The sequence below is a fragment of the Ruminococcus flavefaciens ND2009 genome (assembly GCF_000621785.1).
Taxonomy (GTDB): domain Bacteria; phylum Bacillota; class Clostridia; order Oscillospirales; family Ruminococcaceae; genus Ruminococcus; species Ruminococcus flavefaciens_C.
The window spans coordinates 180,507-238,177 of record NZ_KK211348.1; the positions used below are offsets into that span (position 1 = coordinate 180,507).

45 protein-coding genes, 1 tRNA gene and 1 riboswitch (2 of these 47 cut by a window edge) are annotated in these 57,671 nt (G+C 48.7%); of the genes, 25 read left to right on the forward strand and 21 right to left on the reverse strand.

What is annotated here, in order from left to right; genetic code table 11:
• The 4 genes from T488_RS0113680 to T488_RS19700 form a co-directional block, all read right to left on the reverse strand.
• Positions 1 to 782, reverse strand: partial view of a sugar nucleotide-binding protein gene (locus tag T488_RS0113680; protein WP_028521287.1) — the 5' portion only. Its footprint begins 154 nt before the window's first position; the window shows 782 of its 936 coding nt (coding positions 1-782); its start codon is at positions 780 to 782; its stop codon lies off the left edge, out of view.
• A gap of 14 nt (positions 783 to 796) precedes the next feature.
• A complete protein-coding gene (locus tag T488_RS0113685; protein ID WP_028521288.1) occupies positions 797 to 1,726 on the reverse strand; it encodes a glycosyltransferase in 930 nt (309 codons plus the stop codon).
• The gene (locus T488_RS0113690; protein ID WP_028521289.1) at positions 1,719 to 2,849 is read right to left on the reverse strand and encodes an FAD-dependent oxidoreductase; all 1,131 of its coding nucleotides are present in this window, start codon (positions 2,847 to 2,849) and stop codon (positions 1,719 to 1,721) included. The genes T488_RS0113685 and T488_RS0113690 overlap by 8 nt, the downstream gene beginning before the upstream one ends.
• 665 nt (positions 2,850 to 3,514) lie before the next feature.
• On the reverse strand, positions 3,515 to 3,805 hold the full coding sequence (locus tag T488_RS19700) for a hypothetical protein (RefSeq protein WP_028521290.1): 291 nt from the start codon (positions 3,803 to 3,805) through the stop codon (positions 3,515 to 3,517).
• Positions 3,806 to 3,828: 23 nt separating this feature from the next.
• Here T488_RS19700 and T488_RS19705 point away from each other — a divergent pair, with 23 nt between their 5' ends.
• A complete protein-coding gene (locus T488_RS19705) occupies positions 3,829 to 3,993 on the forward strand; it encodes a hypothetical protein (protein WP_155267228.1) in 165 nt (54 codons plus the stop codon).
• Positions 3,994 to 3,997: 4 nt separating this feature from the next.
• Positions 3,998 to 4,825, forward strand: coding sequence for an SIR2 family NAD-dependent protein deacylase (locus tag T488_RS0113700; protein ID WP_028521291.1), 828 nt, complete (start codon positions 3,998 to 4,000; stop codon positions 4,823 to 4,825).
• 405 nt (positions 4,826 to 5,230) lie between these two features.
• Here T488_RS0113700 and T488_RS0113705 read toward each other — a convergent pair whose 3' ends face one another.
• Together T488_RS0113705 and T488_RS0113710 are read right to left on the reverse strand one after the other, a co-directional pair.
• Positions 5,231 to 6,082: a hypothetical protein gene (locus T488_RS0113705; RefSeq protein WP_028521292.1), complete on the reverse strand. Its 852-nt coding sequence runs from the start codon at positions 6,080 to 6,082 to the stop codon at positions 5,231 to 5,233.
• Positions 6,082 to 9,054: an RNA dependent RNA polymerase gene (locus T488_RS0113710; protein WP_028521293.1), complete on the reverse strand. Its 2,973-nt coding sequence runs from the start codon at positions 9,052 to 9,054 to the stop codon at positions 6,082 to 6,084. Before T488_RS0113710 ends, T488_RS0113705 begins: the two co-directional genes overlap by 1 nt.
• 426 nt (positions 9,055 to 9,480) lie before the next feature.
• Here T488_RS0113710 and T488_RS18110 point away from each other — a divergent pair, with 426 nt between their 5' ends.
• The 8 genes from T488_RS18110 to T488_RS0113760 all read left to right on the forward strand — a co-directional run bounded on the left by T488_RS18110 (position 9,481) and on the right by T488_RS0113760 (position 17,380).
• Positions 9,481 to 10,512, forward strand: coding sequence for an AAA family ATPase (locus T488_RS18110; RefSeq protein WP_051536489.1), 1,032 nt, complete (start codon positions 9,481 to 9,483; stop codon positions 10,510 to 10,512).
• A gap of 374 nt (positions 10,513 to 10,886) precedes the next feature.
• On the forward strand, positions 10,887 to 11,198 hold the full coding sequence (locus T488_RS18115; RefSeq protein ID WP_051536490.1) for a plasmid mobilization protein: 312 nt from the start codon (positions 10,887 to 10,889) through the stop codon (positions 11,196 to 11,198).
• Positions 11,198 to 12,520 (forward strand): relaxase/mobilization nuclease domain-containing protein, encoded by a 1,323-nt coding sequence (locus T488_RS19010; RefSeq protein WP_051536491.1) that lies wholly within the window; start codon positions 11,198 to 11,200, stop codon positions 12,518 to 12,520. Before T488_RS18115 ends, T488_RS19010 begins: the two co-directional genes overlap by 1 nt.
• A gap of 433 nt (positions 12,521 to 12,953) precedes the next feature.
• Positions 12,954 to 13,262 (forward strand): DUF6809 family protein, encoded by a 309-nt coding sequence (locus tag T488_RS0113735; protein WP_242838355.1) that lies wholly within the window; start codon positions 12,954 to 12,956, stop codon positions 13,260 to 13,262.
• A 171-nt stretch (positions 13,263 to 13,433) separates the two neighbouring features.
• Positions 13,434 to 13,652, forward strand: coding sequence for a helix-turn-helix domain-containing protein (locus T488_RS0113740; RefSeq protein WP_028521295.1), 219 nt, complete (start codon positions 13,434 to 13,436; stop codon positions 13,650 to 13,652).
• Complete coding sequence (locus T488_RS0113745) at positions 13,649 to 14,863, forward strand: tyrosine-type recombinase/integrase (RefSeq protein WP_028521296.1); 1,215 nt, start codon at positions 13,649 to 13,651, stop codon at positions 14,861 to 14,863. The genes T488_RS0113740 and T488_RS0113745 overlap by 4 nt, the downstream gene beginning before the upstream one ends.
• 178 nt (positions 14,864 to 15,041) lie before the next feature.
• Complete coding sequence (locus T488_RS0113755; protein ID WP_028521297.1) at positions 15,042 to 15,989, forward strand: alpha/beta fold hydrolase; 948 nt, start codon at positions 15,042 to 15,044, stop codon at positions 15,987 to 15,989.
• 170 nt (positions 15,990 to 16,159) lie between these two features.
• Positions 16,160 to 17,380, forward strand: a complete 1,221-nt coding sequence (locus T488_RS0113760) for a tyrosine-type recombinase/integrase (RefSeq protein WP_028521298.1) — start codon at positions 16,160 to 16,162, stop codon at positions 17,378 to 17,380.
• Between the two features lie 132 nt (positions 17,381 to 17,512).
• Here the strand turns inward: T488_RS0113760 and T488_RS0113765 are convergent.
• The 4 genes from T488_RS0113765 to T488_RS18125 form a co-directional block, all read right to left on the reverse strand.
• Positions 17,513 to 17,588: transfer RNA gene (locus tag T488_RS0113765), tRNA-Trp, on the reverse strand.
• A gap of 134 nt (positions 17,589 to 17,722) precedes the next feature.
• Entirely contained in the window at positions 17,723 to 19,882 is a 2,160-nt protein-coding gene (locus tag T488_RS0113770) for a leucine-rich repeat protein (RefSeq protein ID WP_028521299.1), read from the reverse strand.
• 151 nt (positions 19,883 to 20,033) lie between these two features.
• The gene (locus T488_RS0113775; protein ID WP_028521300.1) at positions 20,034 to 22,967 is read right to left on the reverse strand and encodes a carbohydrate-binding domain-containing protein; all 2,934 of its coding nucleotides are present in this window, start codon (positions 22,965 to 22,967) and stop codon (positions 20,034 to 20,036) included.
• Between the two features lie 152 nt (positions 22,968 to 23,119).
• Complete coding sequence (locus T488_RS18125; protein WP_082320546.1) at positions 23,120 to 25,162, reverse strand: carbohydrate binding domain-containing protein; 2,043 nt, start codon at positions 25,160 to 25,162, stop codon at positions 23,120 to 23,122.
• 662 nt (positions 25,163 to 25,824) lie between these two features.
• On the opposite strand from T488_RS18125, the gene T488_RS18130 reads away from it, so the two are divergent.
• The 5 genes from T488_RS18130 to T488_RS18135 all read left to right on the forward strand — a co-directional run bounded on the left by T488_RS18130 (position 25,825) and on the right by T488_RS18135 (position 32,861).
• Positions 25,825 to 26,280 carry a GNAT family N-acetyltransferase gene (locus T488_RS18130; RefSeq protein WP_037298312.1) on the forward strand — a complete coding sequence of 152 codons (456 nt, stop codon included), beginning with the start codon at positions 25,825 to 25,827 and terminating at the stop codon, positions 26,278 to 26,280.
• Complete coding sequence (locus tag T488_RS0113790) at positions 26,277 to 27,383, forward strand: SLC13 family permease (RefSeq protein ID WP_028521301.1); 1,107 nt, start codon at positions 26,277 to 26,279, stop codon at positions 27,381 to 27,383. The genes T488_RS18130 and T488_RS0113790 overlap by 4 nt, the downstream gene beginning before the upstream one ends.
• 239 nt (positions 27,384 to 27,622) lie before the next feature.
• Positions 27,623 to 29,665, forward strand: a complete 2,043-nt coding sequence (locus T488_RS0113795; protein WP_028521302.1) for a M13 family metallopeptidase — start codon at positions 27,623 to 27,625, stop codon at positions 29,663 to 29,665.
• Between the two features lie 3 nt (positions 29,666 to 29,668).
• Positions 29,669 to 32,128: an ABC transporter permease gene (locus tag T488_RS0113800; RefSeq protein WP_028521303.1), complete on the forward strand. Its 2,460-nt coding sequence runs from the start codon at positions 29,669 to 29,671 to the stop codon at positions 32,126 to 32,128.
• 13 nt (positions 32,129 to 32,141) lie between these two features.
• Positions 32,142 to 32,861, forward strand: coding sequence for an ABC transporter ATP-binding protein (locus T488_RS18135; protein WP_037298315.1), 720 nt, complete (start codon positions 32,142 to 32,144; stop codon positions 32,859 to 32,861).
• Positions 32,862 to 32,997: 136 nt separating this feature from the next.
• Here T488_RS18135 and nadE read toward each other — a convergent pair whose 3' ends face one another.
• The 3 genes from nadE to T488_RS0113820 all read right to left on the reverse strand — a co-directional run bounded on the left by nadE (position 32,998) and on the right by T488_RS0113820 (position 36,017).
• On the reverse strand, positions 32,998 to 33,753 hold the full coding sequence (gene nadE, locus T488_RS0113810) for an NAD(+) synthase (RefSeq protein ID WP_028521304.1): 756 nt from the start codon (positions 33,751 to 33,753) through the stop codon (positions 32,998 to 33,000).
• Positions 33,754 to 33,792: 39 nt separating this feature from the next.
• Positions 33,793 to 34,398 carry a bifunctional phosphoserine phosphatase/homoserine phosphotransferase ThrH gene (gene thrH, locus T488_RS0113815; protein ID WP_028521305.1) on the reverse strand — a complete coding sequence of 202 codons (606 nt, stop codon included), beginning with the start codon at positions 34,396 to 34,398 and terminating at the stop codon, positions 33,793 to 33,795.
• Between the two features lie 140 nt (positions 34,399 to 34,538).
• Entirely contained in the window at positions 34,539 to 36,017 is a 1,479-nt protein-coding gene (locus T488_RS0113820) for a penicillin-binding transpeptidase domain-containing protein (RefSeq protein ID WP_082320548.1), read from the reverse strand.
• A 400-nt stretch (positions 36,018 to 36,417) separates the two neighbouring features.
• Between T488_RS0113820 and T488_RS0113825 the strand changes: the two genes are divergently transcribed.
• Genes T488_RS0113825 through T488_RS0113835 form a run of 3 tightly spaced genes read left to right on the forward strand, consistent with a single transcriptional unit; the run spans position 36,418 to position 39,357 of the window.
• Entirely contained in the window at positions 36,418 to 37,617 is a 1,200-nt protein-coding gene (locus T488_RS0113825; protein ID WP_028521307.1) for an ABC transporter substrate-binding protein, read from the forward strand.
• Positions 37,604 to 38,440, forward strand: coding sequence for an ABC transporter ATP-binding protein (locus tag T488_RS0113830; protein ID WP_028521308.1), 837 nt, complete (start codon positions 37,604 to 37,606; stop codon positions 38,438 to 38,440). The genes T488_RS0113825 and T488_RS0113830 overlap by 14 nt, the downstream gene beginning before the upstream one ends.
• Complete coding sequence (locus tag T488_RS0113835) at positions 38,437 to 39,357, forward strand: ABC transporter permease (RefSeq protein WP_028521309.1); 921 nt, start codon at positions 38,437 to 38,439, stop codon at positions 39,355 to 39,357. Before T488_RS0113830 ends, T488_RS0113835 begins: the two co-directional genes overlap by 4 nt.
• 52 nt (positions 39,358 to 39,409) lie before the next feature.
• Here the strand turns inward: T488_RS0113835 and T488_RS0113840 are convergent, their stop codons facing one another.
• Positions 39,410 to 39,961 (reverse strand): TetR/AcrR family transcriptional regulator, encoded by a 552-nt coding sequence (locus tag T488_RS0113840; RefSeq protein ID WP_028521310.1) that lies wholly within the window; start codon positions 39,959 to 39,961, stop codon positions 39,410 to 39,412.
• Between the two features lie 130 nt (positions 39,962 to 40,091).
• Between T488_RS0113840 and T488_RS0113845 the strand changes: the two genes are divergently transcribed.
• Positions 40,092 to 40,292 (forward strand): DUF1858 domain-containing protein, encoded by a 201-nt coding sequence (locus T488_RS0113845; RefSeq protein ID WP_028521311.1) that lies wholly within the window; start codon positions 40,092 to 40,094, stop codon positions 40,290 to 40,292.
• Between the two features lie 53 nt (positions 40,293 to 40,345).
• Here the strand turns inward: T488_RS0113845 and T488_RS19015 are convergent, their stop codons facing one another.
• The 6 genes from T488_RS19015 to thiD all read right to left on the reverse strand — a co-directional run bounded on the left by T488_RS19015 (position 40,346) and on the right by thiD (position 48,365).
• A complete protein-coding gene (locus T488_RS19015) occupies positions 40,346 to 42,406 on the reverse strand; it encodes a hypothetical protein (RefSeq protein WP_028521312.1) in 2,061 nt (686 codons plus the stop codon).
• 54 nt (positions 42,407 to 42,460) lie between these two features.
• Positions 42,461 to 42,937: a GtrA family protein gene (locus T488_RS0113855; RefSeq protein ID WP_028521313.1), complete on the reverse strand. Its 477-nt coding sequence runs from the start codon at positions 42,935 to 42,937 to the stop codon at positions 42,461 to 42,463.
• A complete protein-coding gene (locus T488_RS0113860) occupies positions 42,937 to 44,496 on the reverse strand; it encodes an NAD(P)/FAD-dependent oxidoreductase (protein ID WP_028521314.1) in 1,560 nt (519 codons plus the stop codon). Before T488_RS0113860 ends, T488_RS0113855 begins: the two co-directional genes overlap by 1 nt.
• A gap of 506 nt (positions 44,497 to 45,002) precedes the next feature.
• Positions 45,003 to 46,316, reverse strand: a complete 1,314-nt coding sequence (thiC, locus tag T488_RS0113865; protein WP_028521315.1) for a phosphomethylpyrimidine synthase ThiC — start codon at positions 46,314 to 46,316, stop codon at positions 45,003 to 45,005.
• 73 nt (positions 46,317 to 46,389) lie between these two features.
• A complete protein-coding gene (gene cytX, locus T488_RS0113870; protein ID WP_028521316.1) occupies positions 46,390 to 47,559 on the reverse strand; it encodes a putative hydroxymethylpyrimidine transporter CytX in 1,170 nt (389 codons plus the stop codon).
• Positions 47,559 to 48,365 (reverse strand): bifunctional hydroxymethylpyrimidine kinase/phosphomethylpyrimidine kinase, encoded by an 807-nt coding sequence (gene thiD / locus T488_RS0113875; protein WP_028521317.1) that lies wholly within the window; start codon positions 48,363 to 48,365, stop codon positions 47,559 to 47,561. Before thiD ends, cytX begins: the two co-directional genes overlap by 1 nt.
• Positions 48,366 to 48,616: 251 nt before the next feature.
• Positions 48,617 to 48,719: riboswitch (TPP riboswitch) on the reverse strand.
• Between the two features lie 139 nt (positions 48,720 to 48,858).
• Here thiD and T488_RS0113880 point away from each other — a divergent pair.
• The 4 genes from T488_RS0113880 to T488_RS0113895 all read left to right on the forward strand — a co-directional run bounded on the left by T488_RS0113880 (position 48,859) and on the right by T488_RS0113895 (position 52,122).
• Positions 48,859 to 49,269, forward strand: coding sequence for a hypothetical protein (locus T488_RS0113880; RefSeq protein WP_196243327.1), 411 nt, complete (start codon positions 48,859 to 48,861; stop codon positions 49,267 to 49,269).
• 271 nt (positions 49,270 to 49,540) lie between these two features.
• Complete coding sequence (gene rbr / locus T488_RS20270) at positions 49,541 to 50,881, forward strand: rubrerythrin (RefSeq protein WP_028521319.1); 1,341 nt, start codon at positions 49,541 to 49,543, stop codon at positions 50,879 to 50,881.
• A gap of 26 nt (positions 50,882 to 50,907) precedes the next feature.
• Positions 50,908 to 51,324 (forward strand): hypothetical protein, encoded by a 417-nt coding sequence (locus T488_RS0113890; RefSeq protein ID WP_028521320.1) that lies wholly within the window; start codon positions 50,908 to 50,910, stop codon positions 51,322 to 51,324.
• A gap of 21 nt (positions 51,325 to 51,345) precedes the next feature.
• Positions 51,346 to 52,122, forward strand: a complete 777-nt coding sequence (locus T488_RS0113895) for a TraX family protein (protein ID WP_028521321.1) — start codon at positions 51,346 to 51,348, stop codon at positions 52,120 to 52,122.
• Positions 52,123 to 52,296: 174 nt separating this feature from the next.
• Here the strand turns inward: T488_RS0113895 and T488_RS0113900 are convergent, their stop codons facing one another.
• Positions 52,297 to 54,906, reverse strand: coding sequence for a discoidin domain-containing protein (locus tag T488_RS0113900; protein ID WP_028521322.1), 2,610 nt, complete (start codon positions 54,904 to 54,906; stop codon positions 52,297 to 52,299).
• A 404-nt stretch (positions 54,907 to 55,310) separates the two neighbouring features.
• Between T488_RS0113900 and T488_RS0113905 the strand changes: the two genes are divergently transcribed.
• Positions 55,311 to 56,015 carry an ABC transporter ATP-binding protein gene (locus T488_RS0113905; protein ID WP_028521323.1) on the forward strand — a complete coding sequence of 235 codons (705 nt, stop codon included), beginning with the start codon at positions 55,311 to 55,313 and terminating at the stop codon, positions 56,013 to 56,015.
• Between the two features lie 4 nt (positions 56,016 to 56,019).
• Positions 56,020 to 57,671: the 5' portion of an ABC transporter permease gene (locus T488_RS0113910; protein ID WP_028521324.1), read on the forward strand. 1,084 nt of this gene lie beyond the right edge of the window; the window shows 1,652 of its 2,736 coding nt (coding positions 1-1,652); it begins with the start codon at positions 56,020 to 56,022; its stop codon lies beyond the right edge, outside the window.

A 57,671-nucleotide genomic window follows, 5' to 3' on the forward strand; every position in this document is an offset into this window, starting at 1 on the left:
TTATGAAACGTCTTTCCGGTACAATAGTGATAGATTTCACTCGCCGTGACGGGTTCCGTTGCAGGATGCCAGAACGTCAGGTCATGCGCCAGCGCTGTCTGTAGATCTTCCCAGAGGCGGAAAAGAGAATAGAACTGGAACTGACTGCGGCTGTCTGTAAAGCGGAGTGCTGTAAAATCAAGCGCCTCAAAGCGCTTTCTGAGTTCAGCACGGCAGTTGTCCGGTACATCCAGTTTGAAAAAGCCGTTTGGACATGGTATGAAGAAACGGCGAATCTCCAGATCTTTTTCAGATAATTCCAGAAGCTTCTCTTCCCTTAGCATCGTGGGAATAAGATGGATCATGTCATACAGAAAGTTCTTTTTCAGCCCATTTCCGAACAATGCGGGCAGTCTGACAATCAGCGCATCCGGAAAATGACTGCGTACCCACTGCTCAAGCAATGCACGGTTCCGCCCGTAAGCCTGCGGTGCTGTCAGATCCGGCATCGAATGCTCATCCACTCCAACCGGACTTGGGAACACATCTACCGTAGAAATCAGCACCAGCTTGCGCGGTTTGATCCTCTCAATGTTGAATTCTGCCTGACGAATCCGTTCCAGATCCAATTCCGGTTCTGAGTTAGCAATAAATTTTTCTGCGCGGATGCCTGCATAGATCAGAAGATCCGGCTGTGTTCCGTATGCTTTTTCGATATCTGTCGAATGATACACGGCATCAAATTGTCCGGAAACGCAGAGATTACTCCCCACAAATCCGGTATTTCCTACCAATGCTTTCATACTGTGCCTGCTTTCTATTTCGTCAGCTTTTCAATGCTGCTGAAATGATAATGTTTTCTTTTGAATACCAGATTGATCAGAAGCTGCAGATACCTGATGATTACGGTCAAGATCCCGAACATCCCGAAGAATGCAATGGAAAGAAACAGGATAGTCGTTGTCCAGCCCTCGACAGGCTCTGCCGCCAGATAAATGATGACGGAATACACGGTCATTAACAGAGAGATCAGCATCATGCTGACCGTCATTGCCATTGAAAAACGATAGCCGAACTCCGTGAACAGGATCAAAGAATCCATTGCGAGCGTACTGCGGAATCTTCCTGCCGCCGAATCAAGCTGCGGCTGTTTCAGGTCTGGCTGAAATGTGATACGCGCCCCCTGAAATCCGGACGTCTGGTAGATTACTTTCCGATACGGGATCAAGACATTATCGTCATTCACACGGTTGATGAGCCGGCGGCTGACGATACGAAAGCGTTCCGTGTCCATCCGGATGTCAGTCAGTCTTGCAAACAGCCGGTAGAACAGCCAAGACGAATAACGTCTGTTTTTATCCGGCGACACGCTGACAAGATCGTACCCCTCACGCATCTTCTGATAAGCCTGAAAAATCAATTCAAACGGATAATCACAAGCGATGCTGTCGAATTCATAGATCATATCTCCAATCGCAAGGTCATTTCCAGCATTCACAGACATTTCCAGCCCGTGAAAGCTGCTCATGCGGAGGATCGTAATACTGCAGGAGGAGGACGAACGGCTGACCTCTCTGATTTTTTCGGCACTCTGATCGGAGGAAGCATCATCCACAAGAATGATTTCCGCATTCTGGAAACGGCTTTCCAATTCTGTAATTAGTTTTGTCAAAAATGATCCGATCTCCTGTTCGTAATTGTGAACATACACAACTGCAGAGATAAATATCTTTTCTTTGTTATCCATTCTGTAACACCTCATCCAAATCGTAAACTGTATTGATCTTTCCGGAAAGAACACTCACAAATGTCGGGGCAGACGAATGCACACGAATCACAGTAGGGCGTGAATCATCAATTTCTGAACTCATCAGAATCGGCTTCATTGAAAAAATAGAGCTATGATAGGTGAATTGATAGGCATCCAGAAGATACTTTTTGGCAAGATTTTTCATATATGGATAAGCTGTTTGCGGTCGAGCCGGACAGGTATTGCAGTTTCCGAGAAACGTTGCACAGCATCCATCGCTTGACTGCTCCTGGCAGGCGAAGGCCGGAAGCTGATCATAGCATACAGAATGCGGCGTAAAGGTAACAGCAGTCAGGGAATGCAGACCGGTCTTTCCATAGGGCATGATTGAAAAGAAAGGCCCATCCATGACAGTGATGCCGATATCCCGCAGTTTTTCATTAACCTCACAGAGAATCAGCTCGCAGAGTTCATACTTGATGCGGAATTGCTCTCCGCCGATCATGCTGATGATCTGATTGACTCCCGCGTAGGAGGCGTTGAGGACAAAGGGCGCTGACACACATGTCCCGTCCGGCAGTGTGACTTCATACTGTCCCTGCACAGCCTGGATTGCCTTTGGGCGAACGCCAAACCATAATGTACAGTTATCTGTATATGCAGCAAGCTCCTTTCGGAAATACGTTTTCAGGATCTCTGCATCATAGGTATATTCCTTGGTCAGAAACGCACTGTCGCACATGTTGGAATGAAAGAACTGATCTGGATGCAGCGTTTCACAAGGGATTTCCGCTGCACGGCAGAATGCCCTGAACTGTGCGGCATTGGTCCACGAAAAGACACTCGAGGTAGCATAGATCTGCTGAAATTCACTGTTGATGCAAAAGCCGTAATCCTGCACAAAGCGTTCAAAATACTTTGCTGAACGAATGGCAGTGGAAAGAGAACGCGGGTAATGATAGCCCTGATGTACTCTTGCCTGATTGATTTTTGTCGCCCGCTGAAAAGCATCCTGTTCACACTCCAGCACAAGCACGCGCATGCCAAGACGGCAGCAGAACAAAGCTGCATACAGCCCATACAGCCCTGCGCCGATTATAATTCTGTCAAATTCATTCACATTTTTCTCCTAACCCGTTTTATCGTTCACGCCACGTTATACCCTCTAGTGATAAGCTATCTATGTGGAAGTCGATTGTTGTAATATGCTAATACATCTTTAATAAAGAAGTTCTCTTTTAATCATCTACTGTTCTAACGGGATTGCCGTCGATAATTCAGTTAAATTCACCTATTGCTGCCATAAGGATTTCTCTATTAAATGTAGCTATTTTGAATTAATCTTTTTCGCAAGCTTCGTTGATAACATGACTGGTTGTATATCCACATTTATTACCATTCGCAGCACGTACTTGTTACCTTTATATTAGCAATAATCATCCACTGAAATCTTCATAAAGAACGAATCATCTTGACTAAAGTCAAAAGTCTATAAATCAAGGTAAGATTAAAACGGCTGCCTTTTTTACCAAACCATACCACTAGGAATGAAATATGGTTATGATAATGTACTTATACCATTATATCACATTATGCTGATTTAGTCAATGAGATTATATGAACAATTCGGCGTTTCGTACTGCCAAACATCGCATTTACGGGCTTTATCAGCTTGTGTGGTAGAAACACATATTATCGAAACACGTTTTTTATCTACCAGATTTTCTACAAAAATCGCTCTTTTTCGTTCTCTTTTTCTCGCTATATTTTTTTCGATATTATATTTTATAATGCTGACGCTTGCGATTCACCTGTATTTTCTGGTGATTCGCTTTTCTTTTTTCTACCACCTGACTTTTTAGGTGCAGGCTTATCTGTTGTCTTTGATGTGGACTTCACGCTTTCGGATTTCTTGTCCGCAGTCTTTTTCGCTGCCGCCTTCTTCCGTGCAGGCTTCTTCTTAGATGCAGGCTCGGTAGTTTCCGCAGGAGATTTTGTCTGTACTTCGGTTTCAGGTTCACCGTCAAGCACTCTTGCGATAGTCTCGGCTGAGATCACCTTTGCGTTATATTCCAAATGACTATAAAGGTTCGCCGTGATTGTATAGTTGCTATGTCCGCGCCACTCTTGAATTTGCTTTTCTGAATGAACATCGGTTAGAGCCTTGCTTCGGAGAGTGCTTTGATCTTGAGCATATCAAGGACGCTTGTATTACCCTTGACAGCGGCAAGGTAAACGGCAAGATCGTAGTGAAAGTGGAGTGATACTATGACAGAGATAGAGAGATTAAAAGCTGAGATCAAAAGTGCCGACGCAATCGTGATTGGTGCAGGCGCAGGGCTTTCCACCGCCGCAGGCTTTACCTATTCAGGAGAGCGATTTGAGAAATACTTCTCGGATTATGAAGCAAAGTACGGCTTTCACGATATGTATTCCGGCGGTTTCTTCCCCTTTGAAACGCCCGAAGAAATGTGGGCATACTGGTCACGCTTTATCTGGTGCAACCGTTACATGGACATCGACAACGGTACATACAAGACGCTGTTTGAGCTGATGAAGGACAAAGACTATTTTGTTATCACCACGAATGTCGATCATCAGTTCCAAAGGGCAGGCTTTCACAAGTCAAGGCTTTTCTACACGCAGGGCGATTACGGGCTGTTCCAGTGCTCCGAGCCGTGCCATGACAAGACCTATGACAACGAGGAGATCGTCAAGGATATGATTGAGTTTCAGGCGGATATGAAGATACCCGCCGAGCTGATACCGAAATGTCCGAAATGCGGCAAGCCCATGACGATGCATCTCAGAAGTGACGATAAGTTCGTCGAGGACGAGGGCTGGCACAGAGCGGCAGAACATTATGATAATTTTCTGCAAGCACACAGCGGACAGCATATCCTGTTTTTAGAGCTTGGCGTGGGCTACAATACGCCTGTTATCATCAAGTATCCGTTCTGGAAAATGACAGCACAAAACCCGAAAGCCGTATATGCTTGTTTGAATTATGGCGAAGCGTATGCACCGGATGAGATAGTCGAGCAGAGTATCTGCATTGATGGAGATATTCGTGATGTACTGAATAAGCTAGTGTAAGATAAAATCCACCACATCATTGGATAACTAATATCCTTTGATGTGGTGGATTATTTTGTAATGGTTTCTATGACAACATTTTTACGCACTCAACCCTATCCCTTAATCGCAATTTTTGATTAGCGCGATTTTTCTCTATTTTTCGGACTTTTTAACGAGTGACAGCATTTCTACACACTTAAAAGTTACAAACAGCAGTTTTAAGCACAAAAAATCGAGTGCTTAAAAAGACTGTTTATATCGCGAGTGCGCCGAAATGCTGTCTGTATCTCTTTAGGTGATATTACGTGTTCCCGCATACAGAAAATGAGTGCTTATTTTGGTTGTTTACTGAACTGCAAAACGCCAATTATCCGCGATAAATCGGCGTTTTATGATTTCTGCCGTGACATCAATACTACGCACTCAACGTGTGCTGTATCTGGTAAAAGATCTCCTCACCCTACACACCCCAAAGCTCTGCTTCTCCCTTTCAAGCAGCGTATCAGGGAACAAATTGAGCCACTTGTGGCTGAAAGAAGTATTTCCAAAGTAAGCATCAAAGTTGGAAACAGGCAGGATAACATAATCCGAATCATCGGGCTTGTTGGCGACACAGTAGGCGATGACTGTTTCCGCGACCTCATAAGGCAGACCGTCGGGCAGTAACGCCTTTATACGCACCTTTTCATCATCTGTAAAGGAAACGGTCTTGTCTGACAGCGGTCCGAGCTCCAGAGCGTCCGCAAGCACATCATCAAACCGCAGTACCCATGCACCTTTGGTCTCGGGCGAGTAGAGCGACACCTGATACTGCTTCACCTTATCTCTCCATGCGACATCAAATCTGGTTTTCAGCGGCTCAGCGTTGGAGAGAGTAGTCTTGCTCATGTTTTCACTGTTCTTTGTGATGAACTTTTCAATCTTGTGAACGTGCCTGTAAAACCAGCCTTTTCCCGACTTATCCACCAATTCGGGAAACTCCTCATGCAGATCACTGAAATCAGTCTTGAACTGCCACTCCCCCTTCGGAGCGGCAGTTTTTTTGTCGGGGATACTGCACCACGCACAGAGAGCTCGCCGTGCATAAACCACATCGGGAGCACCGTTTCTGAACATATATCCCCGAGCGATAATAGTCAGCACACGGGTCAGACCTGTGAAGTCCTTCATCATCTCAAAACTGAAACGTCCGAGGAAGGAAAGGTCACGCTTGCCGCTGCATTTGTAAACGGGTTTCCCCGTGTAAGCCTTGAATTCTTCAATTTCGTTCAGCATTATTTCTCCCTCCTGACGTGCTTTTCAATCCTGTCCAGCAGCAGATCGAAGAGCACTTTTCTTTTGCCCAGGCCAACTATGTACCTGACCGCCTCGTCCGGCTTCATTACGGCTTCTATCAGTTTTCGGCACTCCTCTGCAACTGCGTCACGGTAGTACACATTCACAGATTTATTGAGGTAAGCCTCCATAAGCCGTATGAACTCAGGCGAATCACCGTCACGGATAAGCCGTTTCCTGTCAGTGAGAGTGTTTTCATCATCAATATCAGTTATGAGATCAATGAGAACACGGTAACCGCCGAAACGGAAGTCGCTGAAAAGCGAATAATACCGTTCAAGCTCAGGTAAAAATTCTGCGAGAAAATCCTCACGCTGTTCTTTCGGAGTCAGGTGCCAGTTCTTAGCCTGTAATTCCTGCCTGATAGCAGTTATCCTCTCTGGAGGTGTACCCTGAAACAGGGTATACAGCATATCTGCGTCGTATTCACGGTCCTGACCTCGGCTGTACAGTATACGCTGAATGTCGTTCCTGCGCTGTCTGTCCTTGACTGGCTGTCCGCAGGCTCTGATGCGTGACAGACACCGTTCATAATCAGTAATAAGAGCAGACAGCTTTTCCAGTTTATCACTGCTCAGCTTATCCTTCCAGTTCTCATCAGCCGCAAATGTGAAAAGTTCGCTGTCCTCAGCAGGCTTTTCAGCAACAGGAGTCGTATTCTTTCCAAGCATATACGCCAGGTACGGCAGACGCTCTACATTGGAGTCAACCTTGTTCCAATCGGTATCAGCGAAGAACTTCTCGAACTGCTCCTCAAATGTGGGCTCATACCATGCACGGCGTCCCTCGCTCTTTTCAACCAGGCTCTTGTATTTCAGGAACTTGCTCTTGGCGACAGTTTTAGTGCCGAGGTATTCCGTAAGATCAGGCTTCACACCGCTCTTTGCTGAGTCTATCTCCAGTCCTGTGAGGATAGCAAGTGTTTCCGTTTCCTCACGGCACTTGTCACGAAGCTCGTCGTCGGAGTTCTCATTGTATGCGATTATACTTCTGTTCAGAGCGGCGTTTGAAATTTGTCCCACGCGGGAAGAAAATGTACTCTTGACCGTTTCAAAACGATCTTTCCAGTCATCAGCGTTACGAATAACAGGCTCAGCACTTGGAATCTTCAACAGCGGAGTATCCTCCTTTGAATTGCGCTTGACACAGCGGTTTACGATAGGATCCGAGATAGTTTTTATCATGTCACCGTCGAAGTCTGCACCGCCGAGACGCTCCGCAGTCAGCGAGTCCCAGTTCACCATAACAACATCGGTGAGGTGGCTGAGATAATACTTCCTCATATTTTCAACGTCGGGATAGACTTGCAGCTGCACTTCCTCATTACGGGAAATGTGAGGATTGCGCAAGAGCGTACACTCATCGCTGTGCGAATACGCCATAGACGGTGCATAGAAAGCATTCTTCTCAAATTTGCTCTGCGCTGCACCGTTGAAAAAGTTGCGCTGACTTGTATTTCGCTTTGCCTTTTTTGGTATAAAATCTTTAAGAAAACCAAGCAGGTCCGCGGAGAGATATCTGTTGTCGCCTGCAACGATAAGACGTCCGAGCGCGTACTGTTTCAGCACCGCCTGTGCCCGTGACTTCAATCTGTCAGCGTAAACAGGCTCGGCAATGAACTTTGGGTTTTTCTCCAATAGCTTTTTGAGGTGATATTCTTTAGTACCACGACTGTGTTTTTTGCTTGTGAAAAAGCTCAGGCGATACTCTCTGTCGGTACAAAGCCTGTGGTATTCTCTCTCCGTTTCCTTGGTGAGCCAGTGACGGTTATCGTTCGCAGGAAAGGACAGCGGCAGGTCAAGCGGTCTGAACTCGTCCGCTGTCATTGAAAGTGTGTTGAGGAACTGATAGTTCAGTTCCGTGAATTTCTGCGGATTGTCCTTGCTCACACCAGATATGTACAGAGCGTGCCTGTACTTTCGGAAAGCACTCCAGTAATCGTCCCACCTCATATTGTTCTCGCGCAGCCAGCCATAGCCCTTGAACATACTCTTGGTGAGAATTATATCAACGTCAGCAACCTTGTGCTCAACTCCCCAGATGTCAGTGAGCGTTGCAACTCCTGCGCTCTTGAAAAAGTCGTGAATGTCAACTTGATGCAGCATTCCCTTGATGTACGGCAGACGTATCTGAAACGATGTGTGCTCAACGCCTAACTTTTTATTGATGACTTTTGCGAACTCCCTGGAGATAACTCCTTCGCCGTCATAACCGAGAATATCAACACTCTCCCTGCGCTCAACACGGTGATACTTTCGCACAGCATTGTCGCTTCCGTCGTCTTCAACAGTAATAACATCTGTGTCGTGAACGGTGTGTTTTTGATTTTCCACAACAATAACTCTGTGAGGCTTGTCGAGGTTTATTCCGTCAACACGGATACCGCCCGAGAGCATAAGTCCGTTGTATGCGTACAGCTTGCTTAGCTGACACTTAGTGATATTCATTCCGAGACGAATGCGTTCTGTGACCTTCCAGAAAATGTCCTCACGGATAAATGACAGTACTGCGTTTCTGCTCATGCTTGCGGAGCGCTCAAACGCAACGTACTTGTGCATACCGTTGCCGAAGTCTATCTCCACACCTCTGTTCGTGAACAGAGCGGCAGCCTTCTCTTGGAGCTGTGCATAGTAAGGGTGCGAAGCGTCACGGTCAAACACCCGTGAGAAGTCTGCATAGAAGATAACATCGGACAGTTCTGTCACAAGGTCAGCGCCGTCATATTTGAAATCGTCACCGTGCAGCACGCACATTATCTGATAGAAAAGTGCGTTATCGTCCTGCTCGTGTGCGGAGTGTTTCAGACAGCTCCGCAGTGCATTTTTATCAATAACTGTTTTGTAAAACAGTCCGTCAGGCTTGGAGTAGTTGAGCATTGCTCTGACGGACAGATCATATATCCTGTACTTCATGGTCTCACCACCTGCTAAAAGTATATCACAAAACATACCAAAATGCAATAAGGATACTGCTCCCACATTTTCATTCCGAAACGCTCATTTTTGACTGAAAAACATTCAAAACTGTAATAATAACAGCTTTGAGTTGAAATGTCTGTAAAGCTCTATTCTATGCGTTTTGCGGTCAATATCAGCTTGCTGTGAGAAAAGGTCAGTTCTCATGAAAATCAATTTGTGTTTCGGAAAATGATTCAGAGCAGTAAAAAACATATGCAAAAACAGGTCAATTTGCATAAAGGATACTGCTCCCACTTTTTTACTTGTGGCGAGTAGAAATCCGCCCGACACAGCCCACACAAATAGTTCGCACGAGCAGTTGCCCGTAACGAAAAAAGCTGTCGGCTGTGTTCGGGAATCTCATGGGAAAGGAGGAATGCTATGAGTAATATGTTACAGACGAAAACCGCAGAAGAAATACTGACAACAGTATTCAAACCGAAGGAGTTCATCATTGACGGACTTCTTACGCATGGACTGTACGTCCTTGCAGGTGCACAGAAGGTAGGTAAGTCATGGCTGGCAATGGATATCTGTCTCAGCATTGCAACAGGAGTTCTGGTGCTCGGACGAGAAACTATTCAGGGAACTGCTTTGTATCTTTGTCTCGAGGATAACTATCAGCGACTACAGCGCAGATTGTTTCGAATGAACGCTGAGCCTGTTGAAAATCTACACTTCGCGATTGCTGCTGATAAAATCGGTGCAGGTCTAGAAGAACAGATAGAAGCATTCAAGAAAGATCACGATGACTTAAAGATAGTTGTGATTGACGTTATGCAAATGGTGCGCAGCAATGTTGAGTCAAGTTATGGTTCGGATTACGCTGAACTGATCGCACTCAAACAAGTCGCATACCGCTTAAACATCTGCATACTGCTGATACATCATATGCGAAAAGCTAAGGATGATAATCCGTTCAATATGATGACAGGCAGTACAGGTATCGGCGGTGCAACTGACGGCAACTTTGCGCTCAAGGAAACAAAGTGCGGCTCAGGAAAAGCGATCATGTATTGTCAGGGGCGTGACATTGAATACACTGAACTGCGAATGCATTTCGATACTGATGTCATGCGCTGGAAAGTTGAGAACGAACCTGCGGCGCAGAAGAGCCGCGACAATATTGTTCTCTCTGCTGTATATCTTTTCATCAGAGAGCGAATTCACTTTGAAGGTACTGCGACTGAGTTAGTTGAAGAACTAAAATCGGTTACCGATGAAGTCATTTATCCGAACAGAGTTACAAGAGACTTGGTTCAGAATGGTTATGAACTCAGCAAGTACGGAATTGATTTCAAGTACGAAAGAGTTCACAAAGGTCGTGTCATTATTCTTCACTACAACGGCGAGCGTGACAGTAGTGACGGTAGAAATGTTACCGTCACGCAGGCGTTGCCCGACAGCTCATAAACGTCTATATAGCTTCATCTGCGGGGTGTGTCAGTAGGTTTGCGTGTCGGTAGTTTTACTGTCACGGCTGAGTTACTGTCACGTACAAAAGCGCCCATTTTTGTCGCCGATACACAAATCGGGTAGTTATCCTACCTGCGGCGATGAAAGCGATTGTCGCGCAACGTGGAGCGAGTGTGGCGAATAAAACATTAACGAATCGTTACGGAATTATATGCAGAGGGCAAGAGCAGTGGCTGGGGGCGAAAAATCAACCCCACTGGGTTGGCAAGCATAGCAGCTGGCATTCCGCCTGCCGCCTTGCTTGTCGGGCAGAAGCCCGAACCCACTTCAATTCATAGGCATACACCAACAAAAGTCAGGAGGTAGATAATATGAGAAAGAAGAATACCACAATAGCGATACGCTGTACAGATGAAGAAAGCAGACGTATCCATGAGCTCGCTGAGAGGCTCGGCTTGAAGCTGAACGACTTCGTAATGCGGTGTGCTCTCGGCAAGAAGATCGTTGTCGCCAAAGGCATCGACGAGATAGTTCGGCAGCAGAAAGCTATCGGGCGAAACCTGAACCAGATAGCTACACTTGCAAACATGGACAGGCTGACCGTCGTGAACTTCCAGTCGCTCCTTGACGAGCACAGGAAGGTCACGGAGCTGATAGGTCAGCTGCTTCGGGAGGTGAAGTAGTGGCGACGGTCACAGCGATAAGCACCAAAGGCGGTGGCGGAGGAAAGAAAAGTCTCGACTACATTTGCCGCGATGACAAGACCGAGAATAAAAAGTTCGTGACGGCTCTCAACTGTTCGCTGCCCACTGCCTATCAGGAATTCAAAAATACTCGTGAGATGTACGGCAAGACTGACGGTGTGAAATACTATCACTTCGTTCAGTCACACCCCAGCGGCTACAAGATAGAGCCAGCTCTTGCTCACAAGATAGCAGTTGAGTTTGCGGAGAAAGCGTTCAAAGGTCACGAAGTTGTAGTGGCAACTCACACCGACGCTGACCATATACATTCGCACTTCGTACTCAACGCAGTCAACGCTGAGACAGGTCTGAAGTACCACTCCAACAAGTTCACACTGCAAGACCTGCGGCAGCTCAGCGATGATATTTGTCAGAAGTACGGAGTGACAACTCTCAGCAAGCCTGAGATACACAAGCAGAGCAATGGTATCACTAACAGTGAGTATCGAGTTGCAATGCGAGGTGAGAGCTGGAAAATGAATCTCATCAATACAATAGATACGGTCATGAAAAGAGCAAAGTCAAAGAAACAATTCCGCTTCTACATGAAGCAGTGTGGCTACGATGTCAAGTGGGAAGAAAACCGAAAGTACATCACATATACCTGCCCAAATGGACGTAGGTGCCGCGACAATAAATTGCACGAAGCGAAATACAGGAAGGAGAATATGGAATATGAATTCGAAATACGAAGAAGCGAAAGAAGCCTCCAAGCAGAATTTGGAGGAGGCACAGGACATACCGACTATGGTCTGCGTCCAGGAACACAACTGGCTGGCGCTGATCTCGCAGCTGAAACTTCTGACAGATACGCTGTTCGAAGTCAAGGCTCAGACAGACGAAACTATGACATATGCACAGATGAAACAGTACCTGCGAAATCAGCAGACGATATACAATCAGCTGCTGGAACAGGGGAAGGAGATACAGGAGCAGACGTCACAAAACGTGACGGCAGAGGTGTCGAAGCTGGATCAGGCGGCAAAGGACCTCGCATCACAGGCTGGGAGGCTGAACGAGCAGACCTTATCGCAGCTGAAAGGCTCCGAAGAGCAGAGCAGAAAGCACGGCTTCAGACTGCTCCGACTGGTGGTGTTGATAGAGTTTCTGCACCTGATATCGTCGGTGGCATTGCTGCTCTGGCTTCGATGATCGATGACGAGTCCGCCGACGATACCGAGTACGCTCGGGAACACGTTGACAGCAAAGCACTTGCCGAGGAACGAGAGCGTAAGGAAGCTCACGGAATACACATGGGGTGACTATGACTCAGGGATAAAATGTCCGTGAGTTATTATTCAGAGCTCGACTATCATAAGTTACTTGAAGTCCCGAAACAGGACTGCACTCAGTCCTGCCTCAGGAGCGAGTTCCCAAAATGGGAATTCGGCATGGTGGGATGAAACATCCCGTCACGATTATGAGGTGGTGAACCGCCACCTCATAAACCTGAGTCGGCAAATCGCAGACTCAGCAAAGGGGTATCCAAAACGGCAGCATCTTCAAATCATCCATATCGGAAGGTATGAGCTGACAGAACGATTCGTTCGGTCAGTAGACGAAGTAACGAAACGTGACGGCGTCTCTGTCAACAAAGGGTATCGTGAAAGCCGATACCCTTGTAGTGCTTCTGCTCGGTATCAACAGCCGACATTCGTCAAGTCTGATGAATAGACTTCGTCTGAGAGCTGTGGTATGATTGTTGGTCGGGAGGTGACCGAGGCGATGAAGTTGCAGGATATATACTACGGAAACATCATACCGTGTCAGCACGATGTGAGAAGGGACTCCGACTATGCAAAGCGAAGTCTGGAGCTGCTCGAAATGTGCGACACATTGGAGAAACGGCTGTCGGCTGACGATAAGAAGCTGCTCAACAACATAAGGGATATGCAGGGAATGCTGTCCGAAACAATGGTAGCGGAAAGCTACATACAAGGTTTCCACGACTGCGCCGAGCTGATAATTGATGTGATGTTCGGCAGGAGCGATAACCTGAAATAACGTCATAAAACAATAAAACTTAGTAAGGGTACGGCAAATTACCGTACCCATTTTCGTATCAAGGAAGCGGCAAACCACCGCTCCCTTCAAATAAATAATAAAGGAGAAATGTAAAATGAACAATTCAATAATCATAATCGTGTTTAGAATAATAAAGAGAGGTGTTAGCTATTGGCAGAAATTGAAAAGATGTACGACAAGATGTTTACCGATTATCCCGACGTGGTGAGTGTTCCGCAGCTGATGAAAATGCTGTCTGTAGGCCGCCATGCTGCTTATGAATTAATAAGCAGCGGCGAGATACAGAGCTTCAGGGTCGGTAAAAATATAAGGATACCGAAGATAAAAGTTATTGAATACATACTCGGAACAAGGAGGTGCTGCCTATGAAAAATGTGACGGGAAGTCTGCAAACCAAGCGCGGCAAGTACTATGCTGTGCTGAATTTATACGACCACACAGGTAAACGAAAACAGAAATGGATATCCACAGGATATGAGATAAGAGGTAATAAGAAAGCTGCGAAAGCCTTCCTTGACGAGCTGCTTGTGGCTTACAACAAGAAACAGCAGGCGGCCCTGAAAGTTATCTCAAAGATGAAACACCCTGAGCAGTTTATAAAGGAGCAGAGCCGGATAATGGCTCTGCCCCTGTTTTTATACATTGAAGAATGGATCGACCACTCGTCCGCGAAGCTCCAGCCGACTACCATTGACGGTTACAGACAGCTCTGCAACGGCAGGATACGGGCGTTCTTCGAGAGCCGTGGAACTACCGTTTATGATCTCACAGAAGAGGATCTGAACGAGTTCTACGCTTACCTTGCTAAGCAGGGACTGAAAGGTGCTTCTCAGCAGAGGTATCACGGACTGATACATTCCGCATACAGCTTTCTTATGAAGCACCAGTACATTGACAGCAATCCCTGTGATTTCGCCGACCGTCCAAAGGCTGAGAAATACCGCGGAGCATACTATAATCAGTCGGAGCTGACAGAACTGTTCCGTGCTGCAAAAGAGAGCGAGATATACATTCCCGTGCTTCTTGCTGCATATTATGGACTTCGCCGCAGCGAGGTCCTTGGTATCAAGTGGAGCAATATCGACTTCGAGAACGGCACTATCCGTATTGCTCACAAGGTCGTGGAGCAGAAGGTAGACGGCAAATACCAGACAGTCGGTCACGACAAAATGAAAACGGAGTCCAGCAACAGGATACTTCCGCTGATGAAGGAAGTGGCAATGGCACTGCGGAGTCTGAAGCTCCATCAGGACGAGCAGCGCCGTTTATGCGGTAATTCTTACGTTCACGAATACGATGACTATGTCTGTGTGAATGAGATAGGTCAGCTTCTCAGACCAAACTATGTTACGGCAAAATTCAGTGAGCTGCTGAAAGAAAACGGCTTGAAGCACATACGCTATCATGACCTCCGCCATAGCTGTGCCAGTCTGCTTCTTGCAAACGGAGTGCCGATGAAAGAAATACAGGAGTGGCTGGGACACTCGAACTACCGCACAACAGCCGACGTTTATTCTCATCTTGATTTCAGCAGCAAGGAGCATTCGGCGGAGATAATCTCCCATGTTCTGGCAGTGTGAGGTTGACATAATCAGTGTGGTGATGTATAATCTAAGTAAGAAAAATCGGAATTTGCAGCCGAAGGCTGCGCTTTTCACGTTGCCGCTCGCAAGCTCGCTTACTTTGCTTACAAGTCATAGTCTGCTTTCGCTTACGGCAATACTAATATAAATCGGAATTTTACGGAGCAATGTTCATATGAAAAAAGCATTTAAGATAATTGGAAAGGTACTTCTTGTAATCATAATATTACTAATCATTTTCTTGCTAATAGTGTTCACATACAATAAAATTATGATGAATAAGGAAAAGGCACTATTGGACGAACCTCTTGGCGAAATGATAGAGGTTGACGGACATAATATGTGCATATACTCTGAGGGAGAAGGTAAACATACATTAGTATTTCTTTCAGGTTCAGGAACTGCTTCTCCTATACTTGATTTCAGAAGTCTTTATAGTTTGTTAGTTGATGATTATAGGATAGTAGTTGTTGAAAAATTCGGCTACGGTTTCAGTGATGTAGTAAATACTGAGAGGTCATTTGATACAATACTGAGGCAGGACAGAGAAGCTCTTTCAAAGGCTGGAATTGATGCTCCATTTATCCTCTGCCCTCACTCAATGTCTGGACTTGAAGCGATACTTTGGGCACAAGAATATCCGGATGAAGTCGAAGCAATTGTAGGTCTTGATATGTCTCTGCCACGCTCTTATGACAACTTTAATTATTCAAAAACAGAGCGATTTGAAAAAATTGCAGCTATTGGACGAGAGTTGGGGATTATCAGGTTTTACTATTCTGACAGCTCACTTCCTCAAGGACTTTCAGAAGCTGAAAAAAGTTTATATAGAGCCATAGCCTGTAAAAAAGCTGTAAACGATGACGTTATAAATGAAGGTCTTGCTATCCACAATGCCGTCAAAAAAATCGACGGAGCGCCTAAACCTGATATACCAATGTTAATGTTTATATCTGACGGAAAAGAAACAGGCATTGAAAAGTGGTCGGAGATACAAAAAGAGTATGCTTCTGAACTGTCAAATGCAACTATTGTTGAACTTGATTGCGGACACTATGTTCATAATTATAAGCAGGAGCAGATAAGCGAGAAAATGAAAGAATTTATTGGTAATATTAAGTGATAACTTCTGATTTACACGATTATAAGCCGGAAAGCTAACAACTTTCCGGCTTATTTTTTTGCTCCCACAAATGTGTCTGAAATCTTAATTCTGAGTCCGAATATTGCTTTTCGGGACTGGTTGTGGTATACTGTAGTCGCTGAAGCGGATTTCCGAAACAGGAGGTAAAAATGAAAGAAGTAACAGGAAATCTGCAAGTAAAAAATGGCAAGTACTATGTGCTTGTGAATCTGTACGATCGCAGCGGCAAGCGTTCCATAAAGTGGGTAGCGCTGGGGCTGGACGCAAGAGGCAACAAGAAGGCTGCCAAGGCTCGTATGGCGGAGGTGCTGGAGGAGTATAACCGCAGTCAGAGGAAGCTGCTGAGGACTATCAGCAAGAAGAAAGCTCCCGAGAAGTTCATTCAGCAGCGAGAGCAGGTGCAGTATCAGACGCTGACGGAGTTCCTCACGGACTGGATAAACCTGTCGTCAGGCAGGCTTCAGCCGTCCACGATAGACGGCTATATGAAAATGGTGAACGGCAGGATAACCGAGTTCTTCGGGGACAGCGGTATAACGATAGGTGACCTTGCAGGCGAGGACCTCAACGACTTCTATGCCTATCTTGAAGACTCAGGCTTGTCGGGAGCGTCAGCTTTGCGCTATCACGGACTTATCCATGCGGCATTCAGCTACGCGGTGAAGAAGGAGCTCCTCGACGATAATCCCTGCGACCACGCAGACCACCCGAAGAGGGAGCGCTACCGTGCCTCATTTTACAGTGAGGATGAGCTGAGAGACCTGCTTATTGCGGCGAGGGAGAGTCCCATATACATTCCCGTAATGCTTGCGGCTTACTATGGACTCAGACGCAGCGAGGCTCTGGGGCTGAAATGGAGCAACATCGACTTCCAGACCAAGACCATTTCCATATCACATAAGGTCATCGAAGCTAATGTGGACGGCAAATATCAGGCAAAGGGCTTCGACAGAATGAAGAACCAGTCCAGCAACAGGACACTTCCGCTCATTGAGGACGTCGAAAACGAACTGCTTTACCACCGACAGCAGCAGTCCATGAATGCGGCAGTTCTCCGAGGTGCGTACTGCCATGACTGCGACGATTACGTCTGCACTGATGCCACAGGTCAGCTTATGCGTCCGAACTTCATATCAGTGCAGTTCGGAAAGCTGCTCAAGGACAACGGATTCCGCCACATACGTTACCACGACCTGCGTCACACCTGTGCAAGCCTGCTCTTGAAGAACGGCATACCAATGAAGGCGATACAGGAGTGGCTGGGACACTCAACATTCGAGGTAACAGCCAACATTTATGCTCATCTGGACTACTCCAGCAAGGAGAGCTCGGCAGCAAAAATGGCACAGCTGCTTGCAATTAACGAATAAAATAAGTCCTGCACAGAACTTTTGACAGTTCCGCACAGGACGCACAAAATATCCAAGTGTTAGAAAAGTGTTAGAAATGAACAGCCGTTCATAAATGGCAAATGCCGTAAACGGCGAGTTTACGGCATTTTTTGGCAGGGGCAGAAGGACTTGAACCCTCGGCACGCGGTTTTGGAGACCGCTGCTCTACCAACTGAGCTATACCCCTATTTATTATCGTTGCTGACTGCAACACAATAATTATACCAGATAGGGGAGGGATTGTCAACAGTTTCAAGAAAAATTTATTTTTTAATTAATGATAAAGCGGTCCCGGAGAATTTCTCAGGGACCGCTTTATCATTATTGGGGAGCGTCCACGGTTTTCAGCACGATGGAACCGTTTTCGCAGACTATCTCGCCCAGCTTTTCATCGGGAGTTGCTTTAATATCAACGAAAGAGCGGACGTTCAGTTTCGCTTTGCAGAGCTCCAGCCTTCCGTCGCGGAGGTCAAGTGTCAGATCGTCCATAAGGGACGAGAAGTCAAAGCCGCCTGTTTCTCTTGTGGCGGTATCAAAGTAACCGACAGAGGAGTGATGGAGACCTGAGCCGCAGGAGTATGTGAAGTAAAGCTCCTCTGCGCCGTCTCCGTTAATATCGGCAACGGCAAAGGTTTCCGTTCCGTAACCGCCGAAGCCCATGCCAAGGACATACATCTCGCCGTTATAGACGAGGAAGCTCTCGCAGCTGCTCTTGAACTTGAAGATGCGGAATCCGTACTTTTCAGTTATTTCCCAGGGCGTCACGTTGAAGCAGTCTTCTTTTTCGGATATGTACTTAGCAATGACAGCGGTTTTTAGGAACTCCTCCACGCCGTCATCGGAGGGAGTGAGACCGAAAATGTCGATACTGCGGCTGTTCAGCTTGCTGACGAGGGAGCTTCTCAGACTGCGCAGGTCGAATATATCAATGACGCCGTCCTCGGTGACGTCGGCAGCTTCATAGCAGTTAAGCTTTGAGCCGTGTTTATTCAGCAGGTAGCTCTGGACAGTTACTACATCGGCGATACTTACGGTACCGTCGAAGTTTGCGTCGCCCTTGATGAAGTCAAGTGGAACGAATTCCAGTCCCCATTCGTTGGCGTAGCGCTCCGCTTCCGTGCCCTTGCAGCCCTTTATGACGCAGCTGCTGTCGAAAGCGCATTTGGGCTCATCTGTCAGCGGACGTCTTGGGGGAGGGGGAGTTAAACCGGATAAGAACTGTTCAAACTCCTTGCGAGGGTATGCGCCGATGACTTCGACTTCGGGAGGTATGATCACAGAGGTGATACTGCTCTGAAAAGCGTCCTGTTCGATAGCTTTTACGCTTCGTGGGATAGTAAGCTCATTAAGCAGGGGGACGTTTTTGAATGCCTGTGAGTCTATACGCTTTATGCCGTTCATCAAGTCAATTTTTTCGAGGGAAGTGCAGCTGTCAAAGGCGTTCTCACCGATCTCACTGACAAGAAGCTGCGCTGTTTTAAGTCCGGTACAGTTATAGAAAGAATAGCGCTCGATGTTGAGCTCGGGGCAGAGCACCGTTATCCCGGTCAGTGAGTGACAGTCTATAAAGCTGAACATTCCCAAGTATTTCAGAGCTGAAGGGAAGTTTATACTTTTAAGATATTTGCATTGTGCAAATGCATTATTGTCAATGATCTCGATAGTATCGGGAAGTCTTATCTCAGTAAACGGGGTCTGTGCAAGGGCATACTTTTCTACGGCTGTCACGGGACAGCCGTCTATCTCTCTTTCCACAGTAAAGGGCTTTGTAATGGGGGTATCGCTGTATGTATATGTATAGTCCGTCCACGCCAGAACAGCCGTACCGTCGGGTCTTGTGTAGTAGTAGCCGCCGTTTTTCTCAATGAAGCCGAACTTCTCCATATACTCGGCATCGCCTCTGAAATCCCTCATGGGACAGTCAAATACGGTGGGGATAGTCTCGATCAGCTCGTCTTTTTTGTTATAGACCTCAAAACAGCCTTTGGTATCGGGGGAGGTCTGCATACGATAGACCACATAGCTGTTCCGCTCATCGTCAAGCCAGTATTCGATGGTCTGATCGACGATATTATTCCGCAGTTCACCAAGCTCCAGATGGACAACATCGGGAACACAGTTGATATATGTCAGCCAGCTGTCGGTCTTATAGTAGGACATCTGATCTGCAATACCGTAGGCATTTTCCAGCTGCTGCAAGGTAAGTCGCTCGCCAACGTCATCGCCTGCAAGGAGGCGTCTTGCTCTTTCGCAGACTATGTTGTCATTCTGCGCTTGCTCTGTGTCGAAGATAAAGTGACACAGCTCCTGCTGCTCCTCGGTGAGGGAGTCATAGTCGGTGATACACAGGTCATACCTGATAAAATTGTCCCACAGTCTGTAATCGGGAGAAGCCGCAGCTTCAAGGCTGCCTGACATAAGTCCCGAAAGGGGAGCGCACAGCATTAAAGCTCCCGTAAATAAAGCGATAGACTTCTTCATATCAAAACCTCCTTTTCATTTGAATGTCCGTATCATATCCGTCACTTTCATTATAGCATATATATATATAATGTCAATAAAAAAGCCATAGTACTTCTCTTTCGGGAAGCACTATGGCTCTGTTTGTTATAGGGTATGAGCTTTATATGGCTCAGAAGTTAAGTGCGGAGTGGATTATCTCGAAGCGCTTGATGAGGAAGTCTACAACAGAGACTGTCTCTGAATTCCACATCATTCCGCCGCCGCCGAAGCCGCCTCCGCCCCAGCCGCCGCCGCCGAAGCCGCCGCCGCCCCACTGAGCGCCGCCGCCGCCCCACTGAGCGCCGCCGCCGCCCCAGTCGAAGCCGCCTTCAAATGCCCAGCTTTCGTCTGTAACGACTGTACCGTCTTCGGTCTCATTGGACTGCCAGTTCCAGTTCCAGCCCTGCTGACCCCAAGGGTTCTGCTGCTGACCGGGATTCTGCTGTCCGTTGCCTACCTGCAGACCGTTTGCTGTCTTCTTTGTGGTTGCGTCGAACTGATCGAGAGTAAAGAAGAACAGGGGATCTGCCTGAACGTGAGGACGGATCAGTGAAACGTAATTAGCAGCGTACTGCTCGGGATTGCTGAATGTGTTAAGGATCTCCTTAACGTAGCCTACATACATATCGTAGTACTCGGGAACCTGAAGGAGCTTTGCAAAGGGACGATCCTTGACCTCAGCCTGATAGAGGCTTGTCTTGACGTCAGAATTTACAGCGTCTGTACCGCCCATGAAAGCGCCGAGGCTAAGGTTGTAGTCCCAGCCTACGAAGTAGTGCTTGCCGCCTGTATAGATGAGGTAATAGTTATGTGCAAGTGAGCCGTTATAGCTGTCGTAGTTGCACATTACCGAGTTAACTGCGAAGCCCTTGAGGAAGCTGGGAACGTCCATGATGTCCTCGATGAACTTGTAGTTCTGGGGAGTGAGCTTGTTGATCTCTGTCTTGAGTTCCTCAAGATGAGTGAGCTGCTCATCGTTGCCGAACTTGAGGTCGAGGTTGCTTACGGGCATATTCTGTGTGAATGTGCTGTAGCTGTCGCCGCCCATTCCGAGCATACCGCCGCCCTGATCGCTTCTCTCGGTAGCCTTGTAGAGGTTTGAATCGTCATCGATAGCGTAACGCTCTGCCAGAGTTGTACCGGGCTGCTCACAAGCGAGATAGAAGCTGTAGAGCTTGCCGTTGAGGTACATATCGGAATAGCTGGTCTTGGGAGCAACGCCGTCGATAGAATACATAGCATCATAGCAGATAGTATCTCTCATGCATGAAGCGTCCGAATAGAAGTTATTCAGACAGAATTCTGTAAGACCGTGATAGTTGGTGTACTTATCGTACTTATCCATCTTGAAGCGGAAGCTGTACTTGCCGTTGTTTACCATCATACGAGAGCTGTTGCCCTTGGTTCTGATGCCGACATTCTTGAACTCCTCGCCGTCGATAACGACATCACAGGGAGCCCACTGCTCTTCCTGAGCAACTCTCATGAAGTTGTTCCAGTCATTGTCTGACATTTTAACTTCGATCTTATGAACGAGCTTCTGGTTGAAGAGGCTGCCGTAGAGCTGATCCTGATCGTCCATATCGTTGTTTACTTCGGTATAGCTTGCAGGAGTGCCGCCCTTGAAGGTGTTGCCTGTGCTGTGCTTCATCTTGATACCGCCTGCAAAGAGCTTATAGTCGCCCGAGGTGCTGAGGTCGGGAGATGAAACTACTGCATATCTGTACTTCTTGAGTGTGTTCTCCTCAAAGAATATCTTCTTGGAGGAATCTGTCAGAGCGATAGGATTGTTCTTTGACCACTCCTTTACGAAGTCAAATGCGAGAACTGACTGCTGAGCGGTAAGAGTTCCTTCGTACTGATTATCTGTAGCTGTAGCAAGGAGGCTGCCTCCTGTAACGTTGATAGTACCAACGCTTGTGAGACCTCTGTCTCCGAATGCGCCGATATTACCGCCCGAGATGTTGAGGTCGGTCTCAGCCTGGATAGCGTCCTTGCTGGACTTTATGCTTACTGCACCTGCCTCAATGTCAACATTGCCCTTTGAGGACTTGATACCGTCGCCCTTAGAGTCGATGATGACAGTGCCGCCCTTTACTGTAACGGAGGTCTTGCCCTTGATGGCGTCCTGACCCTCTGTCTCGTTAAGGGTATTGATATTGATGTTGCCGCCGGTGATCTTGAGATCGTTGTTGCAGACAACGCCGGGCTGAACATTAGCATTTATGTTCAGAGTACCTGTACCTGCGTCGCCGCCCTTGATAGTGAGATCGTCCTTGGCTTCGATAACAGCGCAGCCCTCGTTGTCGCCTGTATAAGCCGAAGTGCCGTCAGAGACAGTATTCTCTGTGCCGTCGGAAACAGTGATAGAGGTCTTGTCGGCGTTCTTTACGAGGATAGCGGGAGCGCTGTTTCCTGTGATATTTACGCCGTTCAAGATGAGCTTTACTGTGTCGGGATCGGCTGCTTCATCGGGGACCTCAACGTAGATCTGTCCGTTGTTGAGAGTACCGTCGATGTAGTAATTGCCCGAGTGTGAGATAGTAACGTTAGAGCCGTTTGCTGTAGCGTACTTTCCTTCAACAGTAGCCGATGAACCGTTGAGGTGGATCTTGGTCTCCACGTCCTCCTTGGGAACGGTAACGATGGGCTCTGTAGTTGTTACAGGTGTTGTTGTAACTATAGGAGCGGTAGTGGTGGTCTCACCCTCACCTGAGTAGCTCGGGTCATAGGACTCGGGCAGACTGGGGATAATGTTCAGCAGACGGCGCTGGATGGAGAGAGCGTCATTGGCAGTGATACCGCCGCCGCGCTCATAAACGTCGCCGTTGAGCTTTCCCTGCTGGGTGAGATGTCCGTCCTCAGTGCTTGACAGGCCGTATCTTGAGGGATTAGCCAGGCTCTGCATGATAAGTATAGCGTCTGACAGCTCAAGTGTGCCGTTGCAGTTTGCATCGCCATATACTATATCATTGGGCGCTCCTGCAGCCGAGGTAACTGCCACGGCTGCCGAGCTGAGGATACAGGCAGACAGTATGCCTGCCAGTAAACTTTTCTTTTTCATTTCAATCATCCTCCTAAATAGCTATGGGGGCTATTATTAATAGATGATTATATAATAATAAATAATTCTTAAAATAATCTTAAACTAACCTTAAAAGCGGTAAAACTGTAACATTTTGTGCAGAAACTTTCTACTCAGGTTAAATGTCTCTATTAATAAAGCCATTTTGATGTGAAGGTATCCTGATAGGGATCCTTGTTCTTGGGAAGCTCGAATACAGATGTCTGGAGCTCCTTGAGGTCCATCTTGGGCTGGATACCGTAAACGTGGTAATCGAAGAACTGGATCATCTTCTCAACGTCCTCGGCAATTACTGCGTGACCTTCCTTATGTATATTGATAGCAAGGTGATCGCTGAGACCAACGTAATCCCAGATATGTCTCATACCGCAGTAACTCATCCACATTGAAGGAGCATTTACCCAGTCCTCACCAACGCAGGAACCGATGATGAAAAGGTATCTGTCGGGATCACAGCACAGTGAACCCAGCATATGCTGATCCATCGGGAGCTGATTTACGTTCCTGAATTCCATGAACTTTCCGTTGAACCATGCCTGCTCGCCTGAAGCCTGGAGACTTCCGAGAGGCTCGTTCTCAGTGTATCTGTAGGAGCTTGAAGCACCCTTTGAGCTGAAGTCGTAGGTCTTGCCCTGTGATGTGTAACGATACAGAGCGATACCGCCTGCACCTGAGCAGGAAGGAGCACACATCTTGAAACGCTTTTCAAAAGCTCCGCATACAGCAGTAGCCTTGCCGTATCTTGAAACGCCTGTACAGATAGCATTCTCGGGGTTGATGTTCAGTTCCTTTGCGGCGCCTGCATAGAGAGCGTCAAGGCAGCGACTGAGTCCCCATGACCATGCCATGAGCTCACCTGTCTGGGTGTCGAAGCTGTTTCCGTAGGGATAGAGGTCGTAGAATGCGCCCTTGTGCTGGTTGTTGTCCTGTGCAGTACCGGGAGCTGAGAACATACCGTCAGCATCATAGGTGATAACTGCATATCCCTTTGAGGTAGCAGTGCTCTCTGCGATACCCTTGTGCATACCAAGGATAACGGGAGCACCGCCCTCATGGCGTACACTTGCGGGCTTGTTGATGACCATGTTGAAGGAAGCGGTCTTGCCTGTGCTCTTGCGCTTAACTGTGATAGTCATCTTGTTGCCGCTGATCTTGTAGGAGGTCTCGTCGTCTGAGCCGTCGATCCACTTGCCGTACATATAGTATTCGTACATACAGCTGATCTCAGCCTGACGTCTCCACCAGTCCTCCTCGGACTGTACCTTTGAGCCGTCCATGAAGATGAAGGGATCGGGAACGTCATTGGAGCTCTTCAGCTGGCTTACAGCAGGGAAGTCATAGCTCTTTGGATAATCCCCGGGACCGTCCTGTATATTAGTGGGCTGGAACTCAACGTCATCGCCGCTGACGAATGAGGAGAGCTCCTTTATATCTGAGCCGTCGATCTTTTCGTCGTTATTGAGGTCGCCCAGCTTGAGGGAGTCCTTGTCGTACTCGGACTGGAGAGCAATGCGCCTCATAGTAATGAGGTCGAAGCAGTCAACGACTCCGTCCTTGTTCATATCACCGCGCTGTGGCTTGCCCGATGAGGATACTGTCGGTGTTGACGGTATGGAAGGAGCAGCACCCTTAGCGCCTGTTACCTTTACATCATCAACAAAGAAATCAATAGTGCTGTCCTCAGTTTCAACATAGAAAGACATATCCGAAGCACCTGCGGGGATAGTGTACTTATCGTTGGAGAGCTTTGTCCACTCGCCCTTCTTTACGACGCCCTTTGCGATGTCGGCGTACTGTGTGGTAGTGCCGTCGTTGTACTGGAGCGACAGCTTGAAGTTGTCGGAGTCGGTGCCGGAGTCGAATCTTACATAAGCCTCAAAGCCGTAGGTGCTGCCTGCCGAGAAAGAATAATCCAGCGGTATGGTAGCGCCGTTCCATGCGGCAGTTCTGCTTGTGACTGCAAGAGAAGCGGAGCCCTCGTGTGCAGCTGACTTGCTTGTGGCTACAGAAGCTGCGCCTCTTCCCGACCAGCCGTCCTCGCCGCTTTCAAAGCTGCTGCCGATGAGAGTCACGATCTCGTCATCAGCTGCCAGGCTTGCTGCGGTCGAGCTTCCAAAAACTGCGGAAGTGACCATAGCCGCCAGACATAGCGAAGTGATTTTTTTGGATTTCATAATTCCCTCCTGAATAATTTAATTAAAAAACATCCTCATTGAATAATGCCGTGAGCTTGTTTTTTATGATCCCTCCTCATTCAGACATTAGGTGAAAATAGATAATTTTCCTCCTGTTAGTTTGGCATTATTGTTTATTATCTTTGATGTAAATATACAATAAAACCGTGAATTTGTAAAGTAATTATTAACAAGACGGCAATTTTTGACTACTTCTCAGCAAGATTTGGTCAGAAAAACCGCAATTTCTTGCTGTTCATCAAAGATTTTTACCAATATTTTTACTTTGAGATGGGCGCGATAATAATTTGTTTACTTACGCTGCCCAAAAATTGCGAGGTGGACAAAATCAACAAGCATGATAGTAATATAATTATAATATTTTCTTAAATAATGTTGCTTTTGAACTGAATTATCTGCGGCAGTTTTTCTTCATATATCTTAAATTATCGCTTTGCACACAAAAAAATATAACATTTGTGCTGAAAACAAGAGACTGCATGATACCCGTCAGTAAATAAGCCTTCGCCTGTAATATTATTGTGCTTGGTGGACAAAATGAATGTCAGCCGTCTTCACTTATTTAAAAAGCGGGATATGATTTGACGAACTGCCAAAAAGGTGGTATAATCATTTTGCAGTATATGCGAAAGGAAGATAATATGAATAATGACATAAATATACGCCCGATGACGGAAAACGACAGGGACGAGGTCCTCGGTATGATGAGGGTGTTCTACGATTCACCTGCGGTGATACACACCTCTCCCGACAGCGTCCTGGAGCAGGATTTCCGCGACTGCGTGGGGGAACTGCCCTACCTCCGCGGTTTTATTGCCGAGCATGACGGCGATGTGGCAGGCTATGCTATGACCTCGGTCAGCTACACCACTGAATACGGCGGTATCTGTGTCTGGCTGGAGGACCTGTACATCAAGCCCGAGTTCCGCCGATTCGGTATCGGAACCGAGGTGCTCAGACATATCGAGAAAGAGTTTCCCGAGGCGGTCCGCTTCAAGATGGAAGTGGAGCAGGAGAACGAGGCTGCCTACGCCTGCTATTTCGGCGAGGGCTACAGACTTTCGGACTATGGTCTCATGACAAAGGAGCGTCCATGAAGAAGGCGCTTGGTTTCATAAAGGCGCAGCCGGTGCTTGCGGCAGCTTTTCTGCTTGCAGTCATTACCATGTTCATTGTCCCGCCTGACAGTGAGTACATTGGCTACTGCAACCGAACGGTGCTCATAGAGCTGTTTGCACTTATGGCAGCTGTTGCGGGACTTCGCAGCGCAGGTATATTTGATGCCGCTACAAGGGCGATACTTCGCAGAACAGGCACGGTCCGCAGACTCGGAGCCGTGCTGACGCTGATATGCTTTTTCAGCGCCATGCTGGTCACCAACGACGTGGCACTCATAACATTCGTTCCGCTGACGCTGCTCATCTTCCACGGTATCGATGACAAGCGCAGTCTCATTCTCACTGTGGTGCTTGAGACGGCTGCCGCCAATCTTGGCAGCATGATGACTCCCGTGGGAAATCCCCAGAATCTGTTCCTCTATGATAAATACGGGCTTACTGCTCTGACCTTTCTCCGGACCATGCTCCCCGTTGGAGTTTTCGGACTTGCGGCAGTTATGGGACTTACCCTGCTGCTGCCTAAGAACAGGTGCGAGGCTCCCGAAAACAGCGGTGCCAAGCCGCCTGCGGTAAAGACAGCGGTATTCGCTGCGCTTTTTCTGCTGTGTATCGCGGCAGTATTCCGCCTTGTTCCCGACTGGGTCTGCCTTGCAGGTGCAGTCCTGGCAGTTGCAGTCTGCGACTGGCGTATTTTCGGCAAGGTCGACTATGCCCTCCTCGCCACATTCGTGTGCTTTTTCGTTTTTGTGGGCAATATCGCCCGTATAGAAACGGTCAGCAGCTTCTTTTCGCGTATCCTTGACGGTCGGGAGCTGATAGTCTCGGCGGTGCTGTCCCAGGTCATAAGCAATGTGCCTGCGGCGGTAATGCTTGCGGAGTTCACGGATAACGGAACACAGCTTCTCTTAGGCGTGGATATAGGCGGCTTCGGTACCATAATCGCCTCACTTGCCAGTCTCATTTCCTTCCAGCTCTACCGCCGTGATGAGGGAGCGCAGACAGGACGTTACTTCCTGGTGTTCACTGTCATAAACTTTGCATTGCTGGGGCTTCTCCTGGCTGTGCAGTATGGAATATCATGAATAAGATCAGTCAAGTCCCTGAGTGTCAAACGGAATACTCAGGGGCTTACTTTTTCTGTACAATGGTAAAGAAAAAGGAAAAATTTAGTAAAAGGGCTTGACAAGCGTGTTAAAATTGTATATAATGTGTATATACATCTGAGCGGAGAATGTGTGCGTTGATCCGCAGGATCTGTAAAAGGATGTATAATAAAAGTTACGTTCGCAAAACAAAACGTAATAATTATTGGAGGATTAAAATGCAGAAACACAGGAAACTCCTCGCTCTCATTCTGGCAGCTATGCTGACAGCCGGTGCAGCGGGCTGCTTTGCCCCGTCCAAAAAGGACAGCAGTAAGAACAGCAGCACCGCTGCTGAGGACGGCGAGGGAAAAAAAGACTCCGAAAGCGGGGAAGAGCCGGAGGAGAAAGACAAGGGGGATATAAGACCGCAGGACGATTTTTACGGCTATATCAACTACAAGACTCTGTCGGAGATGGAGATCCCATACGGCATGACGGAAATGACTCCCTTTGATAGTCCCGAGGGCGAAGATCCCGTGACCAAGTTGATCCAGGAGATAGCCGGCGATAACACAAAATTCCCGGCGGGCAGCAATGAACAGCTGGTCCATGACGTCTATCATCAGGCTTATGACTATAAGGACGACGGAACTGCCGAAAAGGAGATAATGGGCAACTGCGACAGGATACTTGCCGCAGGGAATATAAACGACCTCTTTGATGTATGGGGCGATCTGGTGCAGAATTACGGCGCAAGATCCATGTTCAGCTTTGACGTGATGCAAGATTATGTTGACAGCACAAAGTATGCGCTCTATCTCTATCCCATAGGCGATTTCCTCGGTTCTACGCTGGAGGACATCAATGATGATTCAGATAATTGCAGGAATGCCAACAGCTTTGCAAGGGATATGCACAGGGTAATGGGCGATGACTATGAGACCGCTGACGAGAAGGGCAGACAGATGGTCTATCTCGGACTTTACATTGCCAATCATACCGATTTTGAGCTGACTTTTGATCTGGATATGCTCATGGAAAACAAGGAGCTCAGCTTTGAGGAGTTCGACGCGATAATGAGCAACTATGACGGCTCCTTCGCAGACCTGTTCCTGGGCAATGCCACAGAGATGGGCGACGGTATCTACGTTGGTGACAAGGAGCAGCTCGCCGCTGTAAATGACCTCATGACCGAGGAGCATCTTGAGCAGTGGAAGTCCTATATCCTCAGTTCATATCTGGGACAAATGGGCAGTTTCATTCGCGAGAGCAATGATATACTCGCTGACTACAATCCCGAGAGCAAGGAAGCAAAGGATGAGGTCACCGCAGCGCTGGTCTCACAGTATCTCACCTTCCAGATCTCGGAGCTCTACGCTAAGAGATACTATACTCCCGAAATAGAAAAGGGTATCAACAGCCTCTTTGATGACATAATCGGAAGCTACCGAGAGCTCATAGACGGTGCGGACTGGCTCACAGCCGACACCCGTAAGGCGCTGAGAACAAAGCTTGACAATATCCTTCTCATAACCACAGGTGAGTACCACGAGACTGATCCCAAGGACGCAAAGCTTGTGGGAAAAAACTTCTATGAGACTCACAAGAACATCGGAAAGTATGTGAACAAAAGGAAAATGGAGCTTTTTGGCTCGCCTATGGACAGAGAAAAGCCTCTGATGACTTCCGATACTATTAATGCGCAGTATCTTCCCTGCAACTCGATAAACATCACAGTTGCCATAATGCAGCCCCCCTTCTTCGATCCGAACAGGAGCGAAGCTGAGAACCTGGGCGCACTGGGCACAGTTGTGGCACATGAGATAGGTCACGCCTTTGACTCCAACTGTATAAAGTACGATCCCGACGGTAAGCTGAATCCCGACTGGATAAACGAGACTGACAGAAAGATACTCGAGGAGCGTGCAGATGCCCTCTCAAAGTATTACAGCGACTACACTATCATGGAGGTCTTCCATGTTGACGGAGAGCTCACCAACGGCGAGAACTACGCCGATCTCAGCTCTCTGGAGTGCGTTACCAATATACTTGACGATCCCGAGGATCTGAAGAAGCTTTTCAAGAGTTATGCCGAGATCTGGTGCACACTGGCAGTGGATTCTGACGCAGTAGAACTGCTCAGTGAAGATGAGCACAGTCCCGGAAAGGTCCGCGTAAACGCCGTGCTTGCCTCGAACAAGAAGTTCAACGAGGTATATGATGTGAAGGAGGGCGACGGAATGTACGTTGCTCCCGAGGAAAGGGTAAGCAGGTGGTAAGCGATGAGACTGATAATCAAGCATATTTTCAAGGACATACTCGCACATAAGCTGAGAACATTGCTGCTGCTGATCTGTATCATCGTGTGCAGCTTCACAGCAATGATCTGTCTGGACCTCAGCGGCTCTCTCAAGACCATGCTGAGAGGACTTTTCTCCACTATGGCAGGCTCAAGCGATCTTGAGGTGGATACGAAATCTCCTGTAGGAGATGATTTCGCAGACGGTGCTCCCGACTGCAATATCCTTAGGCTGGGCGGCATTTCCTGCTACTTTGACAGAAGGATAGACAGCGATTATTCCTATGTCAACCGAGGTGAGGCAGCTGTTGTGGCTGTTGATATTGAGGAAGGCAAGAATATGAGCGTCATTCGCGATGACATTCAGATAGGCGGCAAGAAGGCAGGCGTCAGCAAGAGCTTTGCCGAGGAGTTCGGCTTTGAGGAGGGTGACAAGATAGTCCTCCACGGAGACAGGGATATTCCCGTTGAATTCACCGTCGGTACCATTGAGGAAAAGCAAGGACTTTTTGCCATGGGCGATAATGTTATCGTCATAAGTCTGGAGGATATGAATGACCTGTCTCTCGGCGGAGAGGCAGAGATCACCTCTGTAATGGTAGATGTCAAGGACGACAGTCAGATAAAGGAAGCAGAGAATTTCTTCAAGGATAAGTACCCCACAGCAGAGGTGATAAACTTCCTTGAGGACAAGGACCTTGAGGATTCCATAAAGGGAATTTCACGAGTATTCCTTATACTCTTTGCTATATGTATGCTCCTTGTCATCTTCGTGACCGTATCCGTATCAGAGCGTATGATAAGCGACAGGATGTCCGTTGTAGGCACATTCCGAAGCCTGGGAGTTTCTCCCGCAAAGACCACATTTGCGCTCATTTTTGAGAATGCACTCTTCGGACTTGTGGGAAGCAGTATAGGTATACTTCTCTACATTCTTATAAAGGAGCCTCTGTTCAACTCCATGCTCATTGTTGAAGATGCGATCCGTCCCAAGGTACCCATGCCGAAGTTTTATATATACATCGGAGTTATCCTTGGAGCGATCATCATCGAGAGCCTCTGCCCGGTAAAGGAGAGCATAAAGGCTCTGAGAGTGCCCATCCGTGATATAATCTTCAACACCAAGGAGACTGAGTACAAGCCCAGCAGGGCTGCTACAGTGATAGGCGCTCTGCTGCTTATCACAGCCGCTGTCACATTCTTCTTCAAGGACAGCTTTACAACAAATATGATCTGCTTCGTCTGTGTGATCGCAGGTGCAGCACTTCTGTTCAATTATGTTACCAGAGGCATAGCAAGGCTTCTGGCAAAGCTCTTTGACAAGCTAAATTTCCCCATTGCACATCTTGCGGCAGTAGAGGCAGGAGCAAAGAAATCCACTGTAGGAAGCTCAGTGCTCTGCGTTACAGCAGCTGCACTTGCTCTGGTTATCTATATGTTCTCCAATTCGCTGTCCACTGTATACTCAAAGCAGGTGTTCAAGTGCGACGTCATAAACCAACTTTCGGGAACCAAGCCCACAATGCTCACCTATATCGACCAGCTTGACGGCGTTGAGCAGACCGAGTTCTTCTATCTTAATCAGGACTATGTGAAAGTAGGCGATAAGCAGAAGGAAGAGGTCATATATATCTACGGCTGGAAGGACGGCGGAAATCAGCTGGTTGATTCCTTTGAGGGCTGCGATGACCATATCGGAGCCGATGAGGTCTGCCTCGGAAAGATACTGATGAGGGACTACGGCCTTGAGGTCGGCGATAAGGTTAAGCTTATCTTCATGGCAAAGGGCTATCTCCCCGCTGAAAAGGAGCTTACCATAAAGAGCAGGATAGACATCGACTACGGCTCTGGCACAGGTACCTGCGCTGTCCTCAATGAGGAAACCTTCAAGGAGATCTACGGCGATCACCCTGCATATCTCTTTGTCAAGGGTGACGATCCCAAGGCTATAAAGAAGACCATTCAGGATCACTCCGCAGACCTTATACCTCTGTGTATGACCAGCAATGAGTATATGCTTCAGCTCGGTATGAGCCGTGCTATACTCATGGTCATCATCCATATGCTCATACTCATCGGAGTAGGACTTACCTTTATCGGCGTTGTCAGCAACCAGCTCATAGGACTTGAGGGAAGAAAGCGTGAATGCGCAGTTATGACCTCAGTTGCGATGCCGCGGAAAAAGCTGTCGAAAATGTTCCTTCTTGAAAACATGATAGCCGCAGGAACAGCTCTGCTGTTTGCGGTACCCATAGGAATGTTCATGTCAGTGATATTCATGAGAATGATGGACACAACAGGAAACGTTATCCCCCTGTTGATACCTGTGGTAAAGTGCGTTATCTATGCCATATTCCTCTGGGGCATATTCACACTTGTATCACTGTTCCCCATAAGGGCACTGAAGAAAATGGACGTAGTTTCACAGCTGAAATACGAATAAAGGAGAAAGTACAATGGCTAATGTAATAGAAGTAAATAATGTATATAAGGCTTTCGGCAAGGGCGAGAGCATGACAAAGGTGCTGTCGGGAGCGTCCCTCAGCGTAGAAAAGGGCGAATTCGTGTCACTTATGGGAGCATCGGGAAGCGGTAAATCCACACTTCTCTACCTCATAGGCGGACTTGACAGATACTTCAACGGCACTATAAACGTATGCGGCAATGACATCGGCAAGATGAAGGAGAAGGCTCTCTCCGCACTGAGACTTGACAAGATAGGCTTTATCTTCCAGTTCTACAACCTGGTGCAGAATTTAAACGTTGAGGACAATATCCTCCTTCCCTCCAGTGTAAAGGGTAGGAGCAGAGCTGATATGAAGGCGCAGCTTGATGAGATACTCCGCATAACAGGTCTTACCGAGAAGCGCAAGGCAAAGCCCTCCGAGCTTTCGGGAGGTCAGCAGCAGAGGGTAGCTATCGCAAGAGCAGTTATCGGCAATCCCGAGATAATCCTTGCAGACGAGCCTACGGGAAATCTTGACTCCAACGCAGGTGCCGAGATAATGAAGCTGTTTTCCGAGATAAACAAGCAGAAGGGCATCACTATCCTCCAGGTAACACACTCCCACAAGTGTGCAGCTTACGGCGACAGGATAATCGAGCTTGTCAACGGTCAGACCGCTTCACAGAGCGCAGCAGAAAAGCCTGCACAGGAAGCTGTTCCCGCACAGTAAAACACATATAGAAAAAGCCCCTGAGCGCTGCAAAGCGTTCAGGGGCTTTTAGTTTATAGTTTAGTGTCCGGAGTTGAATGCTATGGTGCTGCTTTCGGCAGCTTAAAAACACATTGACTCTGAACTCGGTGTGCCGTCAGCCGTTTACCTTGTATTCAAACTTTGGCATGAGCCTGAGCTTGTGGAGATTAGCTCTGTGAAGACGGTCTATCTTCTCCTTTATCTCCGGTACTGAGCTGAGGTCGTCCTCGCCGCGGATATACTTGTCAAGCATAGCGTAGGTGAAGCCCAGGTTCTCCTCGTCGGTCTTGCCGCAGAGTCCGTCGATAGGCACCTTGTGTACCAGCTCGCGGGGAAGTCCCAGAAGGTCGCCCACCTGTAATACCTCGGTGACAGTAAGGTCGGAAAGGGGAGAGAAGTCGCCTGCTGCATCGCCGAATTTAGTGGAATAGCCCACCCAGTCCTCGGAGAGATTGCAGGTATTGACAACTCTGCCGTTGTGGCAGGCAGCTACGGCGTAGAGGGTAGTCATTCGGATACGGGCGGGAGTATTTACTCTTGCCTGTTCCGAGGGCTCCATGTGCTTTGAGAGCTCGTTCATGAAGGTGCTTACTGTTTCGCCGATATTGACAGTGTAGCTCTTTATGCCGAGGGTGTCCACCAGAAGGCGGCTGTAGGCAATATCTGCCTGCTCGCCCTGAGGCATGAGGACTCCGATGACTCTGTCCTTGCCGAGAGCCTTTACGCAGACTGCTGCGGCTACGGAGCTGTCCTTACCGCCCGATATGCCGATAACGGCGTTAGTGGTGGGGGAAGCTGTTCTCTCGAACAGGTCTCTTACCCATTCAACTACCTCGTTGGTGACTTTTTCAGCGTTGAAGCTGTAGCTCATAACATTACCTCCGTTTCAGTGGGCTCGTGAGCGGTCTGCTCAGTCTGCCATTGCCTTCTTTATAGCATCAAGAAGCTCATCATAAGTCTCAAATGCAGGGAGCTCGGGGTGATCCTTCTTGATCTGCTCTGTGCTTCTGAATAAGAAGCCTGCCTTGCTTGCCTCGATCATACCGAGATCGTTGTAGCTGTCGCCGCTTGCGATAGTATCATAGCCGATGGACTGGAGAGCCCTGACGGTAGTGAGCTTGGACTTTTCACAGCGCATCCTGAAGCCTGTGATCTCGCCGTTCTCAGCCACCTCAAGGGAGTTGCAGAAGATAGTGGGCCAGCCCAGCTTCTTCATAAGGGGAGCAGCGAACTGTGTGAAGGTGTCGCTTATGATGATGACCTGACCAAGCTCGCGGAGAGAGTCAAGGAACTCCTTAGCGCCGGGCATGGGGTCGATCTTAGCAATAGTGTCCTGGATCTCCTTGAGACCGAGACCGTGCTCCTTGAGAACACCGAGACGCCAGTTCATGAGCTTATCGTAATCGGGCTCATCACGGGTAGTCTTCTTCAGCTCGGGGATACCGCTTGCTTCAGCAAATGCGATCCAGATCTCGGGAACGAGAACGCCTTCAAGGTCGAGACAAGTTATATACATATAAATTCCTCCGTTGAATTAAAATCTTACACTACTATTATACTACGTTTTACAGATTTTGTAAAGCGGTAATTAAGTTATAAGTCAGGAGCTTCAATTACCGGAAAACAAAAGAGCGGCTGAGAGAGCCGCTCTGTGTTTCAGTATGAAAGTACGGTATTGATGATGCCCTGGTAGAGGCTTCCGGTCTGGCTTGCGAAATCGAAACCGAAATCGGCGGGGTTCTGGAGCTGCATAACGATTATGTAAGAGCCGTTGTAGCCGTAGTCGTTATAGCTGGTATAGACGGGCTTCTGTGCGGAGTTGTCATTCACGTTCCTGAGACAGCCTGTGATATAGAGGAAATCTCCCGCGCCTGTCTCGGCGGTGCCTGTCTTTGCGTAGAACTGGTAGTTCTCGGGGACATAAAGCCCCAGATTATTGGCAACTCCGGTCATACCGTCCAGAAGGTTCTGGCGGCAGTTCTCGGGGATAGAGCCCAGCACCTCATAGGGGGCGCTTCCGGGAAGCGCCTGTGTGTAGGGATCTGTGGTATCAACCACCTGCTGTATGACGAAGGGCTTTACCATATCGCCGAATATAGCCTCTCTGCCCAGTGCAGCCAGGTATATGGGGCAGGTGCGGACATAAGCCTGTCCGAAAGCGCTTCTGCGCAGGTCATCGGCACAGTATATCTCTATATTGTTCTCGATGGGACCGAAGTCGCAGTTGATGGTATCGCAGAAATGGAATATATTATTCAGGTCAGAGAGCACAGTATCGGTGCCCAGCTGATCGAATACCTTTGCGAAGTAGATGTTGCTGGAGTTCACGAATGCGGAGTAAAGAGTCCTTTCGGGAACGGGGTACCAGCCTGTATCGTGGTCCCAGTTGACGATAGTAGCGCCGTCGTCCTCCCATGTGCCGTCATCGTAGAGGGTGGTGATACCGTTCTTGTCGGCGATGACCTCTGACATTATCTTGAAGCAGGAGCCGGGAGAAGCGTTCTGGAACGCCTTGTTGGCGATAGTGCCGCTGCTGAGATTTTCAACGTATGAAGGATCCGCATAGAAAAGCTCAGGGTCATAGGTGGGGTAGGAAACCTCAGCCAGTATAGAGCCGTCGGTCCTGAGTACAACTATGGAGCCTGCCATTCCCATATTAGCCATATAGGAGCACAGCGCGGTCTGCACATTTGCGTCGATGGTAAGTCTTATGGACTGTCCCACATTGTTCTCCGCAGTAACGGGGGTGGGATTTTTAACGCGGAGCAGGTCACCGAAAACGTCATCGTAGCCTGCCGATGCCTCGCTGATGATATTTCCGAATGAATAAGCGTAGCCCTCTCCGTAGGTACGCTGTTCCTCGCCGCCCTCGGCGTAGGTGCTGTATGTTATAAGGTTATAATTAGTATCGTAGATATTTCCCCTGTAAACGGGTTCTGTCGTTGTTGTCGTTGTTGTCGTTTCTTCTGTTGTTATATCGGCGGCGGCTGTGTCTCCCTTTTCCTGAGCTGCCGGGTGTGAGCCGGTGTCCTTGTAGACCTCTATCTTTCCGACCTCCGATGAACAGGACGGAAACGACGCTACCACAGCTGCCGAAACAAGCATTGTGATAAGTCTTTTTCCCCTCGATATCATTCTGATTACCGTCCTTGCTATCTGTATCTGAAGCCTTAAATGCACCGCATGAAAGGCTATACTATAATTATACATTTTTTTCCTTTCTTCGTCAATACGTTTTAAAAAATAATCGAAAAAAATCCCTTCGGACAACCTCCGTATAACAAGCGGTCAACGGTGCCTTGCTGAATAAGCTGTGGCGATAGATTTTTTTTATAAGAGACCATAGGGTTTAGGTATTGGACAAAAGCCTATAGGTATGGTATGATTAGCTCATAGAAAACACAGGGAGTGAGAATATGAAAGCACTTTACAGAAGACAGCTTAATTCGGAACGAATGCGATGTTGCAGATGATAGGACAGACGGAAGATAATAAGAGGATATGAAAGAATTAATGTGATGAAAGGTCGATAAATATGAAAACAAGAATAAAGGTATATTCAGTACTTACAGCAGCCGCTCTTCTTACAGGCTGCGGTGCATTCAACAACCAGGACGGTACAGAGACAGCCACAACTGAGAACAAGACCACCACAGCAGCTTCGGAAACTACAACAGACTGCTGCGAGGATAAGGATAAGGACTGCTGCAAGGATGAGCCTGCGGACTGCTGCGGAGACAGCGCCGAGGCGGTAACACTGGGAGCTCCCGAAAAGACCAATATCAATATCGGACACCTCAACTCAACAGCTCACCTTCTTGCATTTGTTGCTGCTGAGGAAGGCTACTTCAAGGAAGAGGGACTCAATGTTACTCTCACACAGTTCTCCAGTGCAGCAGAACTGGTAAACGGTATTGAAGCCGACAAGCTGGACGTTGCCTTCGTTGGTTCGGTACCTACGCTCACATTCCAGAGCCAGGGACACGATATTTCCATCTTCGGCGGTGCAATGACCAACGGTCACGGCTATGTTATCAAGTCTGAATACGCAGACGAGGACGAGCTGGGCGTTGAGATACTCAAGGGACGAAACGTAGCTTCCGTTAAGAACAGCGTTCAGGATGCAGAGCTTCAGATCCTTCTCAAAAACGCTAATATCGGTATCGGTGAGGGCGATGACGAGGTGAATATCGTTTACTTCGACAGCCAGAAGGACGCATACGCTGCACTTTCAAATTCGTCTATTGACGCAGCTTCTGTATATTCACCCTATGCTTCTCTTGCAAAATCACAGGGATACAAGGTAGTATACTACTGCGCTCATGAGAAGGCGCTTGAAAATCAGCCCTGCTGCCGTCAGATCGCCAAGACATCGGCACTTAACAGCAATCCCAATACATTTATAGCTATCGAAAGAGCATTCATAAAGGCTTATCACTTTACACAGACCGCTCACGACAAGACCATCAAGGACGTCAAGAAATACATAGATATTGAGGATGACCTTATCGAGACTGAGGTCTACGGCGGATACAGCGTTTCCAGTCCCGATCCCGACAAGCAGGGTACCGTCACACTCAAGGATACTATTGTTGATCTTGGCTACACAGACGATTATGACATCGAGTCTTACTATAATACGGATATTTACAAAAACGCTCTGGCAAGTATCCTGGCTGAAGGCTCCGATGACATCTATAAGGAATTAGAGGAGCATTTCAATGAGTACGAGTAATACGGCAGTCGCCAACAAGATAGAGATAAAAAATCTCACAGTCAACTACACAGAGAACAGAAAAAGCTTCAACGCACTGAATGACGTGACATTCGGTGTTGGAAGGGGCGAGTTCGTCAGCGTCATCGGCGCCAGCGGCTGCGGAAAGTCCACACTCCTCAGTGTTCTCGAAGGTCTTTATTCTCCTGCGGGAGGTACCGTGCAGATAGACGGCAAGGAGCTTCACGGCACAGGTACAGAGAGGGGAGTAGTGTTCCAGCACTACTCTCTCTTCCCGTGGATGACCACAAGAAAGAATATAGAATTTGGCATCAAACAGGCAAAACACGGCGTCAAGCGCAGTGAGCGCGCAAGGATAGCGGACGAATTCCTGCATAAGGTGGGACTTGACGGCTTCGGCAGCAAATACCCTTCCCAGCTTTCGGGCGGTATGCAGCAGAGAGCCGCTATCGCAAGGGCACTGGCTATGGATACGGAGATACTCCTCATGGATGAGCCCTTCAGCGCCATTGACGCAAAGAACAGAGTAGTGCTCCAGGAGCTGCTCCTTTCCCTCTGGGAGGGAGACGGCAAGGAGGAACGCAAGACTGTTGTCTTTGTTACCCACGATATAGATGAGGCTATCCTCCTCTCGGATAAGATAGTAGTTCTCACCGCACACCCCGGAACAGTCAACGAGATAGTACAGGTGCCCTTTGAGCGCCCCAGAAACCGCTCTGCACTGGTGGGTACAGAGGAGTACGGCAAATTCAGGAACAGACTTCTCGGACTTCTCTACAATGACATCAGAGAGCGTATCGGCGGAGATGAGGTGGTACTATGACATGGAAAAAGCGTTTTCTCAGAGTCACACACCTGCTCTTCATCATACTTCTTCTGGTACAGCTCCTTCCCGACAGATCCACAAAGGAGGTCTTTACGGGAAAGCTGGTGACCTTTGCTATTGGTGTTGAAGTTGTGACCCTGCTGGCTTCATTTATAATAAAGAAGCCCCAGTCCCTGTCACTGCTGCTGGATATAGTGGGCTTTGTGTACGTTCTTCTGACGGTCTGGAGCCTCGCCACAGCCAAGTACAACATACTCAACGATATGCTTTTCCCCGCACCCGGCAAGGTGATCAATCAGTTCGTTGAGGACAGGCAGAAGATACTTATAAATATAAAGAGCTCCGTGGGCATAACCATTCAGGGCTTCCTCCTTGCAGCTGTCACAGCCATTCCCCTGGGACTTTTCATCGGCTGGAGCGCAAGAGTGGGCGGAGCTGCCACATACATCACCAAGTTTTTCAGCTCAATACCGCCGATAGTTTACATTCCCTACGGTATCGCGCTTCTCCCCACATTCAGATCGGTATCCGTATTCGTAATATTCCTGGCTACCTTCTGGCCTGTATTTGCAGGAACCATGAGCGGAGTCCTGGGCGTTGACAAGAAGATAATCGACTCGGCAAAGGTGCTGAACATCAGCAAGCCGGAGATGCTGTTCTCGGTAATACTTCCCGCGTCCTTGCAGCAGATATTCCTGGGCTGCAACCAGGGACTCAGTGTTTCCTTCATACTCCTAACATCAGCGGAGATGATAGGCGCAAGGGACGGTATGGGCTATTATGTAAAGTATTATTCGGACTTCGGCGACTACACAAGAACCATCACAGGACTTCTGGTCATCGGTTTCGTAGTAATTGCCGTTACATTCCTTTTCAATAAGCTCCAGAATTACCTTCTCCGCTGGAAGAGATAAAAATAAAGCCTGAAAGCAGAAATACTGCCTTCAGGTTTTTGTGTTTTTATCCTTACTTGTAATTCTTGAAGTAGAGACCGCCGTAGAGGCTGAACATGAGCTTTTCCAGGAATGAAACGTCAGCCTTAGCGCCTGTGAGTATATAATTCTTGGCTATGCTGTTCATGCCGCTGGCGATGAAATCAACGATAAAGACTCTGCTGTCATCGGGGACGTCGCTGATGAAGTGTTTGCAGTCCATCAGTGACTTATACTGAACGTCATAGAGGAAGTGTATCATATCATTTTTAACAAGGAGACCGATGATGTGCTTTTTCTCAACGATATAGCGGCTGTAGCCCTCGCAGAAGCTGCGGAACACAGCTGAGTGGCAGGAGGTATCGTTTTTCTCGGGAAGGAAGCAGCAGTTATGGCTGAGCTCATACATTATGACATTTTCCTTTGTTCCGAACAGGGAATAGAAGGTCTGGCGGGACACCTGAGCCTCACGGCAGAGGTCGCTGACGCTTATCTCGCTGAATGATTTTTCCTCAAGAAGCCGCAGAAGTGCTTCTGAGATGAGTTTCTGAGAGAGTAATGCTGATTTGTTGCTTCCCTGATACATGGACAAAATACCTCGCTTTGTAAAAGTTGTTTCAAGCTCCTTGACAATTGTCAAATACTATGATAATATTATAACAAAGGGGCGGACATTTGTCAAGTCCCTGAAGTAAAAAATAACGGAGGTCGTAATTATGGCACAGGTTACAAAGGATACAAAGATAGGCGAGCTTCTCCAGCTTGACAAGGACGTATCACCTATTCTTTTCAGCATAGGAATGCACTGCCTCGGATGTCCTGCATCACAGGGCGAGTCCATTGAGGAAGCAGCAATGGTACACGGTGTGAATGCAGACGAGCTTGTTGACGCTATCAACAAGAAGCTTGCTGAATAATTTTTTCAGGCTGATATGATAAGGAAAAGGCACCCGAAGGTGCCTTTTTTCTTTTATATCTCGATGATATTGTGATCGTATACCAGAAGTGTAAAGCCAACATTGTTGATAACTGTATTGGCGATACGCTGAGGCGGATCGATTGCGTAGGAGTTGGACTGCTGGAACAGGCTGTACTCATAATCCGAGAGAAGGAGGAAGTAATCCTTCTGGTAAGGATCTGTCTCATACCATCTTCTTGAGGACTGGTATGTTCTCATGGTCGCGCCGTTCTCATCGACATTGATGTCAAATACCTTGATCTTGTTGTTGGTGATAAGTGTAACGGAGTTAGCATTCCAGAATGTAGCATAGCCCTTTGTAACGCCCTGTTCCTCAAGGAAGTCAGCAAGCATGAACTGTGTGTTAGTCTTGTATGCGTCCTTCTTCATCTTTCTGACATCGTTGCAGTGAACAAGACCTGTTACGAAGATGGGGACGAAGAGCACAACTGCCAGTCTTGCAACATCTGCCTTTCTGGAGACAGACCATGTGAGGAAGAGTATGCTTACGATGAGCGAAGTGCCTATCATTGGGATTATTCTCCAGTCAGCAGCGGAGAGAACACCGAATACATAGCCCATGATGTTTACAGCTGTAACAGCCCAGTGCATCCATATCCAGATACGCATCATTCTGCCCTTGCGGTCGTCGCCGAACTTCTTGTAGAAGCAGGTAGCAACGATGGGGAGCACAGCTATAAGGATAGCTGTCATGAGGCAGAGCATATTGGGGATACCATCTTTGCTTGCAAACTTAACGTTTGTAAGGCTTCTGACGCCCAGGAGCCTCATCCATGCGAAGGGGAGCTTCTGGAAGTGCTCAAGCCATTCCTCCATAGGTGAGAAATTGGAGTTTGCCTCCTGATAGCCTGCGCTGAGGTCGCCCAGGAGCTTCTTGTTGATGAAGTTTCCGATAACAGCCATTACCAGGAACACAAAAGCTCTGAAAGCAACAAGGAAGGTCTTGCTGCTGAAAAGCTTGGTCTTTGCGTCAACGAACTGCTCTGCGAATACAGCGCCTGCGAAGGGAAGCACGAACAGGGTGAAGCCTGTGATGCCGTCCAGACCTGTGCAAACCATGAATGCACAGATACAGAGGAAAATGATTATCCTGTGGATAAATGTCTTCTTGGTGTCCTTGCCCTCTTTTCTCAGAGCTGAGGCCTTGCCGCTGACGGTAAGGAGCCTGAAGTAGAGGAAGGCACCGATGAGCAGGAAGAGTATTCCCAGGGAGTAGTAAATGGTGTGTCCCCAGAATATCTCACGCATTTTCTGAGTGGAGAGCGTGATGGAAAGGAATATTGCCGTTCCGACCATGGAAATGGGGAAGCTTCCCGTTGTCTCTCTTATCATGAACAGCATGAATACCGTGAGCAGTACGAAGAAGCACATCATTCCCACGATATGAGCAGTCATTCCGTAGCCGAACATATGGATAAGGGGGATCATTATGGTGCTTGTGCTGAATGGCAGGAAGCAGGCATAAGAGAAGTCCTTATCGTAGGTGTGGCCGCTTTCCACGGAAGCCTCAGCCCAGATGATAGTATCGGTGCAGTCGGCGTGGAATTCAGCCTTGGAAGCAGTGGTAACGTAGTAGATAGTAACTGCGCAGACGCCCAGGAACAGTGCAGCTGTGAGTACCCAGACAGCTATTTTGCCCAGAATGTCAAGGTGGAGACGTTCCTTTAAAGCTGCAAGCTTTTCTGCCAGAGTCTTTGGCTCTTCTGTCTCGGCAGGCTCCTCGGTCTTCTTCTCGGGCTTGCTGCTCTTGTTTTTATCGCCATTGCTCTTGTCCGGCTTTTTGCCGTCGGAGCTTTTTTTGCTGCTGTTGTTGTTTTTGCTGCTTTTCTTTTTAGCGCTGTCAGCAGCCTTTTCAGCTTTCTCGGCAGTCTTTTTCACTGCCTTTTCGGCTGCTTCTCCGGTCTTTTTCACCTTTTCCGCAGCTTCTTCGGCAGCAGTCTCGGTAAGGTCGATGACCTCCTCAGCCTCATCAGCGGCAGTTTCGGTAAAGTCAAGTACCTCCTCAGCTGCGTCCTTTACACTGTCAGCAGCCTTTTTAGTCTTGTCGTCCATATTTTTCCTCCATAAAAGGCAGGGGGCGCATAAACGCCGCCCCACGATAATAAATTATGTCTTGTCCTTTTTAGTGTAGAGCAGTATCTTTCTTGCGAAGAAGTTCCACAGGAAGGATACAGCGGTAGAAACTACCTTTGCTATCATCTGATAAGCGCTGGTCTTGTCGCTGAGCCATACCTCAAAGCCCTTGGTGATACCCATAGTGATGAGGAGTCCCACAACACCTATGGCAGCAAATCCGAGGAATTCCACGAATTTGTTCTTGACGTTTGAGGTCTTGAATATCCAGAAGGTGCTGATGAGATAGTTGACGATGAGACCTGCCACGAATGACAGTGAATTTGCCGCAACGGCGAAACGCTCGCCGAAGACGAACTTGAAAAGAACGAAGGAAAGTCCCCAGTCAACGACGGTAGCGAGACCGCCGACGAAGATATAGCGGAAGAACTGTATGAGTGTATTGTCTGTATCTCCCACAAAGAGCTTCTTGAAGTCCTTGTCGCGGAAGATCTGTTTGATCTCGTCCATTACTTCTGCTTCTCCTCGTGGTATTCCTTCTCTGTATTTACGTTCCAGATAGCGGACTTATCTGTGCTGCCGCTCTTGATAGCCTTTACAGCCTCGAAGGAGGTTACCATAGAGTGGTCGATATTGTTATATCTGTGCTGGCCGTTACGTCCTACGCAGTAGAGGTTGGGGATAGTATCGAGGTACTCGATGAGCTTGTCCATCTCGTCGTAGGTATCGAAGTAAGCAGGGTAAGCCTTCTTCACCTTTTCCATGTGGGTGTCGATGACCTGGTCTGCGCTGTCGATAAGACCGAGCTTTACCATTTCCTTTACGCAGAAGTCAGAGAACTGCTTCTCGGTCATGTTCCAGAACTTGTCGCCCTCGGTAACGAAGTACTCAAGACCTACCCATACGGTATGGCCAAGGTCCTTTACCATGTAAGGAGACCAGTTGTTATAGATCTGGAAACGTCCCATCTTTACACGTCTGTCCTGAACGTATACCCAGCAGTCGGGCACGATATTGCCTACAGTCTTCATATTGGTCTTGTTCTTGAGCTTGAGCTTGGGAACGAGAACACCGAGGGTCATGTAGTCACGGTAGGGAAGACCTGCGGCGATCCTTGCAGCGTCCTCGGGAACATCGTTCATGCCTGCAACAAGGTCCTTGACAGGCATTGAGGAGATAACGCAGTCGCCGCTGAGCTCTACCTCCTTGCCGTCCTTTATATAAGTAACGCCTGTGAGGTTGTTGTTTTCGTCCTTGTGGAGCTTCTTAACGGCAGCCTCCATGATGATGGTACCGCCCAGCTTCTTTACTTCATCGGCAGTTACCTCCCAGAGCTGTCCGGGACCAAGCTTGGGGTACTTGAACTCCTCGATGAGAGAGGTATTTACCTTACGGTTCTTTACCTTGAAGAGCTTTCCGAAGAAGTCCTTGATGATACCCACGATAGACAGACCCTTGGTACGCTGAGCGCCCCATGAAGCGTCGATCTCGCTGGGGTGTCTGCCCCAGAGGTTTTCGGTGTAGTACTCGAAGAACATGGAGTAGAGCTCCTTACCGAAGCAGTTGATGTAGAAGTTCTCCAGATTGTTCTCGGGACGCTTGTGGATAGCAGCCTTGAGGTAGCTGAATCCCACCTTCATAGTTGTGAAGAAGCCGAAATTCTTGATAGTCTCGGGCTTGAGCGAAACGGGGTAATCATAGAACTTGTCGTTGAAAAGGATACGTGACACTCTGTGTCTCTTGAGCATAACGCGGTCTGTGTACTTGGGGTCGGGACCGCCTTCCTCAACGTTTACGTGTCTCTTGAGGAACTTATCGTCCGATGAGGGAACGCCCTGAACGGGAAGCATATTGCTCCACCACTGATTTACCTCGGGTATTTTTGAGAAGAAACGGTGGCCGCCCATATCCATACGGTTGCCCTTGTAGTTTACGGTCTTTGAGATACCGCCGATAGCAGAGGTCTCTTCGAGTACAGTGACATCGTATTCGCCTGAGCCGTCTTTGAGAAGCTCATAGGCAGCGGTAAGACCCGCAGGTCCCGCACCGATAATAATGACTTTTTTCATGTTTTATTACCTTTTCCCTTCCACGGAGCCGTAAGCTCCGAAAATAGTCTTATAATAATTAGACGCATGAGCGCCCGAAAACTCTCACCCTCGGGAGAGAATTTTTTTTGCGGAAGAGCTATGCAGAAAAAGTGCATAACTATCCATAGTATAAGTTACATTATAACACATTGATGAAGAATAATCAAGGGAAGGAAGTCTATTTCTGCACAAGAGCCGGGAATTTAATGCAATTCCAACAAAAACGAACAGACAAAATTGTGCTCTTGCACGAAGTCTGAGCCTGCCTGTACAAAGAAAAAACTGAGTTAAGCCCTTAGTCCTTAGCCGTTAGCATAATGCAGGGGTGGATATTATCCGCCCGATAATAAAAAGGCAAAGCCGCTTCCTGATGGCTAAAAGCTAAAGGCTAATGGCTTCAGAGAAACATAATGCCCCTGGGCACTTTTCAGCGCTCAGGGGCAGAACTTCCGTATAAGCACAAAAGTCAGGTGTGCTTTGGGTATTTACTTTTCAGAGCAGAACTCTACCTTTTCACCGTTGAGGATCATATTTGTAGTCCTTACTGCGCACATTTTTCCGCACATGGAGCAGGTGTGTCTGTCAGCGGGGGGAGTGCTCTCGAAGTAGGCTCTTGCCTTTTCGCCGTCAACAGCTATCTCGAACATCTTGTCCCAGTCTACCTCGTGACGAGCCTCAGCCATAGCGTTATCGCGGTCTGTTGCGTGGGGGATGCCCTTTGCGATGTCGGCAGCGTGAGCAGCTATGCGGCTTGCGATTATACCCTCCTTAACGTCGCTTGTGTCGGGAAGACGGAGGTGCTCTGCGGGAGTTACATAGCAGAGGAAGTCCGCACCGCTTGCAGCAGCGATAGCACCGCCGATAGCAGAGGTGATGTGGTCATATCCGGGGAAGATGTCAGTTACCAGAGGTCCCAGGACATAGAATGGAGCGTTGTGGCATATACGCTTCTGGAGCTTCATATTTGCAGCGATCTCGTTCATAGCCATGTGACCGGGGCCCTCTACCATGACCTGAACGTCCTTTGCCCAGGCTCTTTCCGTGAGAGCGCCCAGCTCGATGAGCTCTGAGATCTGTCCTGCGTCGGTAGCGTCGTCGATACAGCCGGGGCGGAGAGCGTCTCCCAGGGAGATGGTGCAGTCGAACTCGCGGAGTATATCCAGCACCTCGTCATAGTGCTCGTAGAAGGGGTTCTCGTTGCCTGTCATCATCATCCATGCGAACAGGAGTGAGCCGCCCCTTGAAACTATGTTCATCTTGCGCTTGTCTCTGCGGAATGCCTCAACAGCGCGGCGGTTGATACCTGCATGGATAGTCATGAAGTCAACGCCCTCCTCTGCGTGAGCGCGGACAACTCTCAGGAAGTCATCGGCAGTTATCTCAAGGAGGTCCTTTTCAAGGTAGCCGATAGCGTCATACATGGGAACTGTGCCTATCATAGCAGGTGACTTTTCTATGAGAGCGGTGCGGAAGGTATTGGTCTTGCCGTAGTTGGAGAGATCCATGATAGCCTCGGCGCCGAATTTAAGCGCCATATCAACCTTTTCCATCTCTACGTCATAGTTTTTCGCATCGCCTGAGATACCCAGGTTCACGTTTATCTTGGTACGCATTCTTGTGCCGATACCCTCGGGAGAAATGGACTTGTGGTTGATATTACATGGGATGCAGACCTCGCCCTTTGCCACCAGCTCACGGAGCTCCTCGGCGCTTATATATTCCTTTTCAGCGACTATCTTCATCTCGGGAGTGATAATGCCCTTCTTTGCCGCTTCCATCTGTGTACTGTAGTTTCTCATTTTTATTTCCTCCATATATTATGGAGCCGGGAGCGCGGGGGAGCAGGTCATGCTCTTGTCTCCCGGCTTCCCGTTATTGTTTTTTTGCAAATATCTTCTTTGCGGCAACACACATTATAATAGTAGCCGCCATGTCGGGCAGAGTATTTCCCACGGGAATGTCCACCCTCATAAGTACCCTGTAGAGCGCAAATCCCAGCACCCACACGATACAGCTTATTATGTCGAAGCTCTTGTCCGAGCTGTCCTTTTTCAGTATGAAATGGTCCGCTATCTGAACGGCTATCATAGGCGCGAATACCGAGCCGATGAGATAGAGGAAGTCCGTTATATCGTCCATTGGGAAGATGATAGCTCCCGCAGTACCGATGACCGCAGCAGCCACGGCTATCCACTTGCCCTTGAGCTTGGCGAAGATGGACTCTCCCGAGATACCTGCGGAATAGGCGTCAAGGAAGGTGGTTGTGACTGTGGAGAATACCACGATGAGGAGACCCGCAATGCCGAGGCTTGCCTTCAGCATTATCTGTGCGATGTCATATTCGCCTGTGAATATAGCAGCTCCCATGCCGATAGCGTACATCCAGCAGCTTATAATGCCGTAGACGATGGCGCTGACAGCCGTAGCTGCAACAGGCTTTTCAGCTTCTCTTGTGTAGTCGCTTATGAGTGGCAGCCATGAAAGGGGCATAGCCACAGACAGCTCCACGGCGGCGCCGAAGCTCATGCTCTCCTCGGAGATGGGGAGCTCGCTGCCGTCGAAGAATATAATCTTGCAGAGTATCAGCGTCAGCACGAACAGTGCAGCCATGGCGACTGTATTTACCTTGCCCAGATTTTTTATGCCGATGAGTATCCAGAGTATGATAAGTCCGCCAATGACCAGACACCACACCCAGCGACCTGCGCCGAAAATGCCGTTTGCGGCCAGAGCGCCGTCGTATATCATGATAGCCGTCCAGCCCACCAGCTGCAGCACGTTCAGGGCTGAGAAGAAGATACCTCCCTTGCTTCCGAAGCTCATCTTTACGGTCTCCATAGCGCTTTTGCGGGTCCTGCCGCCGATGAGCCCCGCAAGGAACAGCATGGTGCAGCCGATGATGTGACCGATGATGACTGCCAGGAGACCCTTTCCGAAGCCCAGGGGAGCGAAATATGTTCCCGTGATTATCTCGGCGATGGATACACCTGCGCCGAACCAGATAAGTCCGTTTTCATATATTGAGGTGCGCTTCTGTTCCATTACTCAGCCTCCCGGGCAAATCTGCCAGTAAGAGCGAAGGCGTGAGCCATGGGACCGCTGCCCTTTCCGAGGTCCAGCATTGCAGCCAGAGCCCCCGATATGTATTCCTTAGCCCTCTCTACAGACTCCTCAAGACCGAAGCCCTTAGCCAGATTTGAGGCTATGGCGCTGGAAAGAGTGCAGCCTGTGCCGTGGGTGTTTGGATTGTCGATACGTTTTCCGTTGAACCATGCAGTTTTGCCGTTATTCCAGAGCAGGTCGTTGGCGTCGCTGAGACTGTGACCGCCCTTGCAGAGCACTGCACAGCTGTACTTGCTGCCGATGATCTCTGCGGCTTTTACCATGTCCTCCTGTGAGGATATTTTCATATCCGCCAGTATCTCCGCCTCGGGGATATTGGGCGTCACCACAGTGGCAATGGGGAGGAGCTCCGACCTGAGAGTCTCCACAGCCTCCTCGGCGATGAGCCTTGAGCCGCTGGTAGCCACCATAACGGGGTCTACAACGATGTTCTCCGCCTTGTATTCGCGGAGCTTCGCAGCAATGGTGCGGATAAGCTTGTCGGAGGAGACCATGCCTGTCTTTACTGCGTCGGGACGTATGTCCGTAAACACAGCGTCAAGCTGCATGGATAGAAATTCAGGCGTTACCTCCATAATACCTGTTACGCCGGTCGTGTTCTGGGCTGTGAGAGCGGTTATAGCGCTCATAGCGTAAACACCATTCATGGTCATTGTTTTAATGTCCGCCTGAATGCCGGCGCCTCCGCAGGAGTCGCTTCCTGCGATCGTTAATGCTGTTTTCATGTACATTTCTCCTTTTCGGTAATTTCGGGATCTCTCCCCAGCATTAATTTTGTATAGCGAGACAAGGTGGTGCCCCCGGTGTCCCGCTTTTGATAATTCATAATGCATAATTCATAATTCATAATAAATGTCGCCGATACGATATTAAAGGCATAATTATGTTCTGTCCGCGTAAGCGGACACCAAAATTATGAATTATGGATTTTTAATTATGAATTGAAAAAAGGTGTGCCCGCAAAGAGAGACACACCTTCATTGCAAAAGTATTTCCCTCCGTTGGCATTATCCAAATCAGGTAAGGTCGGAGTTTACAACTCCCTCTCAGCCTGTTCACAAGCTCCCTTTTTTTATTATTATACCACTTTTATATGAATTGTCAAGCGGCTTGGGGCAGTTGTTTCTGAAAGATATTGAAAATAATCACGCCCTGTGATATAATGATAATAATGAAGCTAAGTCGGGAATGTACTGTAAATGAGGTAATGCTGTGGATATGGAGACAATTATTTATGTCGTAATTGCCGTGGGCTTATTTATCTATCATGGGCTGGATGTATTCTATAAATACAGGTGCTACACCGAGGAGGTGGAAGCCACGCTCAGAGATGTGGATACAAGCACTCTGAAGTTCCCCGGTGAGGAAAGAAGGTTTACCTTCACATACACCTTTGTCTATACCTACGGCGGTGAAGAATACCGGCATATCGTCAGGTCGAATTCCTCGATCTATGATAAAGACGACTCCATCATTCTCAGGATAAATCCCGTATTCCCCGAAGAGTATATAGTTCCCGGTGAGTTCATAGCACGAAAGCAGAAGGTTTTTGCGGTATTGCTGATAATTGCAGTGCTTCTGGTCATGATCCGTTTGGGGTTCAGGGAAAGTCATTTTAAGATATACTGACTTAAAAAATGAGAAGGAGAGGTCATGCTTTGCCTGCTGTCTCCGGCAGCCGCATATATTGCATTCTTGTTTCCCGGATAACGGAATATTCTTAGATCTGCAAGCGTTCTATGCTAAATACACTGGTCGGTGCTCTCACTGCGGGGGCACCGATTTTTTATGCTGATTAAAGAATATTAATAAAATATACTTGAATTGACGGCGGATTTTTGTTAAAATCAGTATATGAGGCTGGTTTCAGCTATTATATATTAAAACGGAGGTAAGATCTATGGACAAGAAGGCTATGTATAAAATAAGCTACGGACTTTTCGTTGTTACAGCACAGAGAGACGGCAGGGATAACGGATGTATCACAAATACCCTTGCTCAGGTGACTTCGGCTCCCAACAGGGTAAGTCTCACCGTTGCAAAGACCAACTTCACTCATGACATGATAATGGACTCAGGAGCATTTACCGCTTCCGTTATAAGCACTGACGCGGATTTTGAGCTGTTCAGGCATTTCGGTTTTCAGTCAGGCAGGGACGTGGACAAGTTTACGGACTTTACCGGCTGCAAGCGCACAGAGAACGGCACATTTATCGTAACCAAGGGCACCAATGCCTATATCTCGGGCAAGGTCTGTCAGACTGTTGACCTGGGCACCCATACCATGTTCATCGCAGATGTTACTGATATGGAGGTGCTCTCCGATACGCCCTCAGCTACATATGAATACTACCAGAGCAATATCAAGCCCAAGCCCGAGGCTGTAGGCACTACCTCCGACGGTCAGACCATCTGGAGATGTGTTATCTGCGGCTATGAGTACGTGGGCGAGGAGCTTCCCGAGGACTTCATTTGTCCTATATGCAAGCACGGTGCTTCCGACTTTGAGAAGGTCACAAAGGCTCCCGACAAGGACATGGTGCCTGTGGGAAAGACCGAGGGCGGTCAGACGATCTGGAGATGTACAGTCTGCGGATATGAGTATATCGGCGACGAGCTTCCCGAGGGCTTTGAGTGTCCTCTCTGCGGAGTCGGCGCGGATATGTTCGAGAAGATAAGCGAGGCTCCCGCCGAGACCGCTTCCGCCAATAAGTACGCAGGCACAAAGACCGAGAAGAACCTCCTTGAGGCTTTTGCAGGCGAGTCTCAGGCGAGAAACAAGTACACCTACTATGCTTCCGTGGCAAAGAAGAACGGCTATGAGCAGATAGCTGCCCTGTTCCTCCAGACTGCCGAGAACGAGAAGGAGCACGCAAAGCTGTGGTTCAAGGCGCTGGGCGGCATAGGCACTACTGCGGAGAACCTTCTCCATGCCGCTGAGGGCGAGAACTTCGAGTGGACAGATATGTACGAGAGAATGGCGAGAGAAGCCGACGAGGAAGGCTTCCACGACCTTGCGGAGCAGTTCCGCGGCGTAGGTGCCATCGAGAAGCACCATGAGGAGCGTTACCGTGCTCTCCTCCACAACGTTGAGGCTATGGAGGTATTCAGAAAGAGCGGCGTGACAATGTGGGAGTGCCGCAACTGCGGACACATCGTCATCGGCACCGAAGCACCAGAGGTTTGTCCCGTTTGCTTCCACCCCCAGAGCTACTTCGAGGTGAGAAAAGAGAATTACTGATATAGCATGATAGGGTGAGGAGAAAAATGAAAAAGCTTATAACTGTACTCAGCCTGTCGGGAGCGCTTCTGCTCCTTGCAGGCTGCGGTACAGCAAAGAAAAAGGAGTGTACCATAAATATCCACTCCCACCACATCGGCTGGGGAGAGGACGGTAACTTCCTGGGTGAGGGAGAAGCTGACCAGACTCTCACCGTCAGGGAGGGAATGAAGCTGTATGAGAACTGGGGCGGCGAATGGCTCACCGATAAACCCGAGACTCCCGATCTTCAGGTCATAGCGGAGATAAAGTCCATAGAACCGGACTGCGTTGTCTGGGTAATGGACGGTCAGCAGGTGAAAAGGAGTTATGGCAGCAAGTGTAAGGTGGACTCACTGTATACCGTATATGACGGCACAAACTATGACTATATGGTCTACTTCTCGGACTATAGGGAAAAATAGACTTCAAAGGCAGTAACACTAATGGATACAATTAAAAAGTACAAAATATTCAACCGCGATATGATGAAATGCCTTGCTATCTTCATCATGTTCTGGGGACACCTGATAGGCTGGGTGATCATGGACAGGTACGACGGCGACGTAACGAAATATTATGAGCTTCCGCTGTGGGAGCTGATACTGATATACACGTCACTGTTCTGTCCGCCTGTCATGTTCTTCTTTATCGCGGACGGCTACAAATACACCCGTGACAGGAAAAAATACGCCAAAAGGCTGTTTATCTTTGCCTGCATAGCCCAGCCCTTTGACTGGCTTTGCTGTCACAAGGCATTCGGCTGGTGGCATACCAATGTTATATTCACGCTGTTCTTCGGACTTCTTGCATTAATGGCGTGGGAGAGCAGGTTCAGGCTCTGGCAGAGGATAGGACTTATCCTGCTGTGCATGGGCACAACTGCGGCGATACAGTCAGACTGGTTCATATTCGGTATATTGTACATACTGCTGATACATGGCTTCCGCGAGAAGCCGAAGGTACGCTGCATCACGTATTTCGGGCTGTCGGCGCTGTACTTCGGACTTAATCTGTTAAGTCTGGGAAAGGTGCCCACGGTGCCGCTGCTTGCGGAGATAGCCACAATGTTTCTCATGTTCGTGGCAGCATATCTCTGCATGACAGTTTTCTACAACGGCAAAAAGGGCAGACACCCCGAGTTTGCCAAGTGGTTCTTCTATATCTTCTATCCGCTCCATTACTTCATTATATGGATAGTCGAGAATATAGTGAACAGATAAGAAGAATTTAGCGCGTATGCGCTAAGTTGATAGTTGAAAGTTGAGAGTTAATGTGTTCGCTTCGCTCACAATATTTAAATATTGTCGCCGCAGGCGACACCACAACTACTTACTACTCACTACTAACTCAGAACAAACAAGCCCCGAAGCAATTGCCTCGGGGCTTTTCTTAAATCATATTGTCTGCTGCTTTGAAAGTACCAGTTTTCTCAGCGGTATCATGTCGAATACGTCTATCTCTCCGTCACCGTTTATATCTGACTTTTCGGGAGCAGCAAGTGCGTCCTTTTTGAGCAGATAGCGCTGGAGCGAAACAAGGTCTGCCGCAGTTACAAAGCCGTCGTTGTTTACGTCGCCTGTGAGAATGTCGGCGCCCTCAACTCCGTATATAGCTATCTCGGCAATGTTGCAGAGGTATTCGGAGTCGGTATTGAGGGGACTTGTGGGAGCTCCCTCGGGAACTTCGTAGCGGATATAGCGTGCCTTCACGCCCTCAAGCTCTGGAGTGAAGTTCATTCTGAATGTGGGCTTGGTCTCGACGGTGTATACCTTTGTCCAGTTGACACCGTCCACTGATGTGCTGAAGAAGCCGCCGATCATTCTTGCCTCATAGCCGTTTCTTGGGCAGTAAGCGATATTGCCTATATCGCATACCTTCTCAAGGTCAAGAGTGACATAGCCCTGCTGGAGACCGTCAAAGTATGTGTTCATGTCGCCGTCATAAGCCTTGTCAGCAGATGTTGCTGTGGACTCATGCCATGAAAGGGTACCTGTAACGTTCTTTGCAGTGAGCTTGTCATACCTGGTGCTGCTGCCCTGACCGTGGGGAACTCCGAAGAGAGCGATCTCCGCGATATTAGCGCAGTAGGAGCTGTCGCTGTTGTACTCGTTGGCGGGCTTGCCCGAGGGCACCTCATAGCGGATATAGCGTATGGTGGTGTCGCCGGAAAGGGAAGTCACATAATGCATACCCGAGGTGGGCTTGTCCTTTACCACATAGAGGTCTGACCAGGTCTGACCGTCCTGTGATACACGGAATTTTCCGTCTGTCATGCGGTACTCATAGCCGCTTCTGGGAGCGTATCCGAGAGCGGTGATGTCATAGAGACCGCCCAGATCTGCCTGTACCCAGCCGTCGCTGACGCCGTCAAAATAGGTGCCTGCGCTGCCGTCGAAAGCCTTGGTGTAGTTGGTCGAAGAGTCGCTGTTCCATGAGTCTGAGCCGCTGAGCTTTGCCGATGAAAGGTCTATCTTGTCGGTGAGGTCGGCACCGCCCTTTACACCGTCGATGATGAAGGTGGTAACGGACTGCTTGGCGAGAGTTGCCTGGAGAGCGCCGCCTGAAACCGTGGTATTACCGATGTTCTTCCAGTTTTCTGAGTTGCTGGTGCGGATCGTCTCTGCGGAGCTGCCCACAGCGCTGAAGCCCGAGAGGTCGAATACCAGCTGCTTGTCGGAGCTGCCGTCGTTGGTGGCAACGATGACCAGCTTGCCGTTTTTCTGGTCGAAGGCTGCCACGCAGTTGTTGCTGCACTTGAGCATTGTCATTCCGGGACGGATATAGCGTGAGAACTGTCCCATGGAGTAGTACTTCTTTGTGAAGATTATCTTGTCATTGTCGTGGTCGGCAACTGCGAGACCCCAGTAACCGCCCTGGGTATTTACCATACCCTTGTCCTTGTTGCCGTTCATGCCGACTTTTGAGATATGGTTGTCGATGACCTGCCAGAGTATCCACGCTGAGGAGTTAAGACCGTTGAGGTCGGTGGTTATGCGGTCTGCCAGCCAGAGACCTGCGCCCATTTCTCCTGCGTTGGTGCCTGCTGTTGAGCCGCCGTCCACCTCGCTCATCCACAGGTTCCTGCCTGCCTTGATGGCGGTGTCCTTCAGCTGACCGCGCTGGCTGCCGCCGTAGGTGTGTGTGTCGATACGTCCGATGAGAGCCTTTGTGGTATCGGACATCTTGTTCCATGAGGTTATCTGGGTGTCGATAATGGACTCATCGCAGGCGCTGATGATAATATCGTTGAGCCCGCGCTTTTTCAGTGACTTTGCAAGCTCCTGATATATCTTGTCCATGGAAGCACCCTGGTCGAAGTGACAGCCCTCCTGCTTTGCACTGAAGGCTCCCCAGTAGTTCGTATAGGGCTCGTTCATGGGGGTGATGCTCTGTACGTGAATGCCCCAGTCGTTTTCATAGTGGGCGGTGACTTCCGCCAGATACTCGGCGAAGTCAGTGTACTTGTCGTCACGGAGATTGTTCTGTCCTGAGTTTTTAGCACCCGTACTGCATCCGCTGTTGGTCATGTAGTAGGGGGGAGAGTTTGAGAACATCTCCACTATCATGTCATCGCCTGCCGCCTTGATACAGCGCTCCAGCACGTTGCGCTGGTTGTGGTCTGCGGACCAGTCATAGGTGACCGAGCCGTTGTTGTACTTGGTGTAGCCGGGCATATTTGAGTCTGTTCTGGTGATGTGGGTGTGGCTCGGATCATCACCGCCGCCGATATTGAATCGGGCGATATTGAGACCAAGTCCCTCGGGACTGAAGAAGGCGTCTGCGCTCTGCTGTGCGAGACTGTCCGAATAGCCAACTCTGTTTGCCCACCAGCACAGTGAAGTGCCCCAGCCTTCAAACCTGCCGCCGTTGATGTCGTAAACGTCGTATGGCGAGACCGAAACTACTGTCGCTGCCGCAGCCTCGCTCACTGGCATAGCCGCGAATGTTGTCGCAAAAACTGTCATTGCCGCTGCTGCGGATAATATCCTCCTGAATAAATTCATGCAAAAGGCTCCTTTCTGAATATACTTATTATATTATACATTAATTATCTGTATTTGTAAACAGAAAATATGCAGAATGTGGTGATATTATGACTTAAATTTTTTAACATCTGCACTGTGCTTTACAGATCATGCACGATGTGGTATAATTTATCCGTATTGAGCATTTTAGTGTCAGGCGGAGAGCCTCCGCACCCGTGTTCGCGATAAAGTATTCACAGGCGGAAAGAACACTCCGCGCCCGCACTAAATCCAGCCGTGAAGTGTCAGGCGGAGAAGCCTCCGCACCCGTGTTCGCGATGAAGTATTCACGGACGGAAAGAACACTCCGCGCCCGCACTAAATCCAGACGTGAAGTGTCAGGCGGAAGGTTCGCATCAGCTACGATTAACGAAAGGATAATTATGAGCGCATACGTTGAGTTCAGAAATGTGAAAAAGACATACAGGACAGGCGAGGTAGAGATACACGCTCTCAGCGACGTAAATTTTGAGATAAACAAGGGTGAGTTCTGTGTAATAGTGGGAGCCTCTGGTGCAGGCAAGACCACTATCCTCAACATCCTCGGCGGCATGGATACCCTTACCTCGGGAAGCGTATTCCTGGACGGTACGGAAATATCCGCCCTTAATAAAAAGAAGCTCACCGCCTACAGGCGCTACGATGTGGGTTTTGTGTTCCAGTTCTACAATCTGGTGCAGAACCTTACTGCGCTGGAGAATGTGGAGCTTGCCGCTCAGATATGCACAGACCCTCTTGACGCGGAAAAGGTGCTTCAGCAGGTGGGACTTGGTGAGCGCACCAAAAACTTCCCAGCACAGCTTTCGGGCGGTGAGCAGCAGAGAGTCGCCATTGCCAGGGCACTGGCAAAGAACCCCAAGCTGCTGCTCTGCGACGAGCCTACAGGAGCCCTTGACTACGAAACAGGAAAGGCGGTGCTGAAGCTTCTTCAGGACACCTGCCGCAAAAACGGCATGACCGTTGTGGTCATCACCCACAATCAGGCACTGACACCCATGGCTGACCGCATAATCACCGTGAAGAACGGAACCGTTTCAAGCGTGCGTATGAACGATAATATCGTTGACATCGCAGATATAGAGTGGTGACGGTATGGGTTCGGCAATAAGAAAGACCACTCTCCGCGAAATAAAGGGCACCTTCGGACGATTTTTCGCTATCATGGCGATAATCGCTCTCGGAGTGGGCTTCTTCACGGGAGTAAGGATAACAACCCCCGCAATGGTGAACACGGTCAGCGGCTATCTCAACGAAAAGCAGTTCTACGATTACAGGCTGCTGTCCTCACTGGGCTGGAATGACGATGATATTGCGGACTTTCGTCTTCGTCCCGATGTTCGCAGTGCAGAGGGAGCATACAGTCTTGACATACTGACCTCGGGGGAAAAGGAATATGTGTTGAGGGCACATTCCATCACCGGGGATATAAACGGCATAAGGCTCAGAAGCGGCAGGATGCCCCAGGCTTCCGACGAATGCCTTGTGGACGCCAATAAGGGCGATTTCAAGATAGGAAGGGTATTCAGTGTTTCGTCGGAAAACTCCGACAGGGTAAAGGAGTCCCTTGCCGCCCATAGTCTGAAGGTGGTGGGTACCTGCGATTCCTCACTTTATATCAACTTCGAGAGGGGAACTACCTCGGTCGGAAACGGCGAGATAACCGCCTTCATTTACCTTCCCGAGGAAGCCTTCGATATGGAGGTCTACACCGAGGCGTATGTGCGCTTTCAGCATGACTTTCAACTGTACTCCGACGAATATGACAGCTACATGGAGGGCAGGGACGAACAGTGGGAGGACATTGCCCGTTCAAGGGCTGATATACGTTATGAGGAGCTCCGCAGCGAGGCTCAGGAAAAGCTTGACGACGGCAGAAAAGAGCTTGAGGACAAGCGGAGCGAGGGGCAGCAGAAGCTGGACAGCGCCCGTGCCGACCTTGACAGTGCAAAGGCTCAGCTGGAGGGACAGGCGGCTCAGCTTGAGCAGATAAAGGAGCTTAGCCCGGGGCAGTACGCCGCAGGAATGGAGCAGTACAACGCTGCATTTGCCGACTATGAAAAGGGCGAGGCAGACTATGAGAGCTCTCTTGCTGACTTCAACAAACAGATAGGGGACGCGGAAAAGGACATCGCCGACGGCGAAAAGGAGCTTGAAAAGCTTTCCGCTCCCGAGATATACGTTCTGGACAGGAATACCAATATCGGCTATGCCTGCTTCGAAAACGACTCCGAGATAGTGGCGCAGGTCGCCCGTATTTTCCCCGTTTTCTTCATACTTGTGGCAGCTCTGGTATGCATGACCACCATGAGCCGAATGGTGGAGGAGCAGCGTACACAGATAGGCGTCCTCAAAGCCCTGGGCTACTCCGAGGGCACTGTCATGGGCAAGTTCATGTTTTATTCGGGAAGCGCAGCACTTATCGGCTGTATACTGGGCTATTTCGGCGGAACCTTCCTGTTCCCGAAGGTCATATGGAAGACCTATGAGCTCATGTATCTGAAGCTCCCCATGCCTTATCTCTTTGACACAAAGCTGGCGCTCATCGCTCTTGCGGTGTCACTCATCTGCTCAGTCGGCACGACATTGTTCAGCTGCCGTCTGGAGCTGGCGGAGACCTCGGCAGGACTGATGAGACCCAAGGCTCCCAAGGCGGGAAAGCGAGTTCTCCTTGAAAATGTGGGCTTTATCTGGAAGCGCCTCAAGTTCCTCCACAAGGTATCCATAAGAAATATATTCCGCTACAA

What these genes read in the sequence shown, in the direction of transcription:
- T488_RS0113685 (WP_028521288.1), bottom strand. Translation starts at nt 1,726, where the DNA reads ATGGATAACAAAGAAAAGATATTTATCTCTGCAGTTGTGTATGTTCAC.
- T488_RS0113700 (WP_028521291.1), top strand. Translation starts at nt 3,998, where the DNA reads ATGACAGAGATAGAGAGATTAAAAGCTGAGATCAAAAGTGCCGACGCA.
- T488_RS0113705 (WP_028521292.1), bottom strand. Translation starts at nt 6,082, where the DNA reads ATGCTGAACGAAATTGAAGAATTCAAGGCTTACACGGGGAAACCCGTT.
- T488_RS0113710 (WP_028521293.1), bottom strand. Translation starts at nt 9,054, where the DNA reads ATGAAGTACAGGATATATGATCTGTCCGTCAGAGCAATGCTCAACTAC.
- T488_RS18110 (WP_051536489.1), top strand. Translation starts at nt 9,481, where the DNA reads ATGAGTAATATGTTACAGACGAAAACCGCAGAAGAAATACTGACAACA.
- T488_RS18115 (WP_051536490.1), top strand. Translation starts at nt 10,887, where the DNA reads ATGAGAAAGAAGAATACCACAATAGCGATACGCTGTACAGATGAAGAA.
- T488_RS0113735 (WP_242838355.1), top strand. Translation starts at nt 12,954, where the DNA reads ATGATTGTTGGTCGGGAGGTGACCGAGGCGATGAAGTTGCAGGATATA.
- T488_RS0113745 (WP_028521296.1), top strand. Translation starts at nt 13,649, where the DNA reads ATGAAAAATGTGACGGGAAGTCTGCAAACCAAGCGCGGCAAGTACTAT.
- T488_RS0113755 (WP_028521297.1), top strand. Translation starts at nt 15,042, where the DNA reads ATGAAAAAAGCATTTAAGATAATTGGAAAGGTACTTCTTGTAATCATA.
- T488_RS0113760 (WP_028521298.1), top strand. Translation starts at nt 16,160, where the DNA reads ATGAAAGAAGTAACAGGAAATCTGCAAGTAAAAAATGGCAAGTACTAT.
- T488_RS0113770 (WP_028521299.1), bottom strand. Translation starts at nt 19,882, where the DNA reads ATGAAGAAGTCTATCGCTTTATTTACGGGAGCTTTAATGCTGTGCGCT.
- T488_RS0113775 (WP_028521300.1), bottom strand. Translation starts at nt 22,967, where the DNA reads ATGAAAAAGAAAAGTTTACTGGCAGGCATACTGTCTGCCTGTATCCTC.
- T488_RS18125 (WP_082320546.1), bottom strand. Translation starts at nt 25,162, where the DNA reads ATGAAATCCAAAAAAATCACTTCGCTATGTCTGGCGGCTATGGTCACT.
- T488_RS18130 (WP_037298312.1), top strand. Translation starts at nt 25,825, where the DNA reads ATGAATAATGACATAAATATACGCCCGATGACGGAAAACGACAGGGAC.
- T488_RS0113790 (WP_028521301.1), top strand. Translation starts at nt 26,277, where the DNA reads ATGAAGAAGGCGCTTGGTTTCATAAAGGCGCAGCCGGTGCTTGCGGCA.
- T488_RS0113795 (WP_028521302.1), top strand. Translation starts at nt 27,623, where the DNA reads ATGCAGAAACACAGGAAACTCCTCGCTCTCATTCTGGCAGCTATGCTG.
- T488_RS0113800 (WP_028521303.1), top strand. Translation starts at nt 29,669, where the DNA reads ATGAGACTGATAATCAAGCATATTTTCAAGGACATACTCGCACATAAG.
- T488_RS18135 (WP_037298315.1), top strand. Translation starts at nt 32,142, where the DNA reads ATGGCTAATGTAATAGAAGTAAATAATGTATATAAGGCTTTCGGCAAG.
- nadE (WP_028521304.1), bottom strand. Translation starts at nt 33,753, where the DNA reads ATGAGCTACAGCTTCAACGCTGAAAAAGTCACCAACGAGGTAGTTGAA.
- thrH (WP_028521305.1), bottom strand. Translation starts at nt 34,398, where the DNA reads ATGTATATAACTTGTCTCGACCTTGAAGGCGTTCTCGTTCCCGAGATC.
- T488_RS0113820 (WP_082320548.1), bottom strand. Translation starts at nt 36,017, where the DNA reads ATGATATCGAGGGGAAAAAGACTTATCACAATGCTTGTTTCGGCAGCT.
- T488_RS0113825 (WP_028521307.1), top strand. Translation starts at nt 36,418, where the DNA reads ATGAAAACAAGAATAAAGGTATATTCAGTACTTACAGCAGCCGCTCTT.
- T488_RS0113830 (WP_028521308.1), top strand. Translation starts at nt 37,604, where the DNA reads ATGAGTACGAGTAATACGGCAGTCGCCAACAAGATAGAGATAAAAAAT.
- T488_RS0113835 (WP_028521309.1), top strand. Translation starts at nt 38,437, where the DNA reads ATGACATGGAAAAAGCGTTTTCTCAGAGTCACACACCTGCTCTTCATC.
- T488_RS0113840 (WP_028521310.1), bottom strand. Translation starts at nt 39,961, where the DNA reads ATGTATCAGGGAAGCAACAAATCAGCATTACTCTCTCAGAAACTCATC.
- T488_RS0113845 (WP_028521311.1), top strand. Translation starts at nt 40,092, where the DNA reads ATGGCACAGGTTACAAAGGATACAAAGATAGGCGAGCTTCTCCAGCTT.
- T488_RS19015 (WP_028521312.1), bottom strand. Translation starts at nt 42,406, where the DNA reads ATGGACGACAAGACTAAAAAGGCTGCTGACAGTGTAAAGGACGCAGCT.
- T488_RS0113855 (WP_028521313.1), bottom strand. Translation starts at nt 42,937, where the DNA reads ATGGACGAGATCAAACAGATCTTCCGCGACAAGGACTTCAAGAAGCTC.
- T488_RS0113860 (WP_028521314.1), bottom strand. Translation starts at nt 44,496, where the DNA reads ATGAAAAAAGTCATTATTATCGGTGCGGGACCTGCGGGTCTTACCGCT.
- thiC (WP_028521315.1), bottom strand. Translation starts at nt 46,316, where the DNA reads ATGAGAAACTACAGTACACAGATGGAAGCGGCAAAGAAGGGCATTATC.
- cytX (WP_028521316.1), bottom strand. Translation starts at nt 47,559, where the DNA reads ATGGAACAGAAGCGCACCTCAATATATGAAAACGGACTTATCTGGTTC.
- thiD (WP_028521317.1), bottom strand. Translation starts at nt 48,365, where the DNA reads ATGAAAACAGCATTAACGATCGCAGGAAGCGACTCCTGCGGAGGCGCC.
- T488_RS0113880 (WP_196243327.1), top strand. Translation starts at nt 48,859, where the DNA reads ATGGAGACAATTATTTATGTCGTAATTGCCGTGGGCTTATTTATCTAT.
- rbr (WP_028521319.1), top strand. Translation starts at nt 49,541, where the DNA reads ATGGACAAGAAGGCTATGTATAAAATAAGCTACGGACTTTTCGTTGTT.
- T488_RS0113890 (WP_028521320.1), top strand. Translation starts at nt 50,908, where the DNA reads ATGAAAAAGCTTATAACTGTACTCAGCCTGTCGGGAGCGCTTCTGCTC.
- T488_RS0113895 (WP_028521321.1), top strand. Translation starts at nt 51,346, where the DNA reads ATGGATACAATTAAAAAGTACAAAATATTCAACCGCGATATGATGAAA.
- T488_RS0113900 (WP_028521322.1), bottom strand. Translation starts at nt 54,906, where the DNA reads ATGAATTTATTCAGGAGGATATTATCCGCAGCAGCGGCAATGACAGTT.
- T488_RS0113905 (WP_028521323.1), top strand. Translation starts at nt 55,311, where the DNA reads ATGAGCGCATACGTTGAGTTCAGAAATGTGAAAAAGACATACAGGACA.